53 protein-coding genes (2 of these 53 cut by a window edge) are annotated in these 56,216 nt (G+C 63.3%); 15 read left to right on the top strand and 38 right to left on the bottom strand.

Features of this window, described 5'->3' with window-relative positions:
- A protein-coding gene (locus AC1DPX_RS15365) for a PDR/VanB family oxidoreductase (protein WP_202355414.1) crosses the window boundary here: on the top strand, positions 1–283 show its final stretch. 683 nt of this gene lie to the left of the window's left edge; only the last 283 of its 966 coding nucleotides appear in the window; its start codon lies off the left edge, out of view; its stop codon occupies positions 281–283.
- Between the two features lie 9 nt (positions 284–292).
- Positions 293–1,333, top strand: a complete 1,041-nt coding sequence (locus tag AC1DPX_RS15360) for a heme-dependent oxidative N-demethylase family protein (protein ID WP_477237807.1) — start codon at positions 293–295, stop codon at positions 1,331–1,333.
- A 154-nt stretch (positions 1,334–1,487) separates the two neighbouring features.
- Here the strand turns inward: AC1DPX_RS15360 and AC1DPX_RS15355 are convergent, their stop codons facing one another.
- A complete protein-coding gene (locus AC1DPX_RS15355; RefSeq protein ID WP_064983208.1) occupies positions 1,488–2,201 on the bottom strand; it encodes a helix-turn-helix domain-containing protein in 714 nt (237 codons plus the stop codon).
- 262 nt (positions 2,202–2,463) lie between these two features.
- Between AC1DPX_RS15355 and AC1DPX_RS15350 the strand changes: the two genes are divergently transcribed.
- Positions 2,464–3,822, top strand: a complete 1,359-nt coding sequence (locus tag AC1DPX_RS15350) for an NAD(P)-binding domain-containing protein (RefSeq protein ID WP_477237805.1) — start codon at positions 2,464–2,466, stop codon at positions 3,820–3,822.
- 19 nt (positions 3,823–3,841) lie between these two features.
- Here the strand turns inward: AC1DPX_RS15350 and AC1DPX_RS15345 are convergent, their stop codons facing one another.
- From AC1DPX_RS15345 to AC1DPX_RS15320, 6 genes are all read right to left on the bottom strand, one after another.
- Complete coding sequence (locus tag AC1DPX_RS15345) at positions 3,842–5,821, bottom strand: ABC transporter permease (protein WP_477237803.1); 1,980 nt, start codon at positions 5,819–5,821, stop codon at positions 3,842–3,844.
- The gene (locus AC1DPX_RS15340; protein ID WP_477237801.1) at positions 5,818–6,891 is read right to left on the bottom strand and encodes a quaternary amine ABC transporter ATP-binding protein; all 1,074 of its coding nucleotides are present in this window, start codon (positions 6,889–6,891) and stop codon (positions 5,818–5,820) included. The genes AC1DPX_RS15345 and AC1DPX_RS15340 overlap by 4 nt, the downstream gene beginning before the upstream one ends.
- Before the next feature lie 77 nt (positions 6,892–6,968).
- Positions 6,969–7,943, bottom strand: coding sequence for an ABC transporter substrate-binding protein (locus tag AC1DPX_RS15335; RefSeq protein WP_477237799.1), 975 nt, complete (start codon positions 7,941–7,943; stop codon positions 6,969–6,971).
- 421 nt (positions 7,944–8,364) lie between these two features.
- A complete protein-coding gene (locus AC1DPX_RS15330) occupies positions 8,365–9,129 on the bottom strand; it encodes an SDR family oxidoreductase (protein ID WP_477237797.1) in 765 nt (254 codons plus the stop codon).
- 91 nt (positions 9,130–9,220) lie between these two features.
- Complete coding sequence (locus AC1DPX_RS15325) at positions 9,221–10,090, bottom strand: DUF427 domain-containing protein (RefSeq protein WP_477237795.1); 870 nt, start codon at positions 10,088–10,090, stop codon at positions 9,221–9,223.
- A gap of 175 nt (positions 10,091–10,265) precedes the next feature.
- On the bottom strand, positions 10,266–11,921 hold the full coding sequence (locus AC1DPX_RS15320) for an ABC transporter substrate-binding protein (RefSeq protein WP_477237793.1): 1,656 nt from the start codon (positions 11,919–11,921) through the stop codon (positions 10,266–10,268).
- Between the two features lie 116 nt (positions 11,922–12,037).
- Here AC1DPX_RS15320 and AC1DPX_RS15315 point away from each other — a divergent pair, with 116 nt between their 5' ends.
- The gene (locus AC1DPX_RS15315; RefSeq protein WP_477237791.1) at positions 12,038–12,940 is read left to right on the top strand and encodes a LysR family transcriptional regulator; all 903 of its coding nucleotides are present in this window, start codon (positions 12,038–12,040) and stop codon (positions 12,938–12,940) included.
- 18 nt (positions 12,941–12,958) lie between these two features.
- Here AC1DPX_RS15315 and AC1DPX_RS15310 read toward each other — a convergent pair whose 3' ends face one another.
- The 8 genes from AC1DPX_RS15310 to AC1DPX_RS15275 form a co-directional block, all read right to left on the bottom strand.
- A complete protein-coding gene (locus AC1DPX_RS15310) occupies positions 12,959–15,016 on the bottom strand; it encodes a dipeptide ABC transporter ATP-binding protein (RefSeq protein WP_477237789.1) in 2,058 nt (685 codons plus the stop codon).
- Positions 15,009–15,887 (bottom strand): ABC transporter permease, encoded by an 879-nt coding sequence (locus AC1DPX_RS15305; protein WP_477237787.1) that lies wholly within the window; start codon positions 15,885–15,887, stop codon positions 15,009–15,011. Before AC1DPX_RS15305 ends, AC1DPX_RS15310 begins: the two co-directional genes overlap by 8 nt.
- Entirely contained in the window at positions 15,884–16,837 is a 954-nt protein-coding gene (locus AC1DPX_RS15300; RefSeq protein WP_202359478.1) for an ABC transporter permease, read from the bottom strand. Before AC1DPX_RS15300 ends, AC1DPX_RS15305 begins: the two co-directional genes overlap by 4 nt.
- A 70-nt stretch (positions 16,838–16,907) precedes the next feature.
- Positions 16,908–18,572, bottom strand: a complete 1,665-nt coding sequence (locus AC1DPX_RS15295) for an ABC transporter substrate-binding protein (protein ID WP_202355404.1) — start codon at positions 18,570–18,572, stop codon at positions 16,908–16,910.
- Positions 18,573–18,831: 259 nt separating this feature from the next.
- Complete coding sequence (locus AC1DPX_RS15290; RefSeq protein WP_477237785.1) at positions 18,832–20,016, bottom strand: mandelate racemase/muconate lactonizing enzyme family protein; 1,185 nt, start codon at positions 20,014–20,016, stop codon at positions 18,832–18,834.
- Position 20,017: 1 nt separating this feature from the next.
- A complete protein-coding gene (locus AC1DPX_RS15285; protein ID WP_477237783.1) occupies positions 20,018–21,124 on the bottom strand; it encodes a mandelate racemase/muconate lactonizing enzyme family protein in 1,107 nt (368 codons plus the stop codon).
- Positions 21,125–21,161: 37 nt separating this feature from the next.
- Positions 21,162–21,854, bottom strand: a complete 693-nt coding sequence (locus tag AC1DPX_RS15280) for a GntR family transcriptional regulator (RefSeq protein WP_202359477.1) — start codon at positions 21,852–21,854, stop codon at positions 21,162–21,164.
- Positions 21,855–21,974: 120 nt separating this feature from the next.
- A complete protein-coding gene (locus AC1DPX_RS15275) occupies positions 21,975–22,763 on the bottom strand; it encodes a HalD/BesD family halogenase (protein WP_477237781.1) in 789 nt (262 codons plus the stop codon).
- 101 nt (positions 22,764–22,864) lie between these two features.
- Between AC1DPX_RS15275 and AC1DPX_RS15270 the strand changes: the two genes are divergently transcribed.
- On the top strand, positions 22,865–23,779 hold the full coding sequence (locus AC1DPX_RS15270; protein WP_477237780.1) for a LysR substrate-binding domain-containing protein: 915 nt from the start codon (positions 22,865–22,867) through the stop codon (positions 23,777–23,779).
- A 38-nt stretch (positions 23,780–23,817) separates the two neighbouring features.
- Here AC1DPX_RS15270 and AC1DPX_RS15265 read toward each other — a convergent pair whose 3' ends face one another.
- Genes AC1DPX_RS15265 through AC1DPX_RS15255 form a run of 3 tightly spaced genes read right to left on the bottom strand, consistent with a single transcriptional unit; the run spans position 23,818 to position 28,409 of the window.
- The gene (locus tag AC1DPX_RS15265) at positions 23,818–24,972 is read right to left on the bottom strand and encodes an efflux RND transporter periplasmic adaptor subunit (RefSeq protein ID WP_477237778.1); all 1,155 of its coding nucleotides are present in this window, start codon (positions 24,970–24,972) and stop codon (positions 23,818–23,820) included.
- Positions 24,973–24,987: 15 nt separating this feature from the next.
- On the bottom strand, positions 24,988–28,164 hold the full coding sequence (locus tag AC1DPX_RS15260) for an efflux RND transporter permease subunit (RefSeq protein WP_477238263.1): 3,177 nt from the start codon (positions 28,162–28,164) through the stop codon (positions 24,988–24,990).
- Positions 28,158–28,409 (bottom strand): hypothetical protein, encoded by a 252-nt coding sequence (locus tag AC1DPX_RS15255; protein ID WP_202355397.1) that lies wholly within the window; start codon positions 28,407–28,409, stop codon positions 28,158–28,160. The genes AC1DPX_RS15260 and AC1DPX_RS15255 overlap by 7 nt, the downstream gene beginning before the upstream one ends.
- A 244-nt stretch (positions 28,410–28,653) precedes the next feature.
- Between AC1DPX_RS15255 and AC1DPX_RS15250 the strand changes: the two genes are divergently transcribed.
- Positions 28,654–29,244, top strand: coding sequence for a TetR/AcrR family transcriptional regulator (locus AC1DPX_RS15250; RefSeq protein WP_477237776.1), 591 nt, complete (start codon positions 28,654–28,656; stop codon positions 29,242–29,244).
- Between the two features lie 335 nt (positions 29,245–29,579).
- On the opposite strand, the gene AC1DPX_RS15245 is transcribed toward AC1DPX_RS15250, so the two are convergent.
- The 14 genes from AC1DPX_RS15245 to AC1DPX_RS15180 form a co-directional block, all read right to left on the bottom strand.
- Positions 29,580–30,602, bottom strand: coding sequence for a LacI family DNA-binding transcriptional regulator (locus AC1DPX_RS15245; RefSeq protein WP_477237774.1), 1,023 nt, complete (start codon positions 30,600–30,602; stop codon positions 29,580–29,582).
- A 137-nt stretch (positions 30,603–30,739) separates the two neighbouring features.
- Positions 30,740–31,531 (bottom strand): ATP-binding cassette domain-containing protein, encoded by a 792-nt coding sequence (locus AC1DPX_RS15240; RefSeq protein WP_477237771.1) that lies wholly within the window; start codon positions 31,529–31,531, stop codon positions 30,740–30,742.
- A gap of 3 nt (positions 31,532–31,534) precedes the next feature.
- Complete coding sequence (locus AC1DPX_RS15235; RefSeq protein ID WP_202355393.1) at positions 31,535–32,521, bottom strand: ABC transporter permease; 987 nt, start codon at positions 32,519–32,521, stop codon at positions 31,535–31,537.
- A 119-nt stretch (positions 32,522–32,640) separates the two neighbouring features.
- Complete coding sequence (locus AC1DPX_RS15230; protein ID WP_477237769.1) at positions 32,641–33,576, bottom strand: substrate-binding domain-containing protein; 936 nt, start codon at positions 33,574–33,576, stop codon at positions 32,641–32,643.
- 224 nt (positions 33,577–33,800) lie between these two features.
- On the bottom strand, positions 33,801–34,838 hold the full coding sequence (locus AC1DPX_RS15225; RefSeq protein WP_477237767.1) for an ABC transporter permease: 1,038 nt from the start codon (positions 34,836–34,838) through the stop codon (positions 33,801–33,803).
- Positions 34,835–36,364, bottom strand: a complete 1,530-nt coding sequence (locus AC1DPX_RS15220; RefSeq protein ID WP_477237765.1) for a sugar ABC transporter ATP-binding protein — start codon at positions 36,362–36,364, stop codon at positions 34,835–34,837. The genes AC1DPX_RS15225 and AC1DPX_RS15220 overlap by 4 nt, the downstream gene beginning before the upstream one ends.
- A 103-nt stretch (positions 36,365–36,467) precedes the next feature.
- On the bottom strand, positions 36,468–37,625 hold the full coding sequence (locus tag AC1DPX_RS15215; RefSeq protein ID WP_477237763.1) for a fumarylacetoacetate hydrolase family protein: 1,158 nt from the start codon (positions 37,623–37,625) through the stop codon (positions 36,468–36,470).
- 160 nt (positions 37,626–37,785) lie between these two features.
- Entirely contained in the window at positions 37,786–38,655 is an 870-nt protein-coding gene (locus AC1DPX_RS15210; protein ID WP_477237761.1) for an aldose 1-epimerase, read from the bottom strand.
- Between the two features lie 16 nt (positions 38,656–38,671).
- Positions 38,672–39,427: an SDR family oxidoreductase gene (locus tag AC1DPX_RS15205; protein ID WP_477237759.1), complete on the bottom strand. Its 756-nt coding sequence runs from the start codon at positions 39,425–39,427 to the stop codon at positions 38,672–38,674.
- A 15-nt stretch (positions 39,428–39,442) separates the two neighbouring features.
- Entirely contained in the window at positions 39,443–40,174 is a 732-nt protein-coding gene (locus AC1DPX_RS15200; RefSeq protein ID WP_202355386.1) for an ATP-binding cassette domain-containing protein, read from the bottom strand.
- A gap of 3 nt (positions 40,175–40,177) precedes the next feature.
- The gene (locus AC1DPX_RS15195) at positions 40,178–41,155 is read right to left on the bottom strand and encodes an ABC transporter permease (protein WP_477237757.1); all 978 of its coding nucleotides are present in this window, start codon (positions 41,153–41,155) and stop codon (positions 40,178–40,180) included.
- 78 nt (positions 41,156–41,233) lie between these two features.
- Positions 41,234–42,211, bottom strand: a complete 978-nt coding sequence (locus AC1DPX_RS15190) for a sugar ABC transporter substrate-binding protein (RefSeq protein WP_069091641.1) — start codon at positions 42,209–42,211, stop codon at positions 41,234–41,236.
- 25 nt (positions 42,212–42,236) lie between these two features.
- Positions 42,237–43,439, bottom strand: coding sequence for a mandelate racemase/muconate lactonizing enzyme family protein (locus AC1DPX_RS15185; RefSeq protein ID WP_477237755.1), 1,203 nt, complete (start codon positions 43,437–43,439; stop codon positions 42,237–42,239).
- Positions 43,436–44,158, bottom strand: coding sequence for a FadR/GntR family transcriptional regulator (locus AC1DPX_RS15180; RefSeq protein ID WP_477238261.1), 723 nt, complete (start codon positions 44,156–44,158; stop codon positions 43,436–43,438). Before AC1DPX_RS15180 ends, AC1DPX_RS15185 begins: the two co-directional genes overlap by 4 nt.
- A 104-nt stretch (positions 44,159–44,262) precedes the next feature.
- Here AC1DPX_RS15180 and AC1DPX_RS15175 point away from each other — a divergent pair, with 104 nt between their 5' ends.
- From AC1DPX_RS15175 to AC1DPX_RS15150, 6 genes are all read left to right on the top strand, one after another.
- Entirely contained in the window at positions 44,263–45,168 is a 906-nt protein-coding gene (locus AC1DPX_RS15175; protein WP_477237753.1) for an SMP-30/gluconolactonase/LRE family protein, read from the top strand.
- Between the two features lie 200 nt (positions 45,169–45,368).
- On the top strand, positions 45,369–46,253 hold the full coding sequence (locus tag AC1DPX_RS15170) for an ABC transporter permease (RefSeq protein ID WP_477237751.1): 885 nt from the start codon (positions 45,369–45,371) through the stop codon (positions 46,251–46,253).
- Complete coding sequence (locus tag AC1DPX_RS15165; RefSeq protein WP_477237749.1) at positions 46,250–47,071, top strand: ABC transporter permease; 822 nt, start codon at positions 46,250–46,252, stop codon at positions 47,069–47,071. Before AC1DPX_RS15170 ends, AC1DPX_RS15165 begins: the two co-directional genes overlap by 4 nt.
- Before the next feature lie 26 nt (positions 47,072–47,097).
- On the top strand, positions 47,098–48,168 hold the full coding sequence (locus AC1DPX_RS15160) for an ABC transporter substrate-binding protein (protein ID WP_202355379.1): 1,071 nt from the start codon (positions 47,098–47,100) through the stop codon (positions 48,166–48,168).
- A 300-nt stretch (positions 48,169–48,468) separates the two neighbouring features.
- Positions 48,469–49,077: a cupin domain-containing protein gene (locus AC1DPX_RS15155; protein WP_477237747.1), complete on the top strand. Its 609-nt coding sequence runs from the start codon at positions 48,469–48,471 to the stop codon at positions 49,075–49,077.
- Entirely contained in the window at positions 49,067–50,152 is a 1,086-nt protein-coding gene (locus tag AC1DPX_RS15150) for an ABC transporter ATP-binding protein (RefSeq protein WP_202355377.1), read from the top strand. The genes AC1DPX_RS15155 and AC1DPX_RS15150 overlap by 11 nt, the downstream gene beginning before the upstream one ends.
- Before the next feature lie 457 nt (positions 50,153–50,609).
- Here the strand turns inward: AC1DPX_RS15150 and AC1DPX_RS15145 are convergent, their stop codons facing one another.
- Positions 50,610–51,314 carry an SOS response-associated peptidase gene (locus AC1DPX_RS15145; protein ID WP_477237745.1) on the bottom strand — a complete coding sequence of 235 codons (705 nt, stop codon included), beginning with the start codon at positions 51,312–51,314 and terminating at the stop codon, positions 50,610–50,612.
- Positions 51,315–51,499: 185 nt separating this feature from the next.
- Between AC1DPX_RS15145 and AC1DPX_RS15140 the strand changes: the two genes are divergently transcribed.
- The gene (locus AC1DPX_RS15140; RefSeq protein ID WP_477237743.1) at positions 51,500–51,853 is read left to right on the top strand and encodes a SnoaL-like domain-containing protein; all 354 of its coding nucleotides are present in this window, start codon (positions 51,500–51,502) and stop codon (positions 51,851–51,853) included.
- Between the two features lie 97 nt (positions 51,854–51,950).
- On the opposite strand, the gene AC1DPX_RS15135 is transcribed toward AC1DPX_RS15140, so the two are convergent.
- Both AC1DPX_RS15135 and AC1DPX_RS15130 read right to left on the bottom strand, forming a co-directional pair.
- Positions 51,951–52,430: an SRPBCC family protein gene (locus tag AC1DPX_RS15135; protein WP_477237741.1), complete on the bottom strand. Its 480-nt coding sequence runs from the start codon at positions 52,428–52,430 to the stop codon at positions 51,951–51,953.
- Positions 52,427–52,783, bottom strand: coding sequence for an ArsR/SmtB family transcription factor (locus AC1DPX_RS15130; RefSeq protein WP_477237739.1), 357 nt, complete (start codon positions 52,781–52,783; stop codon positions 52,427–52,429). Before AC1DPX_RS15130 ends, AC1DPX_RS15135 begins: the two co-directional genes overlap by 4 nt.
- A gap of 168 nt (positions 52,784–52,951) precedes the next feature.
- Here AC1DPX_RS15130 and AC1DPX_RS15125 point away from each other — a divergent pair, with 168 nt between their 5' ends.
- Positions 52,952–53,302: an ArsC family reductase gene (locus AC1DPX_RS15125; protein WP_477237737.1), complete on the top strand. Its 351-nt coding sequence runs from the start codon at positions 52,952–52,954 to the stop codon at positions 53,300–53,302.
- Between the two features lie 102 nt (positions 53,303–53,404).
- Here AC1DPX_RS15125 and AC1DPX_RS15120 read toward each other — a convergent pair whose 3' ends face one another.
- The 3 genes from AC1DPX_RS15120 to AC1DPX_RS15110 all read right to left on the bottom strand — a co-directional run bounded on the left by AC1DPX_RS15120 (position 53,405) and on the right by AC1DPX_RS15110 (position 56,038).
- Entirely contained in the window at positions 53,405–53,758 is a 354-nt protein-coding gene (locus AC1DPX_RS15120) for a DUF488 domain-containing protein (RefSeq protein WP_477237735.1), read from the bottom strand.
- Between the two features lie 23 nt (positions 53,759–53,781).
- Entirely contained in the window at positions 53,782–55,038 is a 1,257-nt protein-coding gene (locus AC1DPX_RS15115; RefSeq protein ID WP_477237733.1) for an aminopeptidase, read from the bottom strand.
- An 85-nt stretch (positions 55,039–55,123) separates the two neighbouring features.
- Complete coding sequence (locus tag AC1DPX_RS15110) at positions 55,124–56,038, bottom strand: LysR substrate-binding domain-containing protein (protein ID WP_477237731.1); 915 nt, start codon at positions 56,036–56,038, stop codon at positions 55,124–55,126.
- Between the two features lie 94 nt (positions 56,039–56,132).
- Here AC1DPX_RS15110 and AC1DPX_RS15105 point away from each other — a divergent pair, with 94 nt between their 5' ends.
- Positions 56,133–56,216 carry the start of a hypothetical protein gene (locus AC1DPX_RS15105; RefSeq protein WP_202355368.1) on the top strand. Its footprint extends 141 nt past the window's final position, so the window shows 84 of its 225 coding nt (coding positions 1–84); the start codon lies at positions 56,133–56,135; its stop codon lies off the right edge, out of view.

The following is a 56,216-nucleotide window of genomic DNA, read 5'->3' as shown; positions in this document are numbered from 1 at the left end:
CCAACCCGGCCTGCCTTTCGATGTGACGCTTGCCGTCAGCGGCAAGACGATCCGGGTCGACGAGCAGCAGAGCCTGCTGGAAGCCATCGAGGCGGCCGGCGTCGATCCGCCCTATCTCTGCCGCGGCGGCGTCTGCGGCCAGTGCGAGACCAACGTCATCTCCTACGATGGCAAGTTCATCCACAACGACCACTGGCTGAGCGAGGAAGACCATCGCTCCGGCTGCAAGATCATGCCGTGCGTATCGCGCTTCGAGGGCAAATCGTTGGTCTTGGAAAGATAGGAGGCGAGCTTGGGCATCACCTTTCGCAAGGAAACGTTTCGCGACGATTTCACCTTCAGGAACAGCCCGGAGCACATCAGGCGGTTCCCGTTCCCGTTCCATGAAGACGCCTACATGTATGCGGTCAACATCGAGCCGCATGTCGTCGGGCCCAAGGGCAGCGTGCTGGAAAACCTGATCGACGTCGACGAGCACTATGTCGCCGAGATGCAGGATCGCGCTTTGGTGTTGGCCGAGGATCCGTTGCGCTGCCAGTCGCTGCCGCACATGACGCTGGCCGGCTGGGACCTGCTCGAGCTTTTGATGGAGCAGCAGGCGCTGGGCTATCCCGAGCATTTCACGCTTGAGCGTAACGGCCATCGCTGGCGCTGGATCAACCGGCCGCTCGGCATCGACGACACCTTCACTTTCGGCGACACCTCGACACTGCCTTACGGGCCGATGGAATACATCACCCGCCAGAGCCAGGGCGATTTCTGTATCCTCGACCAGCGCGACGGCAATCTGTGGATGGATGCCGGCATGGTCACCACCCAGGCCGACTGGTCGCTCGATTTCGACATCGGCATGAATTTCTTTGAGTGGCACGCGCCGGTGCCGCTGGCGCATGAGAAGGGCATTTTCACCAGGGCGCTGAAATTCCTCACCAACATCCAGCAAGGCAAGCCGGCGCGGCGCCTGAACTGGACGATGACCATCAATCCGCGCCTCGACACCAGCCCGGAAAATTACCACAAATGGGGACCGGACCGCACCACGGTGACGCCGGAGAATGTCGGCGACAAGGTGCATCTGCGCGTCGAATTGCAAAGCTTCTGGCGGCTGCCGCGCTCGAACGGCATCGTCTTCCCGATCCGCTGCTATCTGATCAAGATGGACGAGCTGGTGACGCAGCCGAAATGGGCACGCCGCCTGCACCGCGTCATCCGCGATTTGCCGGAGGAACTCGCCACCTACAAGGGCCTGACACGGTACCGGCCCACCTTAGTGGAGTGGCTGTCGAAGCTGGACGACGGCAGCCCAACTTCACCCGGTTTCGGGCCGGACTAAGGTGTCCAGACTAAGGTGTATTGATATTCAGGTCAGGCCGAGTCGAAAATGGTGGCTTCCGAGAACCGGAGCGGAGCGTACTTTTCGTACGTGAGCACCGGAAGCGCAGGAAGCCGCCATTTGCAGGCCGGCCTCACCTGAATTGCAATACACCTTACCCAGCGCTGTTCTGCGGATAGCAAATAATCGACAGATACCGCATCGGCAGTTTCGTCAGTTGCTCCGGTCCGTGCGGCGCGTCGGCGTCGAAGAACAGGCTGTCGCCAGGCTTCATTGGGTAGAGATTGCTGCCGTGCCGGTAAACGACTTCGCCCTCCAGCATGTAGAGGAACTCCATGCCCTCATGCTGGAAGGTCGGAAACACATCGGAGTCTTCGGTCAGCGTGATCAGATAGGGTTCGACGACGACGCCGCTGGTGTTCGAGCCGATATGGCCGAGCAGATTGTACTGATGGCCGGCGCGCGTGCCGCGGCGCTCGACATCGAGGCCTTCGCCGGCCTTGACGAAGACAGCGCTGCGTTCCTCCTCGAAGCGGCGGAAGAAGGCGGTGACGGGAACGCCGAGCGCCCGCGACAGCGCCTGCAGCGTGGTCAGCGACGGCGAGGTGATGCCGTTCTCGATCTTCGACAGCATGCCGAGCGAAATGTCGGTGGCGACGGCGAGATCGGCGACGGTGATGCCGAGCTTCTTGCGGAATGCCCGCACCTCGCGGCCGATCGCCACCTCCAGCACTTTCTCGCGTGTGTCGCGAATGGCGTGTGGATTCTGCGTCAGCGGCGCCCGGATGGTTTTTCCATCGGCCGAAACCTTTGGCTGGGGCTTCGGCTTGGCGCCGGCAAGCCCGGCCTTGGAACTGTCTTTCGCCATGTCGCCCCCGGACCTCGCGGATTTATTTCACTCAAGGTGAACATGTCAGCTGGCGATACATCAGCGCGGCGGTGTCGGCAAGCCGTCTTAAGTTCGATCCGCCGATCCGATGAATTCCGCGAGCGAAGGTTTTTCACTGGGAATCCGTTGCGGGCAAACGCCGTTCCCGCAGATGTCTGTTGACAGCACCGAAGGGCCAATTAGTGTCACTGTCAGTGAAATTTGTTTCGCTGGGGAAATCAAAAATGAGGAGGCCCTGCAAATGAAAACTCGTGTTGCCGTCATCGGCGCCGGACCGTCCGGCCTGGCACAGCTCAGGGCCTTCAAGTCGGCTGAAGACAAGGGCGAGGACATTCCCGAGATCGTCTGCTTCGAAAAGCAGTCGGATTGGGGCGGCCTGTGGAACTACACCTGGCGCACCGGCCTCGACGAGCATGGCGATCCGGTGCACGGCTCGATGTATCGCTACCTCTGGTCGAACGGCCCTAAGGAATGCCTGGAATTCGCCGATTACACGTTCGAGGAGCATTTCGGCCGGCCGATCGGCTCCTACCCGCCGCGCGCCGTGCTGTGGGATTACATCAAGGGCCGCGTCGAGAAATCGGGCCTGCGCAAATGGGTGCGCTTCAACAGCCCGGTGCGTATGGTGACCTTCTCGGACGAGACCCAGAAATTCACCGTCACCGCGCATGACCGCACCAACGACGTCACCTATTCCGAAGAGTTCGACAACGTCGTCGTCGCCTCCGGGCATTTCTCGGTCCCCAACGTGCCCTATTTCGAGGGCTTTTCGACCTTCAACGGCCGCATCCTGCACAGCCATGATTTCCGCGACGCGATGGAGTTCAAGGGCAAGGACATCCTGATCATCGGCCGCTCCTATTCGGCCGAGGATATCGGCTCGCAATGCTACAAATACGGCGCCAAATCCATCACCTCCAGCTATCGCTCCAAGCCGATGGGCTTCAAATGGCCGGAGAACTGGAAAGAAGTGCCGCTGCTGCAGAAGGTCGTCGGCAAGACAGCTCACTTCAAGGACGGCACATCAAAGGATGTCGACGCCATCATCCTGTGCACCGGCTATCTGCATTCCTTCCCCTTCCTCACCGACGACCTCAAGCTCAAGACGGCCAACCGCATGTGGCCGCTGGACCTTTATGAAGGCGTGGTGTGGGAGAAGAACCCGAAGCTCTCCTATATCGGCATGCAGGACCAGTTCTACACCTTCAACATGTTTGACGCGCAGGCCTGGTTTGCCCGCGATGTCATCATGGGCCGCATCAAGCTGCCCTCCGCCGAGGCGATGGCCGAGCACGGCGCCAAGTGGCGGGCGCGTGAGGAAACGCTGGAAGACGCCGAGCAGATGATCTGGTTCCAGGGCGACTACACCAAGGAATTGATGGACCAGACCGACTATCCCGGCTTCGACGTCGAGGCGGTCAACCAGACCTTCATGGAGTGGGAACACCACAAGGCGGAAGACATTATGAGCTTCCGCGACCACGCCTACCGTTCACTGATGACCGGCACCATGGCGCCGCTGCACCAAACGCCCTGGCTGCAGGCGCTGGACGATTCCATGGAGAGCTATCTCGAGGTGAAGGGCGTCGCGGCGGAATAGCCGCGGCGCATCGTCCTGCCTATCCCAGCCTTGCCCGAGCCTTCGCCGTCCAGGCGTTGAACAGCCGGTCGGCGACGATGCCGATGAAGGCGATGGCCAGGCCCGCGACGATGCCGCGGCCGGAATCGGCCTTGGACAGCGCGATGAACACCTCCTGGCCGAGGTCGCGCGTGCCGACCATGGCGCAGATGATGATCATCGCCAGCGCCATCAGGATGGTCTGGTTGACGCCGAGCATGATTTCGGGGAGCGCCAGCGGCAATTGCACCCGGAAGAAGGTCTGGCGCGGCGTGCAGCCCGACACCTTGGCCGCCTCGATCAGCGCCGGCGGCACCTGCCTGATGCCGTGATTGGTGTAGCGGATCGCCGGCACCACGGCGAAGGCGATCGTCGCGATCATGGCGGTGACATCGCCGACGCGGAACAGCATCACCACCGGAATGATGAAGCAGAAGGACGGCAGCACCTGCAGCGTGTCGATGATCGGCGTGACGATCTTCTCGAAACGGTCGCTGCGCGCCGCCATCAGTCCGATCGGGATGCCGATCAGGCAGGCGATGAAGGCCGAGATGCCGCAGAGATAGACCGTCGCCATGGTCTTTTCCCAGAGCCCGGTGACGGCGCAGAAAGCGGTCAGCGCGGCGACCAGGGCCGCCAGCCGCAGGCCCGAGAGCTGATAGCCGGCAAGACCGAGCAGGAACACCGCACCCAGCCAAGGGAAGCCTTCGCAGAAGGCGCGTACCGGGTTCAGCACATTGAGGATCAGCGCCACGCGAAAGGCTTCGATCGCATCGAAGAAGTTGATCGTCACCCAGTTCACTGCTGCCTTCCACAGCGGCGCGGTGGTGAAGGTGATGACCTTCGGCACCGCCGCGAAGGCCGGCACGAACAGCCCGAGCAGCGTGGTGACGGCAAGGATGGCGATGGCCAACGTCAGATTGGGGTAGCGCCGCCAGAAGCCGGAGCGCACTGCCTGATGAACGTGGCCCTTTGCCTGTTTGTGCGCGATGGCCTGGCTCAGCCGGTCGAGCGCGATGGCCAGCGCGACGATGGCGAGACCGGCTTCCATGGCTTCGCCGACCTTCAGCGCGCGCAGTGCCAGGAGCACGTCATAGCCGAGGCCGCCGGCGCCGATCATCGAGGCGATGATGACCATGTTCAACGCCAGCATGATCACCTGGTTGACGCCGACCATCAGCGTCGGCCGCGCAGAGGGCAGCAGCACCCGCCACAGTTTCTGCCGCGCCGTGCAGCCGGCCATGTCGCTGAACTCGCCGATCTCCAGCGGCACCCGCGTCAGGCCCAGCATCGTCGCCCGCACCATCGGCGGCGTGGCGAAGATGGCGGTGGCGATCATTGCGGACACCGGGCTGTTGCCGAACAGGAGCAGCATCGGGATCAGATAGGCGAAGGTCGGGATCGTCTGCATCAGGTCGAGGGCAGGGGAGACGATCAGCCTTTCCGCCCACGGCTTGCGCCAGGCCCAGATGCCGGCGAACAGCCCGGTGACGATGCAGAACGGCACGGCGATTGAGATCAGCGCCAGCGTCAGCATGGCGCTGGTCCATTGGCCGAACAGAGCGATGTAGAGGAAACAGCCGCCGACCAGCAGGCTGAGTTTGCGACCGCCCACGGCATGGCCGGCGAGGAAGGCGACAGCGCACACCCCGACCCAGGACAGGCGCGGCAGGACGTAGGCGTCCGCGCCGTGGCCGATCTTGAAATTCTTGGCCAAGAGATTGAGCGCGAAATCGAGCGGCACGCCGAGCACCGCGGTGATCGAGCGCGTCAACCACGACAGGTTCGATTTGATCCAGCCCATCAGCGCACTGACCCAGTCGGCGACCGGCACGACGGCGCTCTCCGGATAGTCGACAGCCCAGGGGACCATGTCCTGCAGCAGGAACATGACGAGCACGGCGGCAAGGGCAAGCGCCCAGACAAGCAGCCAACGCTGAAGCGGTGGCCTTGGCTCGCCGGCGCTTGCCGTCACCGTCATGCGCCGGCCCTCGCGCGTTCGATGCCGGCCAGCAGATCGATCACCGCTTGCGGCGTCACTTCACCGATCGGCTTGCCGGTTCCGTTGACCACCGCGAACGGCTTGCCGACGGAGACGATGCTGGCCGAGAAGCTGGCGATCTTGGCATCCGGCGAAACCGTGCCGCCATGCTCGGTGCCGTCGCAGGCGCGCATCAGGCTGCGTGCGGAAATCACCTTGGCGCGGTCGACGTCGCGGGTGAACTCGGCGACATAGTCGGTCGCCGGATTGACCACCAGTTCCTCCGGCGTACCGATCTGGATGACCTCGCCATCCTTCATGATGGCGATGCGGTCGGCGAGCTGGATGGCCTCGTCGAAATCATGGGTAATGAAGACGATGGTCTTGTGCAGCATCGTCTGCAGCCGCATCAGCTCATCCTGCATCTCGCGGCGGATCAGCGGATCGAGTGCGGAGAACGGCTCGTCGAGGAACCAGATCTCCGGCTTGGTCGCGAGACTGCGGGCGATGCCGACGCGCTGCTGCTGGCCACCGGACAATTCGCGTGGGTAGAAATGCTCGCGGCCGCGCAAGCCGACAAGTTCGATGACCTCGCGGGCGCGCGCCTCGCGTGTCGGGCGGTCCTGACCCTGGATGCTGAGCGGAAAGGCGATGTTGTCCAGCACATTGAGATGCGGCAGCAGTGCGAAATTCTGGAACACCATGCCCATGCGGTGGCGCCGGAGTTCAATCAGCGCAGCATCGGAAATCTTGAGCAGATCCTTGCCTTCGAACTCGACCTTGCCATGGCTCGGCTCGACCAGCCGCGACATGCAGCGCACCAGCGTCGATTTGCCGGAGCCCGACAGGCCCATGATGATGAAGATCTCGCCCTGGCGGATTTCCAGATCGACGGCGCGCACGGCGCCGACCAGTCCGGCAGCGGTGACATCGGCCATGCTGGCCTTGCCGTCGCGCTCGCGGATGAAATTGGCCGCGTTCGCCCCGAACAGCTTCCACACATTGCGGCAGGCAAGTTTGACCGGACGGCTACCCGTGCCCGGCTGGGCCGATCCCTGTTCAGTCGTCATCCAATCGTCCTTCTGGAACATCAAGACTTGAGACCCGGCCGATCAACGGCCGGGCCCCGTTTTTCCAGTCGGAACGATCACTGCGCCCAGGCTTTCCAGTCGGCCTCGTGCGCGGCGATCCAGGCGGCGGCGACCTCTTCCGGCGTCTTGCCGTTGAGGTCGACATCGCCGCTCATCTTGTTGAGTTCGTCGGTGTCGATCGTGTAGGCCTTGGCCACCTTGTAGGCGACCGGCCATTTGTCCTTCATGCCGTTCCAGGCATATTTCCAGATCTCGCCATGCGGCTTGCCGCAATCATATTTGGCGTCGGGGTTGGTGCCCCATTTCGGGTCGTTGTAGCACTCGGGCGTGTATTCGGGAAATTGCACCCATTCGCCCTTGTACTTGGCTGGCGCCCAGTGCGGCGAATAGATCCACAGCATGATCGGCGCCTTGCGCTGGTAGGCTGAGTCCAGCTCGGCGAACATCGCCGCATCGGTGCCGGCATGGATGACGGTGAAGGGCAGTTTCAGCGCCGCGACGCGCTCGTCGTCAAAGCCTTCCCAGGTCACCGGGCCGCCGAGATAGCGTCCCTTCGGTGCGGTCTCCGCCGTCGAAAAAGCCTCCGCGCATTTCGGATCCTTCAGCGCTTCCCAATTGGGCAGGCCAGGGCATTTCTCCTTCATGTATTCGGGAAACCACCATTCCTCCTTGGCCTTCGGGCCGAGCTTGCCCAGCCGTTCGGTCTGGCCGGTGGCGTCGGAGGCTTTCATCGCTTCGCCGGCAGTGGTGTCCCAGAATTCCAGCCCGACATCGAGGTCGCCATTGGTGAGGCCGGTGGTCAGGCTGGAGAGGTAATCGGCGGTCGGATATTCGACGGTATAGCCGAGCTTTTCCAGGATGCCGCCAAGGATCTTGGCGTTGAGATTGACGCTGGTCCAGTCGAACAGCGCGATCTTGATCGGGTCGTTGGATTCCGGCGCGGCGGCTTGGGCGGAAGGTGTCAGCAGGCTTAATGTCGCGAGCGCGACGGCGCCCATCGATAGTTTCGAAACTCGACTGCGAAGTGACATGCTTGTTCTCCTTCAAGCTGTGACGGTTATCGGTCGTTCCCTTCTTGCGGCTTTTCTTGATTGTGTTGGATAGGTTGTTCGCTGCGCAAGGCCGTCGGCGCCGAAATTGTCGCGCTGGCGTTGGCCGGCGCAGGCAAGATGGTGCTCAATTCTCGTGAGGAGGGAATATGCCGCCCGCGTCATGGCTGCCGACAGACCGCTGATGGAGCGATCGTCTGCGGATCAATTGTCAGTCTTGCGGCGCCCTGCAAGGTGCGAGCCATCAAGGTCCCATGATCTCGGCTGTCGGCATGGCAAGCCCCTTCTCGCCAAGCCGTTTCATAGGGTGAAATTATATATACCAACGTTCATCTCGCGCAACGACTAACGCTTCGCGGATGCACAAATTCAGACTGCAGGCAAAGTTCCGCGCGATGCGGTCCTACCAGCAGACGTAGCCGCCATCGACGATCAGGTCGAGGCCGGTGACGAAGCTCGATGCGCGGCTGGCCAGGAACACCGTCGGCCCGACCATTTCCTCCGGCGCGGCCATGCGCCCCATCGGCGTGTCGCGCTTGAAGATCTTGATCTCCTCCGCCACTTCGGGCCGCTTGTTCATCGGCGTCAGCGTGTAGCCGGGACTGACGACATTGACGCGCAGCCCGCGATCAGCCCACTCCATGGCAAGGCTCTTCGACATGTGGATGACGGCGGCTTTCGAGGAGTTGTAGTGCGCTTGCGTCAATCCGCGATTGACGATGGTGCCGGACATCGAGGCGATGTTGATGATCGAGCCTTTGCGACGCGTCAGCATCTTGCGGGCCTCGGCCTGACAGGACAGAAACACGCCGGCGACGTTGACCTCGTGCACCTTCTGCCATGTCTCGAGCGACAAGGTCTCGGCCGGTTCCGAACCGGCGATGCCGGCATTGTTGACGGCGACGGTCAACGCACCGAGTTCGGCCTCGACGCGGTCGATTGCCGCCGCCAGATCGCTCTGCGAGGTGACTGTTCCGGTCAGCACCAAAGCCTTGCGGCCAAGCGCCGCGATTTGGTGCGCGGTTTCTTCCAGCCCGCCTTTCGATGCATGACCGAAACAGGCGACGTCGGCTCCCGCCTCGGCCAATCCGATTGCGATCGCCTGGCCAATGCCGCTGCCGGCACCAGTGACCAGTGCGACATTGCCGTCCAGCTTGAAAAGATCCATCGATAGCCCTCCCTGAAGCAGGGAGGGTATGCGCTACGCTATGGTTCGATCAAGCGCTCAGCGCGCGAGCCGATCAAGGGAGCTGCGATGCTCAGAAGTAACCGCTCGAGGCGGCCGTGAATTCCTTCGGGATTTCAACGCCATCGACCAAGATCTTGTCGACCAGTTCGTGATGGAAGCAGACCAGGCCCTTGATGCGCTCGGCCTCGTGCACCGGCTCGGGATAGTACCAGACGAGGTTCTCGTGCCGCTTCTTGGGCGTGGTCACGTGATAGTAGTTGGAGATGCCCTTGTAGGGGCAGCGCGAAATGTATCGGCTGGGTGCGAACATATCGAGGCGCGTGTCGGAGATCGGCAGATAGTGGCGCACCGGATGGCCGGTCTCGAACAGGAAGACGCCACGGCGTGAATCGGCGACCTGCTCGCCGTCGAGGATGACCTGCACCCGCCGCGAGGAGGGCAGGCAGTCGACCCGGCGGAAAGGGTCGCGGGCGTGGACGAAAATCTCTTCGTCCTCCTCATACCAGTGCGTCATCTTGGGCCAATAGAAGGACATGTAGTCCGACAGGTCAGGCGATCCCTTGATCGGATCGACATAGCGCCATGCGGCATCCTCGACCAGCGTGATGCCGGTGTTCAGCGAATAGTGCGTGGCGACGCCCTTGAACGGGCTTTCGGTCGTCGTCGTGCTCGGCAGCAGGAATTCTTCGCGCACATCGCTGATCGGGAAGTAGTAGACCGGCAGATGGTCGCTCTCGTAGAGCACCAGCGCCCTGGTCGTGTCGGCGACGATCATCGATCCCACCTGCACGCGCAGCCGCTTCTGCATCGGCATGGTGAAGGCGACATAGCCCGGCTCGAACTCGTATTGCACGATGGTGTCGAGCAGGGGGAAATGCGGTCCGCGACCGCGCAAATGAGGCTTGCGAATGGTAGTCTCCCGTTTCTTTTGTTTTGTCATCGAGCGTCGGCGCACAGCGAGATGAACCTGGATTGAACTGTGGTGCCGGAGAGGGTTTTCGGGCGGCGGGTTTCCCTTGCATCGAGCGGCTCGAACGATGGCCCCCCATCGCTCTTCGCAGCCCGGCAAGTGGATCGCCCCACCGCCCGAAAAGTGGAATCGTCCAATCCAGCCCCTATCCCAGCGACACGCGGTCGAGCAGCAGGCCGGCGGCGATCGGCGGCAGGCCGCTGACATTCTTGCGCACCGGCACCAGCAGGTCCGGGAAATAGCTGAAAATGACCGGCGTCTCGTCGAGCAGCAGCTTCTGGATGTCGGAGGCCGCCGCGCGCTGCGCACCGATGTCGAGCGCCTTGAGGTAGGAGGTGACCATGCCGTCATAGGCGGGGTTCTTGAAATGCGCCGCGTTCCACGGGCCGTCGCTGACCAGCGGGCTTTTCAGGAAGACATTCGGCACGCTGCGGTGCGCGTAGTCGGTGATCCCCAACGGGCTGTCCAGCCAGTCCGACTGGCCGAACACCGCGTTGCCGTAATATTTGTCCTGGTCCTCGATGTTGAGCGCGATACGGGCGCCGATCTCCTTGGCGAAATTCTGGAACAGTTGCGCGTAGCCCGGAATGTCGGAATAGCGCAGCGTCGTCAGGGTGATGTCGAAGCCGCTCGCAAGGCCGGCCGCCTCCATGAGTTGCTTGGCCTTGGCGATGTCCTGGACGCGCTGCGGCACCGATTTGTCGCTGGCGGGGAAGGCCGGGGCGAACGGGCTGTCATTGCCGGTCGCCGCCATGCCGCGGCACAGGCCGTCGACCAGCTTGGAGCGGTCGATGCCGAGCGCCAGCGCCTGGCGCACGCGCTTGTCGGTGAACGGGCCGGTGTCGCAGCGCATGTGCAGCTGGCGGTGCGCGGTCGAGGCGACGCGCAGCACCGTGATGTCGGGGCTGTTCAGCACCACCTGGCTGACGTCGAGCGGCACGGCGTCGAGGACGTCGACCTCGCCGGACTGCAGCGCCAGGATACGCGGCTGCACATCGCCGTAGAACTTGAATTCGAGCCGGTCGGGCAGCGCCTTTTCGCCCCAATAATCGGGATTGCGCACGAAGGTCGCGCCGACCTTCGGCGTGTAGCTCTCCAGCCGGAATGGTCCGGTGCCCTCGAAGGTCTTTTCGTAGTCGCCCTTGTAGCTCGCCGGCAGGATGACGGCGTTGTAATTGTCGATCGACACCGAATAGGGAAAGCTGCCGTTCGGCGCATCGAGATGGAAGGCGACGGTGTGGTCGTCGACCTTCTGCGTGCCGCCCTTCGACAGCAGGCCCTTGAACACCGACAGCGCGTTCGAGGCACCGTTGGGATCGGCCAGCCGGTCGAAGGTCGCGACGACGTCGTCGGCTTTAAAATCCTCGCCATTGTGGAATTTCACGCCCTTGCGCAACTTGAAGGTCCAGACACTGCCGTCCGCGTTCGGCGACCAGCTTTCCGCCAGCACCGGCTTCAAGGTGAGATCCGGCTGCGTGATGCAGAGGAATTCGGCGGTCTGGAAAACCAGCTGGTAGCTGCCGCTGTCATAGTAGGTGACGGGATCGATGGCGCCGCCGGGCGTGGCCACACCCGCGCGCACCGTACCGCCGGGCTTGCCTTCGGCGCGGGTCTTTTGGGTGCCGAGGCCGGCAGCGGCGACAAGGCCGCCCAGGAACGGCAGGGAAAGGCCGAGCACGCTGCCATGCCGCAGGAAATCGCGGCGGTCGAGCCTGCCGGCCAGCAATTCGTCGACAGCGGAATTTTCGATTGCCGTCAGGTTTTTGCGAGCGGCGTCGATCGTCATGAAATGCCTTGGCATGGCTGCATTCCTCGCTTGCCCTTGGGGGATGGGCCATTTAGGTCATTGTTGACCGCGACCGGAAAGCGATATTTTTTGATTGGGGTCATCGAAATTTTCGATGCAAGGTGCAAGCCATGGATACCGAGAACCTGCGCAGCTTCCTGGAGGTCGCCGAACATGGCAGCTTCACCGTCGCAGCCGGCCGGCTCAACCTTGCGCAGTCGACCGTCAGCGCGCGGATCAGGGGGCTGGAGGAGCAGTTGGGGCGCCGGCTTTTCGTGCGCGACCGCGACGGCGTCACGCTGACGCCGGCCGGCCGGCAGTTCCTGCCGCACGCCTCCTCCATCACCCGCACCTGGGAGCAATCGAGGCAGGACATCGCCGTTCCCGATGGCTATGAGAGCCTGCTGCGGCTGACCGCTCCCGCCTACCTGTGGGACCGCATCACCTCGCCATGGGTCGAGTGGATGCGCGCCAGGCGGCCGAACGTGGCGCTGCGGCTCGAGGGCAGTTTCCCGGATCTGGCGATCGACCAACTGGCGGAAGGCCTGCTCGACATCTGCATCCTCTATCTGCCGCGCCCGCATCCCGGCATCGTCTATGAGACGCTGGCCGTCGATCAGGTGGTGCTCGTCCAGCATGCGGCGCAGGCCAGGTCGTGGACCGAAAACTACATACTGATGGACTGGGGGCTCGAATTCCGCATCGAGCACGACCGCGCCTTTGCCGGCATGGTCAAGCCGGCCATTTCAGCAGGCCTGGTTTTCATCGGCCTGCAGCATGTGCTGTCACAGCAAGCGGCTGCCTATCTGCCGCTCAGCGCCGTCAGCGGCCATATCGAGCGCGGCGAGATGCGGCGCATCGACAACGCGCCGGTGTTCCAGCGGCCGATCTATCTTGCCTATCCCTCGAATCCCGTCTCGTCTGACGTGCTCGACGTCGCGCTGACGGGCTTGCGCTCGCTGGCCAGGGACTGGACCAGCGAACAGGGTTTCTCGGAGGGCGACCGTTCCCTGGGCATGGCCGGCCTGAGGTAGCCGGACGGCGATGCCTTGCTATGCCGGCTCAATCACGGCCGCCTTCTGCAGCCTGGCCAGTTCCGGGTAGGGGATGTGGCAGCGGATCGAATGGCCGGGCTGCGCCTCGGCCAGCGGCGGCTCCTGCTGCTCGCAGATCGGGCCGATCTTGCGCGGGCAGCGTGTGTTGAAGACGCAGCCGGGGGGCGGGTTGGTGGCGCTGGGGATCTCGCCGTCGAGCCGGATGCGCACCGTCTCGGTCTGGTCGAGCTTGGGCACGGCCGACAGCAGCGCTTCGGTATAGGGATGATGCGGCCCGGAGAAGACTTCCTCCGATGGCCCGATCTCCATGATGCGGCCGAGATAAAGCACGGCGATCTTGTCGGAGAGGTACCGCACCACGCCAAGATCGTGCGAGATGAAGATGTAGCTGACGTCTTCCTTGGATTGCAGGTCGGCGAGCAGGTTGAGGATCGCCGCCTGGACCGAGACGTCGAGCGCCGAGGTCGGCTCGTCGCAGACGACGATGCGCGGATCGCCGGCGAAGGCGCGTGCAATGGCGACGCGCTGCTTCAGGCCGCCCGAGAGCTGGCGCGGCTTGACGGCCAGATGCCGGTCGGTCAGGCGCACCGAGCGGACGAGATCGTCGAGGCGCGCTTCCTGCGCCTTGCCGGAAAGGCCGGCCAGCCGCTTCAAGGCGCGCCCGAGGATGTGGCGGATCGAATGCGAGCGGTTGAGCGCGGAGTCCGGGTTCTGGAAGACGATCTGCATCGCCTTGACCTGGTCGTCGCCACGGTTCTCCAGCTTCGGCGCCAGCGCCTTGCCCTCGAGCTCGATGGTGCCGCCGTCATCGGGCGGCACAAGGCCGAGCAGCAGCCTGGCGAAGGTCGTCTTACCGCTGCCGGATTCGCCGACCAGCCCGAGCGTCTCGCCAGGCCGCAGATCAAGCGAGACATCCTTGACGGCGCGCAGGGGATGGCCATGGCTGGCATAGGTCTTGTTCAGCCCGGCGACGCGCAGCACCGGCGCGGCTGCCGGCTTGGGCGCTGTCGCAACATCGCTCGGCGTGGCGCGCGGAAGGGCTTGCGCCTTGTCGTGATGGAAGCAGCGCGAAAGGCGCTTGCCGCGCTCGTCGCTCAAATCGTAGAGCGGCGGCAATTCGGTGCGGCAGCGGTCGTCGGCGAGCGCACAGCGGTCAGCAAAGGCGCAACCCTTGATGTCGGCGCCTATGCCGGGCAGGAAGCCCGGAATCGTGTCGAGCCGACCCTGGTCCTTGCGCTGGCCGCCGCGTGGCAGGCAGCGCAGGAGTGCGACCGTATAGGGATGGCGCGGATCGTTGAACACGACATCCGTCGGCCCTTCCTCGACCAGCATGCCGGCATAGAGCACGCCGACCCGGTCGCACATGTTGGAGACGACGGCGAGGTTGTGGCTGATGAACAGGATCGAGGCCGACAACTCTTGCCTGAGCTGCGCGATGAGGTCGAGCACCTCGGCTTCCACCGTCGCATCAAGCCCGGTGGTCGGCTCGTCGAGGATGAGCATCGAGGGATCGTTGGCCAGGGCCATGGCGATCGCCACGCGCTGCTGCATGCCGCCGGAGAGCTGGTGCGGATAGCGCTGCATGACGCTTGGCGGATCGGAGATACGCACTCGGTTCAGCATGGCAATCGCCCGATCGGTCGCCGCCTGGCCCGTTATGCCGCCAAGCTCGAAGATCTCTGTCAGTTGCCGGCCGATACGGATCGACGGGTTCAGCGCCTTGCCGGGATCCTGATAGACCATCGAGACGCTCTCGGCCCGCGCGCGCCTGAGCGATTCGGCATCGAGCTTCATGACATCCTGGCCGTCGAGCGAGATGGCGCCGCCCGATATCGAGCCGTTCCTCGGTAAATAGCGCACGACGGTGAGCGCCACGGTGGATTTGCCGCAGCCGGATTCGCCGACCAGCCCATAGGCCTCGCCTTGCCTGATGTTGAGGCTGAGATTGCGCAGCACGGCGCGGTTGCGCCCGGCCACCCGGTAGGCGACCGACAGATCGCTGAGTTCGAGGGCGTTTCCAGCCTTTGCGGACTTAGTCGGGGCGAAATTAGTCATTGAGCGCTCCATGAACGCCGTCGGCCACAAGGTTGACACCGATCACCAGCGAGGCGATGGCGAGTGCATCGAACAGCACCGTCCACCAGAAGCCGCCGCCGATCATGCCGTAATTCGAGGAGATCGAAAGCCCCCAGTCGGGCGAGGGCGGCTGGATGCCGAAACCCATGAAGGAGAGGGTAGCGACCGCGAAGATGGCGTAGCCAAGCCGCACGGTGGTCTCGACCAGTATCGGCGGAATGACGTTGGGCAGGATTTCTACGAACATCGTATGGAAGGCGCTCTCGTGCCTGAGCTGCGCGGCGGCGACATAGTCGAGTTCGCGCTCGGCCAGCACCGCCGAGCGCACGGTGCGGGCGATGATCGGCGCGAAACTCAGCCCAATGACGACGATGACGGTCGCCTTGGAGGTGCCGAGCGCAACGATGGCGAGCAGCGCGACAATGACCACGGGGATGGCCATGAAGGCTTCCAGGATGCGGCTGACGACATCGTCGACAATGCCACGGAAATAGCCGGTGAGCAGGCCGAGTGCTGTGCCGGCGACCGTCGCCAGCAGCGTCGCCAGCGGCGCGACGGTGAGGATGTCGCGCGAGCCGACGATCACGCGCGAGAAGACGTCGCGGCCGATCTGGTCGGTGCCGAACCAGTGCTCGGACGAAGGCGGCGCCAGCGCGTTGATGATGTCGTCGGCAAGCGGGTCGTAAGGTGCGAAATGCTCGCCGAACAGCGCGCAGGCGACCCAGAACAGCACGATGAGGAGGCCGACAAGGAAGGTCCGCGAGCGCATGAGCGAGAAGAAGACTTCCGCCAGCGGGCTGTGCCGGCGCGTGTCGTCTTGCGGAGGAGAGGTGGTCTGGACGGCGCTCATTGGTCTGACCCCAGGCGGATGCGCGGATTGAGCACGGAATAGAGGAAGTCGGCGATCAATGTCGCCACCGCATAGACGATGCCGATGGTGAGGATGCCGGATTCCAGCATCGGAAAGTCCTTGCCGCGCGCGGCGGTGAAGATCAGCGAGCCGATGCCCTGGTAGCGGAACAGCGTCTCGATCACCACCAGGCCGCCGATGAGATAGCCGGTCTGGGTGGCGATGACGGTGATGGTCGGCAGCAGCGCATTGCGCAGCACATGGCGCCAGATCACGGTGCGCCAGGGCAGGCCCTTGAGCACCGCCGTTCGCGTATAGTCGGAGTCGAGCGCCTCGATCATGCCGGAGCGCGCCATGCGCGCGATATAGCCGAACAGCACCAGGAACAGCGGCAAGGCGGGCAGGATCAAATAGTATAGCTGGGTGAAGAAGCCGGCATCCTTCGGCCATGCCGCCGAGATCGGCAGCCAGCGCAGCCACACGCCGAAGATCAGGATCAGGATGATGCCGGTGACGAATTCCGGCAGCACCGTCACCGACAGGCCGCCCAGGCTGATGATGCGGTCGAGCGGGCGGTTGAGGTTGAGCGCGGCCACCACGCCGCCCAGAATGCCGATCGGCACCACCAGCACGAAGGCGACGGCGGCCAGCTTCATCGAATTGCCCAAGGCATCGATGACGAACGGCGCCACCGGCGAGCGGAAGATGTAGGACGTGCCCATGTCGCCCCGGATAAAATTCCAGATCCAGGTCGCATACTGGGTGAGCAGCGGGCGATCGACGCCCAACGTGTGATTGAGCGCGTCGACCGCGCGCTGGTCGGCAAACGGCCCCAGGATCGCGCGCCCGACATTGCCGGGCAGTACCTGGCCGCCCAGGAACACCATGATGCTCAGCAGGAACAGCGTCACGAGCGACAGGGAAACACGCCGGGCGAAGAAGGAGAGAATGGCTAAGACTCCTTGTGGAGCCAGCTCCCAAGTGGGAGCTGGCTATTAGAGGATTGGCTTTCCCTTTTGCTTACGCCTTCGAGGCCTTTTCGAGGAACAGCTGCGACATGGCGGTCGGCTGCACGCCGGCCACGCCTTTCGCCGTCGCCGTCAGGTAGTCGTAGAAATAGCCGAAGATGACAGGCGTTTCCTCGAGCAGCAGCTTCTGGATCTTGCCGGCGTCGGCCTTCTGCGCCTCGAGATCGAGCGCGCCGATGTAGCTCGCCGCCAGCGCGTCATAGTCCTTGTTCTTGAAGTGTGCGGCGTTCCAGGTGCCGTCGCTCTTCAGCGGCGCGGCGAGATAGACATTCGGCACGCCCCGGTGACCGTAATCGGTGATACCCATCACCGAATCCAGCCAGTTCGATTTGCCGAACACGGCGTCGCCGTAATAAGCGCCCTGGTCGAGGATGTTGAGTTCGAGCTCGACACCGATCTCCTTGACCCAGTTCTGGATGAGCTGGGCATATTCAGGGATTTCGAGATAGCGCTCGGTGGTCAGCGTCACCTTGAAGCCCTGAGCGACGCCGGCGGCTTCCATCAGCTGCTTGGCCTGGGCGATGTCCTGCTTGCGCTGTGGGATGCTCGTATCGGTCGACGGGTAGACTGCGGCGAACGGGCTGTCATTGCCGAGCGCCGAGCGTCCCTTCATCAGACCGGCGGCCAGCTTTTCGCGATCGAGGCACAGCGCAATGGCGCGGCGCACGCGCGCATCCTTCAACGGGCCGTCGTCGCAGCGCATGTGCAGTTGCTGATGCGCCGACGACTTCAGGCTGATGATGTCGACGCTCGGATCGTTGAGCAGCGCGACGCCCGACAGCACGGGCATCTGGTTGATGATGTCGACCTGCCCACCCTGCAATGCCAGGATCATCGGCTGCACATCGGTGAAGAAGGTGAACTCGGTACGATCCGGCAGCGCCTTTTCGCCCCAATAGTCGTCGTTGCGGACGAAGGACGCACCGACCTTGGCCGTGTATTTCTCGATCTTGAACGGTCCGGTGCCGTCGAAGCTCTTCTCGTAGTCGCCCTTGTAGCTCGCCGGGATGATGACCGCGTTGTAGTTGTCCGACGACACCATGTAGGGGAAGTTGCCGTTCGGCGCGTCGAGATGGAATTCCACCGTGTAGTCGTCGATCTTCTTGGTGGCGCCTTTCTGCAGGATGCCGGTGAACACCGACAGCGCGTTGGACGAGTTTGCCGGGTCGGCAAGGCGATCGATGCTGGCCACCACGTCATCGGCTTTCATTTCGCCGCCCGAGTGGAATTTCACGCCCTTGCGCAGCTTGAAGGTCCACACCGTGCCGGTGTCGTTCGGCTTCCAGCTTTCGGCCAGTGCCGGCTTGAGCACCAGGTCGGGGCCGTCGACGCAGAGGAACTCGGCAACCTGCTGCATGACCAAAAGGCCGCCGGCATCCGCAATGGTGACCGGGTCGATGGCCGCTGCCGGCACGCTGCTGGCGACGCGGATGGTGGCGCCGGCTGCGCCGGCGGCGCGCGCCAGCGACGGCATGCCGCCGAAGCCGGCGGCCGTGGTGATACCGCCCAGAAGCGGCAGCGACAGGCCGAGCAGGCTGCCGTGGCGAATGAAGTCGCGGCGGCTGACGCGGCCGTCGACGAGACCATCGATGAGATGGTTTTCGAGCGGCGAGCGGTTGCGCCGGATCAGGTCGAGAATGCGGTAGTTCTTGCTCATGGGTTTAACCCTTTCCCCTGTTTCTTATGGCTGAAGAATGCACGTCCGGTTGACGTAATTCCGAGGAGTTCTCCCGTCCCGGTCGTCAACGAAGTCGGTCGACCGGGACTGTAGCATGCTGTCTTTTCTGGTCCATCCGATCCTTGTGGCGCATGGGTCAGATTTTCTTGAGGCCATGCTTTCACCTGTCAGGTCCTGCCGTGGCGATCCACATCGGCGGACCCTTGTTGTCGGCTAGTCTCCTTTCCTTCTCGTTCTCCTAGTTCAGCGGCAGGCGGCGATATGTGCCGGGCTTTGCCGGGTCGTGATATTTGTTGCACGGGCCGTTCTCGACGAAATCGCGATGGCAGGCCGCGAGGCTTTTCCGCGACAAGGTGACGCCGAGACCGGGGCCTTCCGGCACGCGCACGACATTGTTCCTGGGCGAAAATGGGCCTTCTTCGGTGATGTCCATGGGCTGCATGCGAAACAGCGACTGGTTCGGCTCCCGGATCCAGCCGAGCGCCGCGCACAGATGCAGATAGGCCGCGCTGCCGATGCCGCTGTCGCCGCTGTAGCACCAGAAATCGACGCCGGCGTGCTCGCAGGCGCCGACGAAACGCGTGAGGCGGCCGATGCCGCCATGCGCCGTCGGATTGCCGACGAAGGCGTCCGGCACCTTGAGGTCCATGGCGCGCGCTATGTCGATGTTATGGGTCGAGAACGGGATCGAGCAATGCTGCCGCAACTGCCGCATCTCCTCGATCGTCGCCACCGGATCCTCCCAGTTGCGCACGCCGAGTTCTTCCAGCGGCCGCGCCAGCCGCCGCGCCGTCGCCAGCGAATAGGCCTGGTTGGAATCGATGCGGATCATCGCCTCGTCGCCAAGCTTTTCGCGGATCAGCTCGACCATTCTCAGCGAGACTGTCGGGTTCTCGGTCGAGAACTTGCCTTCGAAGAAGGTCGTGCCATGCGTCTCGTGCAGCTCGACGCAATAATCGGCGACTTCTTCAGGCGTCGTCTCGCCTTTCACCTTGGGCCCGTCGCCCCGCAGCGAGAAGTAATCGGTGAACGGGATGTCCTTGCGCACGGCGCCGCCGAGCAGCTGGTAGAGCGGCTGCTTCCACGCCTTGCCGCGCAGGTCCCACAGCGCCATCTCGATCGCGCCAAAGGCCATGATGCGGGTGCGGTCGTTGATCGACTGCACGCCGGTCCAGTAGGGCAGGCAGACATGTTCGGCGCCGGCGATGTCGAGGGCATCGCGCCGGACCAGACGCGGGGCCAATACATCGCTGATGATTGTGGCTGCCGCCGGCGTCGGCGCTTCGCCGAGGCCGATCAGTCCATCCTCGGTCTCGACCTCGACAATGGTCTGCGAAAACCCGTCGAGTTCGCCGAACACCCAGCCATAGGGCGCTTCGAGACGAAGATTGATCGGCGTTGCCTTGATGCTGCGGATTTTCATCTCAGCCGCCGATTTCAAAGAACGGCTTGCCGAGCAGGCTCGGATCCACGTCGATGCCGAGACCAGGCCCGTCTGGAACGCCCATATGGCTGCCAGTGACCGGCGGGGCGTTGAAGGCCGTGCGCACCGTCACCCATTCATGAAAGGCAATGGCATGCAGCCGGCGTTCTTGCGGCGTGGACAGCGATAGATGTGCCATCGCCGCCGTGTCGATCTCGGCGCCGCCCGTGTCCTCGACAGTGATCATGAAGCCAAGATCGACGGCAACGTCGCGGATCTGGCGCGTCCTGGTCACGCCGCCCAGCCGCGAGATCTTCAGCGTCAAGCCGTCGGCCGCGCCCAGGCGATGGATTTCCAGCATTGCCTCGAGCGAGATGACGGATTCGTCGAGCACCATCGGCTTGTCGAGCATGCGACGCACCGACATGTTCTCCTCGATCGTCGTGCAGGGCTGCTCGAACGTGTAGTCGATGCCACGTGTGGCATCAGCGAACTGCCGCGCCTGATAGGGTGTCCAGCCGGCGTTGGCGTCGCAGAAAATCACCGTGCCTTTCGGCACGGCCGAGGCGACGGTCGTTACCCGCTCGATGTCGTCGTGCACATTGCCGCCGACCTTGACCTGCAGACGGCGACAACCCTCTGCGATGATCCTTTTTGCCAGTGCCGCCATCTGATCGAGCGTGCCGTGGGTGACCACCCGGTAGGTCTCCGCCATATCGCTCTCGCGGCCGCCCAGCATGGTCACCAGCGGCACATCGGCGGCGCGCGCGGCGAGATCCCAGCAGGCCATGTCGAGCGCCGATTTGATGTAGGGATGGCCCTTGAACACCGTGTCCATCAGCCGGCCGATGCTGGCCAGGCCGCGCGGATCGTGGCCGATGAGATGCGGCGCGATTTCCGGCACGCCCGCGCGTGCTCCCGCCGGAAACGCGGCCGAATAGAAATTGCCGAGCGGCGCCATTTCTCCCCAGCCGGTCAGGCCGCTGTCGGCGCTGATGGCGACGATCACCGCGTCGAAGGCGTCGGCCTGGCGCCCCTTGGACATGCGGTAGGGGCCATCCACGAAGGGCTGCACCACATGGTAGGCTTTGATGGATTTGATCTGCACGCTGTCTGTCCGCTGGCTACACTGTCTGGGGAATGGGTCAGGCGCCCTTTGACGGACGCTGTTCGAGGCTGCGTGCGTAGGAAAGCAGCTGTTCGAAATCGAGGTGGATATGTTCGCGTGCATGGCGCTGGGCAGCGCGCATATCGGCGCCCTTCATCAGGTGCACGTAAGTCTCATGGACGTCTTCGGCCGGCACTGGCTCGTTGCGCGCATGCTGGTGCAGCGCGAAATACATCTGCAGCCGGCTGGTCAGCCGCTGCCAGGTTTCCAGCAGCACTGAATTGTCGGCCCATTCATAGATCAGGCCATGCAGCTGCAGCGCCGTTTCGATCTGCCTTGTGGTGTCGAGGTTGCGTGTCGCCTGCTTCACCGCTTCGTGACGCCGGTCAAGTTCATCGAAGAAGCGCTGGTCACGCTGCGGCCATGTCCGTTCGATGGCGAACTCATCCAGCACCTGGTTGAGCGAATAGGCATCGTCGATGTCCTTGGCGGTGACATTGATGACGAAGGTGCCGGCATAGGGAATGCTCGTCAGGATGCCTTCCTGCACCAGCTCGCGCATGGCCTCGCGCAATGGCGCGCGGCTGACCCGCATCTGTTCGGAGATTCTGAGCTCGTTGAGCTTCTGGCCTGGTTGCAGCTGGCCGGTCAGGATCGCGCGCCGCAGCAGCGCAACGATTTCAGCGCGACGCGTCGTATCGGCAATCGGGCTGAAATCCGTCTTCACCATCCGGCCCACTCCAGCGAGGAACAGAAGGCAAGACAATCAGATTGTCGACAATCTAACAAGATGGCTTTTTCGGATTTTTCGCAGTCACCCGCATTTCCGATCGGGATGCGATTCAGGGGCTCAGGCCGCCCGGCCGTAGAAGCCGACCCGCTCCTCGGCGCTGAACATCACACCTGGTTTCTCATAGTAGGAGAACACCGCGATCATGCGCTCGCGCTCGCCTTCGACCGTGGTGACGCGGTGCGCGGTGTTCTTGCCGCGGAAGACATTGAGCGTACCCGGCTTCATGCGCAGGATCTTTGCGTCGGGATCACGCCCTTCGAGCAACCTGGCGACGCCCTCATAATTGGGGTCGTCATCCGACCTGAGATCGGTGCGGTATTCGAGGTCACCGCCGCGCTGCGCCTGCTGCAACAGCAGCGTCGTGGTGAATTCCGAGCGGTCGAAATGCCAGTTCAGCGCCTCGCCGGCGCGATAGGCCATGACATTGGTGCGCGCCAGCGGATCCTGCATGACATGCAGTTTTGCCCTGCCCATCGTCGCCGCCAGGAAGCGTACCAGCGGTTCGTATTCGTAGATGGCAAGCACGGTGCTGCTCGGGATCTGGTCGGCACAGACGGTGTGGCTGATGGTTTCGACCTTGCGCAGGGCCGGATGGTCGGGCGCGAGTTCGGGAATGCTGGGCTTGAAGTAGATGTTGTGCATGCGCTTGTGGACATGGGACTGCGTGTCCATGACCGGCTTGATTTCCCGCACCGCCTGTTCGGCGACGCCGGGCCTCAGAAAACCTTCGAGATTGAACATGCCGTCGGCCCTGAGGGCTTCGATCGACTGTTCGACGAGGCGCTTCCATTCGGCGCTGCCTTCGCGGTCGAGCGGATAGCGGTCGAGATCGAGAATGTCTTTCATGTCGCGTGCTCCATAGGTTGGGCACAGATGACCGCAAAAAATTCTTTCTCTCAACGGGGAAAATTATTAGGATTGCTCAAGAAAAACTTATGGAGCCAGGCATGGAAAAACTGCCGCCGCTGAACGCGATCAAGGCCTTCGAGGTCGCCGCCCGCGCCGGCAGCTTCACTTTGGCCGCGAGCGAGCTTGGCGTGTCCTCGGCAGCGGTCAGCCAGCAGATCCGCAATCTCGAAACCTGGTTCGGCAAGCAGCTCTTCGTGCGCACCGGCAACCGCATCACGCTGACCGATGCCGGCCACGCCATCTATCCGCAGACCGCACGCGCCTTGGGCGACATCGCCGCCATCGGCCAGCGCATGCTGGAAGGTGGGCTGAGGACACGGCTTGTCGTCAGCGTGCCGTTCTCGCTGGCGGAGCTGTGGCTGGCGCCGCGGCTGGCCGAGCTGCTTGATGCCTACCCACAAATGGCGATCGACGTACGCGCGGAGGACGATCCGGTTGACCTGATGCGCCAAAATGTCGATCTGCGCATCTCCTATGGCGACTATCACTATCCTGGACTGCGCATGGTCCGGCTCGTCCATGACGATGTGCTGCCCGTCTGCGCGCCGGACTTCTGGCACCGGCACGGCAATGGCGATCCGGGGCTCACGGAGCTGCATGAGAGCCTGTTCATCCACACCAACTGGGGGCCGAATTATGCCTCGCACCCGAGCTGGGCCGACTGGTTCGCGGCCTGCGGCGCCAGCCGTTCCCCAGACCCGTCGCATGGGCGGCGTGTCGCCCTGTCCAGCCTGGCGATCGCCTCGGCGAGGCTGGGTCTGGGCATTGCGCTCGGCCAGCGTGTAATGGCGCAGGCCGATCTGGAGGCCGGTCGCCTGATCGCGCTGTCATCGGTCTCGGTGCGTCTCGGTCATCCCTATTGCGCCTTCATGCCGCCGGCCAAGGCCGACCGCGCCGATGTGGCCGCTCTTGTCGGCCTGCTTGTGAATACGGCGCCCTCGACCCGTGGGTAGGTCGAGGGCGCCGCGCGGAAACCGGGCCTGCGGGGGTGTCAGGTGGCCGGTTTCTGTGGCAGTGGCGAGATCGGCATTCCGGGTCCGATCTTCTGCAGATTGCCTGTGATCACCTGGTCGCCTTCCGAGACGCCGCTCAAGATAGCGACGAGGTCGCCGCTGGTCGGGCCGAGCGAGACCAGCCGCTGGTCGACCGTATTGCCCTTGCCGACCACATAGAGATATTTGCCGAGCTGGCTCGAACCCAGCGCCGTCTGCGGCACCATCAGCGCGTCGGGCTGCTGCCTGATATGCAGCCGCACGCGGACATACTGGCCAGGCATCAGCGTGAACTTCGCGTTGCCGATGGTGGCGCGTGCGGTGATTGTGCCGGTCGAATGGTCGACCGTGTTGTCGATGAAGGTGAGTTCGCCCTTCTGGCTGCTCTCAGTCTCACCCGGCAACAGCACCTCGACATCGATCGGGCCGGCCGCGCGGGCCTGCTCGATCTCGGCCAGATCCGTCTCGCTCGGATTGAAGGTGACGTAGATGGGGTCGAGCTGCACAAGCGTGTTGAGCACCGTGCCGGCAACGCTGACCAGCGTTCCGACCGAAGCCTGGTTGCGGCCCAGGCGCCCGGTGAACGGCGCATGGATCTTGGCGTAGCTCAAATTGAGCTCCGCCGTGCGCACGGCCGCCTGGTTGAGTGCCAGCGATGCCTGCGCTTCGCGCAAGGTGCTGGTGCGCTGGTCGAAGCTGTCCTTGTCCAGGTAACCGCTCTTGGCGAGCTCGGTGCCGCGGCCGAGATTGGACCGGGCATAGTCGAGCGTCGCCGTATCGCGCTGGACCTGGGCTTTCGCCTGGTCGAGCGCGGCCTGGAAGTCGTCAGGCGAGATCTTATAGAGAAGGTCGCCTTGCCGCACATCCGCGCCATCCTGCGCCGTCTGTTCCTGCAGATAGCCGGGCACGCGGGCCTGCAGTGTGATGCTGCGGATCGGCTCGATGCGGGCGGCATAGTCGAGATAGATCGGGATCGTCTTCTTGACGACATTTGCCACCGGCACCGGCATGACGAATGCCGCCGGAGCCGGTGTCGCCGCCCCGGCCGTGCCGGCGCTCAGCCTCAGGTTGCCCATGTCGAGCAGGTGGACGCTTGCCACCGAGATCGCGCCCAGCGCGACCGCCGTTCCCAACGCAATTTTCCATTTACGCATAATATTTCTCCAATCTTATTCGGCCGCTTCCGCCAGGGGAGGGAAGGCGGGTTCGGCAGTTGGTTCAGTATGCTTGGAGGCGGGTTCGCCGCTTTCGCGGCGCTCCCTCAACTGTTCGATGACCGCGTAGAAGACCGGCACGAACACCAGCGACAGGATGGTCGCGGCGACCATGCCGCCAAACACGGTGGTACCGATCGACTGGCGGCTTGCCGCGCCGGCGCCGGTTGCGAACATCAGCGGCAGCACGCCGAGGATGAAGGCGAAGGCCGTCATCAGGATCGGCCGCAGCCTCAGCCGCGCGGCTTCCATTGCCGCCTCGACGATGCTCAAGCCTTCCTCGCGCCGCCGTCTGGCGAACTCGACGATCAGGATGGCGTTCTTCGCCGCCAGGCCGATCAGCATGACGAAACCGATCTGCGAGTAGACGTCGATCTGCATGCCGCGCATCCACAGGGCCGCGAACGCGCCGAACAGGGCCAATGGCACCGCCAGCAGCACCATGAACGGCATCGCCCAGCTTTCATACTGCGCCGCCAGGATCAGGAAGACGAAGACGATGGCGAGGCCGAAGACGACGGACGCGATCGATCCTGCCTTGAGCTCCTGGAAGGTGATGCCGGTCCATTCGAAGCCGAAATCCCTGGGCAAGGCGGTGGCAGCCGCCCGTTCCATGGCAGCGACGGCCTGGCCTGAGGAGAAGCCCGGCGCGGCGCCGCCATTGATCGAGGCCGACGCGTTGTTGTTGTAGTGCGGCACGGTCTCCGGCCCGAYGAAGGGCACGAGCTTGCCCAGCGTCGAGAGCGGCACCATGCCGCCAGAGGCGTTGCGTACATAGAGCCGCGAAATGTCGGCGGCGCCGGCACGTGCATCCTTGTCGGCCTGGATGGTCACCCGGAAGGTGCGGCCGAACAGGTTGAAGTCGTTCACGTAGAGTGAGCCGAGATAGATCTGCAGAGTGTTGAAGACGTCGGGCAAATTGAGCCCGAGGAGCTTCGCCTTGCTGCGGTCGAGGTCGTAGTTGAACTGCGGCGTCGACGTCGAGAACGGCGAGAACAGCTGCTGCGGATTGATTTCCGGCTGCTTGCGCGCCTCGGCGATCACGGCTTGCGTCGCATCGTTGAGAGCCGTGCTGCCACGGCCGGTGAGGTCCTCGACGACGAATTCGAAGCCGCCCGTGGTGCCGATACCCGGGATCGAGGGCGGATCGAAGGAAAGCGCGAAAGCTTCCGGTATCTGCAACAGCTTGCCGCGCACGTCGGCCACGAGCTTCGATGCGCTCTGGTCGGGGCCGCGTTCTTCCCAGGGCTTCAGGATGGCGAACTCGACCGCCGAGTTCGATTGCGCGGCACTGGTCAGGAAGTTCAGGCCGCTGATCGAGCCGACAATGTCGACGCCGGGCGTTGCCTGCAGGATGTCGCGCGCCTTCTGGGCCACCGCGTCGGTGCGCTCGAGCGAGGCGCCGTCGGGCAACTGGATGACGACGAAGAAATAGCCCTGGTCCTCGACCGGAAGGAACGTCGAGGGCAGTTTCTGCCAGACGAAATAGGTGGCGACCAGGCCGGCCGCGAACAGGCCGAGCATGATCCAGCGCAAGCGGATGAGAATGCGCACGCCATGGGCGTAGGCATGCGACAACCTGTCGAAACCGGTATTGAACCAGCGGAACAGGATGAACTGCGTCTCGCCGCGATGGCGCAGGAAGGCGGCGCTGAGTGCGGGGCTGAGCGTCAGCGAATTGAAGGCGGAAATGCCGACTGAAATCGCCACCGTCAGTGCGAACTGGTTGTAGAGCTTGCCGGAAACGCCGGGAATGAAGGCGACTGGCACGAACACCGCCATCAGCACGGCGGTGGTGGCGATGATCGGGCCGGTGACTTCGGCCATGGCGGCCTTGGTCGCGGCCAGTGGTTTCAACCCGGCCTCGAGCTGTCGTTCGACATTCTCGACCACCACGATGGCGTCGTCGACGACAAGGCCGATCGCCAGCACCATGCCGAGCAGAGAGAGCATGTTGAGCGAGAAGCCCATCATCTCCATGACGACCAATGTCGCCACCAGCGACACCGGAATGGCGATGGTCGGAATGATCGTCGTGCGCCAGCTCTGCAGGAAGATGAACACCACGGCGACGACCAGCACCAGGGCTTCGCCGAGCGTGATCAGCACGTCATGCATCGACGCCGAGACGAAGCGCGTCGTGTCGTAGTGCATGGCATAGGAGACGCCCTTCGGGAAACGGGACGACAGCTCCTGCATCTTGTCCTTGACACGCTGCTGAAGGTCGAGCGCGTTGGAACCGGGCATCTGGTAGACGGCGAGCACGACCGTCGGGTCCTTGCCGAAGAAGGCCGAGGACGAATATTGCAGCGCGCCGAGCTCGATACGCGCAACGTCACGCAGCCGCACCAGCGAGCCGGTGTCGGTGTTGGCGCGCACGACGATGTCACCGAATTCCTTCGGGTCGCTCAGGCGGCCGACGGCGCTGACCTGCATCTCAAAAGCGGTACCGGCAGGCGCCGGCGACTGACCGATCTTGCCGGCCGCCACCTGGACGTTCTGCTCTGATATGGCGTTCTGTACGTCGACCGCGGTGATGCCCAGGTTGGCGAGCTTGTCCGGGTCGAGCCAGATGCGCATCGAATAGCGCCGCTCGCCGAAAATCTGAACGTCGCCGACGCCCTGCAGCCGCTTCAGCGGATCGACGACCTGCAGATAGGCAAGGTTCGACAGTGCCACCGGATCGACGGACTTGTCGGGCGAGGTGAGGTTGACGATCAGCACGAAGTTCGGGTTCTGCTTCTTGATCGTCACGCCGCCCTGGTTGACGATCGCCGGCAGCGACGATGCCGCTTGGCTGACGCGGTTCTGGACGTCGACGGCGGCGGTGCTCAGCGAGTAGCCGACATCGAAGGTGATGGTGATGGTCGACGAGCCGTCATTGGAGCTCGTCGACGACATGTAGGTCATGCCTTGCACGCCGTTGATCTGCTGCTCCAGCGGCGTCGTCACCGTGTCGGCCACGACCTGCGCGCTGGCGCCCGGATAGTGGGCGCTGACCACGACCTGGGGCGGCGTGATGTCGGGAAACTGCGAGACCGGCAGCAGGAAATAACAAATCGTCCCGGCGAGCACCATGATGATGGCAATCGCCGAGGCGAAGATCGGACGGTGAATGAAGAAGTTTACCACGACACACATGCCTCGCCGGCTGCTGTTGCCCGCCCGAAGGCGCTGGCAAGTCTGGACAACTGGCCGTGCCCGTCACGGGAGGCTTCCCGTGAACGCAGCAACGGCACCTCATGACGCTGCCCATCGGCAAGCGAGCGAAGCATCTTCTCGAAAGCGCGGGGGTCGACCCCATCTGCCTTCATGACCAGCCGGATCATCGGATCCCGGACGGCCTCATCTATGGTAAGATCGCGGCGCTGTGGCATTGGCCGGCTCCTTGTCTGTCGGTGCGCAGCCCATGCTCGCGAACCGTTTTTCATTTCCTCACCGGCCGGAGCCGCATGATTGGCAGTTTCTCGTCCGTCTCATCTGGCAGGACCAGTTCACGGCCTTGTTATTGACGACGGGCGACATAGGTGTTACCAGTAAGTAACATTCTGGAAGTTACAGACCGGTAACACCCTAGTCAAGAGGTGGCCGAGGGTTTTTTGGAAACGAAAGGAGATCATGATGACAGACGGCGTCGTGGAGCGCTCTCGTCCCCGGGATCGGATCCTGGAGACGGCACGCGACATGTTCCACAAGCACGGCATCAAGGGCGTCGGCGTCGACGCCATCACCGAAGCTGCCGGCACGAACAAGATGACGCTCTATCGTCACTTCGAATCCAAGGACGAACTGATCGTCGAGTGCCTGCGTGCCAATGCGGCCAAGGCCGGCGCGATGTGGGACGCTTTCGAGGCCGAGTTTCCCGGCGACAAGCTCGCGCAACTGCATGCCTGGGTTCGCAAGGCGGCTGCCATGCTCAATGCCGACGGCCGCGGCTGCGATATGGCCAATGCCGCCGCTGAGCTGACCGAGCCGGACCATCCGGCGAGGCTGGTGATCAAGGAGCTCAAGGAAGCCCAGCGCGAACGCCTCGTGGCGCTATGCCGGGGTGCGGGCATCGGTCAGGCCGAACTGCTTGCCGATACGCTGTCGCTGCTGTTCGAGGGCGCTCGTGTCAGTGTGCAGACCGTGGGCGCTGAAGGCCCAAGCACACAGTTCGTGCGCATGGCCGAAGGGCTGATCGTTTCCTTCCGGGGCGCCGCCGCCGGTTGATATCCGCCACGCTTGTTGGCGCTTTGCCGGTTGTATGACCGAGCCCATGCCCGGCGCCATTTGGCGCGGGCGGCACAGGAATTTCCGGCGGCTGAATGAAAAAAGCCCGCTGCCGGGAGGAGGTGGCAGCGGGCTCGATTTCGAATGTGGCGCGGGAGGAGGTGCACCCCATTCAGCGTCGGCATCGCATCTGGGAGGAGTAGATGGCCGACAACTAGAACCTACGAGCTGCCCAATGATTCGGCAACAATGAATTGTGCATAGCAGCTGTGCAGATTTGCCGTGTCAATTATCAGACAAATCCGGGAAACGGGCTTTTCCGAGGCGTCCCCGCCCTACTGCACCGGCACGTTTTCCCTGAAAATCAGGCGCGGCTCGATGAATTTGCGGGTCAGATAGGGCGCCGATGAGGCGATGGAGCCGAGCAGGCGGATGACCGACTGTTCGGCGATCAGCCTGGCGTTCTGGTCGATGACGACGTCGGCGAGGTCGTCGACGAGGTAGCCGCGCGTCTCCTTCGTCAGGTCGTGGCAGATGAACACCGGCTTGCGGTTGGGCCTGGCTTCCAGGATGGCTCTCGCGACGCCGGAGCGCCCGGCCCCGACGCAATAAATGCCGAGCAGTTCGGGTTCGTTGTGCAACGCCTTCATGGTCTCGGCGTAGCTGGCACCCGGCTCGTCATTGATCTCGACGGCGCTGGTCACGGTGAGGTTGGGAAACTCTTCGCCGAGCACTGACCGAAAACCCATCTCACGCTCCTCATGGCCGCGATAGGAGCGCGAGCCGACGACCATCGCCAGATGGCCTTCGCGGCCGCCGAGGAAACGACCCATCAAAAGCGCCGCCGTTCGCCCCGCCACCCGGTTGTCGATGCCGACATAGGCCGAGCGGGGAGCGGCCGGAATGTCGGACACCAGCGTCACCAGGCGGATGCCGGCCTCGACGATGTCGCGCAGGATGTTGCGGGTTCGCGGATGGTCGATGGCGATGACGCCGACGCCATTGGCCCTCAGCGACAGGTTTTCCACCGCGCTCTGCAGCGCGTTCGGTGAGATGCCGGCGAGGCTATGGATCCGGCAGGAGGCGACCAGCGGCAGTCGCGATGCATAGTCCTCGATGTGCCTTGCCAGATCCTGCATGAAGGCGTTGCTGCCGATCGGCAGGAAGAATTCGAGGTTTGCGGGTCTGGATGGAAGCGTCACCTGATCGGCGACCGGCAAATAGCCGAGCTGCTTGGCGGCCTCCATCACGCGCTGCCGGTTGGCGGCGCTGGCGCCGGGCCTGTTGTTGAGCACCCTGTCGACCGTCGCGGTCGAGAGCCCACAATTCCTGGCGATATCGGAGACGGTGGCCTTCATGCCGCAACCCTATGCGCCGATGCGACGGCGCGCCAGACAAGTGATTTGGCTCGCGATGCGATCCGAGGGACAGGCGATCGACACCCATCATCGCGACGCGCATCAAGCAGCTTCGACAAGACGGCGTCCGCCCGCCCTCAGTGCGACGGCCTGCCGTCGGCGATAGCCTCGCGGATTTCCTTGTCCGACATGCCGGTGATGATCCGTTCGACTTCCGTCACGGTTGTCTTCTTCGGGTCGATGTCGTCGGCGACCACCTTGCCCCGGCGCATGACGACGATGCGGTCGACCACCTGGAAGACGTGATGGATGTTGTGCGCGATGAAGATGCAGGAATGGCCGGAATCGCGGGCGCTGCGCACGAAGCTCAGCACGCCTTGCGTCTCGGCGACGCCGAGATTGTTGGTGGGCTCGTCGAGGATGATCAGGTCGCTGTCGAAATGCATGGCGCGCGCGATCGCCACCGCCTGGCGCTCGCCGCCTGACAGCGAGCCGATTGGCGTCGTCGGCGGAATGTTCTTCGAGATGCCGACCTGTTTGAGCAGGTCGCGGGCGACATTGTTCATCGCCTCCTGGTCCATGCGGTTGAGGAAACGCGGCGGCTTGATCGGCTCGCGTCCGAGGAACAGATTGCGGGCGATCGACAGTTGCGTGACCAGCGCGGAATCCTGGTAGATCGTTTCGATGCCCTGCGCGATGGCGTCGCTGGTGCTGCGCAAGGTGACCTTCTTGCCGCGGATGAAGATGTCGCCGCTGGTCAGCGGCACCGCGCCCGACAGGACCTTGATCAGCGTCGACTTGCCGGCGCCATTGTCGCCGAGCAGACCGACGATCTCGCGCTCGTTGACATGGAAATTGGCATCCTCCAACGCCTGCACGCGGCCGTAGGATTTGCGGATGTTCTGCATGCGAATCAATGGCTCGGCCATGGTTCAAGTCCCCGCCTGATGCCGGCGTTCCAGCCATGAATGGAGCGCCATCATGCCAAGGATGATCGCGCCGATGAAGATGTTGTAGGCAAGTCCCGGCACGCCGATCAGCACGATGCCGTTGCGCATCACGCGCAGGATCAGGATGCCGAGCACGGTGCCGATGATGGTGCCGCGCCCGCCGGTCAGCGCCGTGCCGCCGATCACCACCATGGCGATGACTTCGAGCTCGTAGCCGGTGCCGCTGTTGGGGTTGGCGGCCGAGGTGCGCAGCGAGGAGATGACGCCGGCCAGCGAAGCCATGAGCGACGACAGCACGAACAGCCCGATCTTGACGCGGTTGACATTGACGCCGCGGGCGCGCGCCGCGTTGGGATTGCCGCCCGCCGCCTGGATCCAGTTGCCGGTTCGGCTTTGCGTCAGCACGTAGCCGAGCGCGATCGCCGCGGCGATGAACCAGAACAGCGACATGTAGATGCGGAACGGCCCGATGAAGAAGTCACCGACCAGCGCTTCGGCCAGCCAGCTGCCTTCCGCGCTCCAGGTGCGCTGCGGGAAACCGTCGGTGATGAAAAGGGCGCTGCCGCGTACCACGAGCAGCATGCCGAGCGTCACCAGGAAGGATGGGATCTTGAGCTGCGTGACGAACCAGCCATTGACCAGGCCGATCAAGGCGGCAACCACCAGCGCGGCGACGAAGCCCATTTCCAGCGAGGTGACGCCGCTGTTGAACAGCGTCCACATCAGCACCGGCGAGAAGCCGAACAGGGAGCCGACGGACAGGTCGAATTCGCCTGACGTCATCAGCAAGGTCATCGCCAGCGCGATCAGGCCGAGCTCGACCGTGAAGGCCAGCGTGTTGGAAATGTTCTGCGGCGATAGGAAGTCGTGATTGAAGCCCCAGAAAACGCCGATCTCGACGACGAGCAGCACGAAGGGACCGAATTCAGGCCGCGCGATCAGGCGTTGGACAAGCGAATGATTTTCCACTGGGAACCCGCGACATGGTTGGAACGGGCCGCGATCTCCACCGCCTCCGATGGACAGGTCGCGGCGCAGAAAGATATCTGGCGCCGCGCGCCAGATGCGCGCGGCGTCAGGATCGCGGTTTATTTGCCGGACAGGATCTTGTCGTAGACGGCGGCGGTGTCCTTCTCATAGAGCGCGCCGGTGATGACGTTGAAGCCCGGAGGAATGCCTGACGCCGCCATGTTGGCGAGCGACAGCGCGACATAGCTGGTCGCCTGCGGATCCTGCCACTGGCCGGCATTGACGTAGCCGTTCAGCACTTCCTGGGTGGTGTCGAGCGAATTGCCCCAGCCGACGACGGGGATTTCGCCCGGCTTGACGCCGACCTGGTCGAACACCCGCTTGATCGAGCCGGTGACCAGGTCGCCCAGCCCGATGATGGCCTTGACCTTGCCCTTGTGGGCGGTGAGGTAGTCGACCATGCGGTTGATCACCTCGGCCTGGTCGAGCGTCGCCTCGGTCACTTCATAGGTGATGCCGAGCGGTCCGAAGACGCTCTTGATGCCTTCCTCTTCCTGGACGCCATAGGTGGCGCCGGGGATCTCGACCGGCATCCAGACGAAGTCGCCCTTCTTCACCAGGCCCTTGTCGACCAGATACTGCGCCCAGTGCTTGCCGAAGGTGACGTTGTCGCCGCCGACATAGGCGTTGAAATTGGCTTTTGGATCGGGCGTGTTGAAGTTGATGATCGGGATGTTGGCGGCGCGGGCTTCCTTGACGATCTCGACGAGGCTGCCCGGATCGGGGCTGGTGGTGACGATACCGTCGGCCTTGGCCGAGAGGGCGGCGCGAACCGCTTCCTGCTGGGAGGCGACGTCGCCATTGTGGAACGAGGTGTTGACGGTGTTGCCGGTGTCCTTGGCCCATTGCTTGGCGCCGGCCAGGAAGTAGGTCCAGACCGGATCGGCGGGGCCGCCATGCGAAATCCAGTAGAAGGTCTTGGCCTGCGCGGCTGCCGGAATGACCGTCAGCGCGATCAACAGGCCGTAGAGCACAAGTCTCAGTCTTTTCAGCATTTGATTTCCTCCCGGTTGAAGATGATCCGTCCCTGTTCCGGCTTCGGCCGGATTTGCGTCTTTGCCAGCGCCGCTCGGATATCTCAGAGCATTCCCTTTTTCGACGTATGGCAAGCCTCCATCTGCAGATGTAGTTGGCGCCCGACACGGCGCCATCAACGGTCCCATCAGATTGCATCAGTCGAGGTGATTTTTTCGGGACGCCGGATGATTGGCGGCGAGGCTCAGCCGGGCGGATTGTGATGATCGTGTCGGGCGCGCTGGCTGCGCCACAGCTTGACCAGTCGGTCGACCGCCAGGGCAAGCACGACCAGGGCGCCGGCGGCAAATTTGCTCCACACGGCATCGACGCCAAGCATGCTCATGGCGCTGAGGATAAGCTGGAGGACCAGCATGCCGATCGCGGCGCCGATGACGCTGCCATGGCCGCCCGAAAGCGATGTGCCGCCGATGATGGCCGCTGCGATCGCCAGCAACGTGAAATTGCTGCCCTCGCCGGGGGCAATGGCGCCATGCGCGCCGACATGGATCACCCCGGCCAGCCCCGCCATCGCGCCCATCAGCACCAGTGTCAGCAGCCGTACCTTGGAGGTTGGAATGCCGGCATAGGCGGCAGCCTGCGGATTGCTGCCCACGGCCTGGACCCGGTAGCCGAAGCGCGTGCGGTGAAGCACGGCATGCATTACGGGCACCAGCAAGACAAAGACGATGGCCGTCGCCGGCACCATCGAGAACGCCTTGCCCGACAGTATCGTGAAGAAGCCGCTGTCCGTGCCCGGCGGCACGATTGTCTGTCCCTTGCCGGCGACCAGCGGCGACAGCCCCTGGATCATCCACCATGTGCCGAGCGTTACCAGCAGAGCCGGCAGGCGCAGTACGATCGCCAGCAGGCCGTTGATCAGCCCAAGGCAAGCGCCCGCCGCGACACCCGCCAGGCCGGCAAGCCAGGGGTCCATTCCGGCAAGCATCAGCAAGGCCGCGAAGGCCGCCGTGAGATGGAACACAGCACCCGCCGAAAGGTCGATCTCGCGGGCCGAGAGCACGAACACCATGCCGATCGCCAGAATGCCGGGCAGGGCGGCCTGGCCCAGCACCGAGAGCAGATTGGCCGGTTCGAGGAAGGAGGGGTTCAGCCAGCCAAGCAGTGCGACCAGCACGGCGAGCGCAACGACAGCACCGGTCTCGGCCGGCAGCCGGATGCTGCGTCTGGTCTTATGGTTCACCGAGCCGGCAAGCGGCGGCACGGTCTCAGTCCTGGTCATGCAGCGCTCTCCCGATTGCTCCGGCGGTTTTCGTCCGCGGGCTTGCCCGAAATGATCAGCTTCAGAAGCCTGCCCGCATCCATGTCGTCGCCGGCGATTTCGCCGGCCAGCCTGCCCTTGTGGAAGGCCAGGATGCGATCGCAGAGCCCTGTCAGCTCGGACAGTTCGTTGGAATGCAGCAGCACGATGCAGCCGCCGGCCGCCATCTGGCGGATCAGCGCGTAGATCTCCTGCTTGCTGCCGATGTCGATGCCGCGGGCGGGCTCGTCGAGCAGCACTACTTGCGGGCCGATCTCCAGCCATTTGGCGATGATCACCTTCTGCTGGCAACCGGCCGAAAGCGAGCCCGCCGGCATCTCCGGCGCGCTCCTGATGCGCAGTGCCTCGATCTGCCGCGTGGCGCGGCCGAGCGCCGCCTTGGGCGAATACCAGCGCGACCCCCAGTCGCGTGCGCCGACGACGACATTCGCCATGTTGAAGGCGATGGATTTTTCCGGCATCAACCCGTTGCCGCGCTCACCTGAAATCATGCATATATTGCGCCGCGCCGCTTCCGTCCGGGTCCTAGGCAAGCCGTCGCCGTCGGGAAAACGCGCCTTGCCCTGGCGCGGCTTGCGCAGCCCGAACAACAAGGCAAGCAGGTCCCGCGCTCCGGAACCGGCAAGCCCGAGGATCTCGCCGGTGCGGGCCGTGAGGCTGACCTCGGACAGACTGCCGCCGCCCAGCCCGTCGATCGTGATCTGCGGCCGCAGCGTGCCGGCAAGCGTCGGCAGGACCCTGAGCGGCAGCGGGAACAGCGACTGGCGCAACTGGCCGATCATCGCTTCCTCGGACGCCGTCAGTTCCTGCCGCGCCTTCGACAGCACGTCGCGGCCGTTGCGGATCACCGTCAGCTGGTCGGCGATGGCAAGGGCGTCCCCCAGCCGGTTCGACGCGTAGAGCATGCTCATGCCCCTGGTTTTCAGCCCTCGCAGCACGGCGAACAGGCGCTCGCCCTGACGCTGGTCGAGCGCCGAATTCGGGTCGTCAAGGAGGAGCAGCCTCGGATTTTCCAGCAGCGCGCGGGCGATCGCGACCAACTGCCGTTCACCGGGTCCGAGATCGCCGAGTGGCGCATGGACATCGACATCGAGACCAAGCTGGCGAAGCAATTCACGGCTGCGTGCCTCCATTTCGCGCCGCGAGATCAGCCCGTTGTGAAGCGGCTCGCGGTTGACGAACAGATTGGCCAGCACCGGGCGCTCGGGAAATAGCCCCGGCTGTTGCAGGACCACGCCAATGCCTAGCTTGCGCGCCGCGTTGGGGCTGTCGATCGTCGCGATCTTGCTGTCGAATTCGATGGTGCCACGGTCGGGCCGGACAATGCCCGCCAGCATCTTTGTCAGTGTCGACTTGCCGGCGCCGCTTTCGCCGACCAGCGCGTGGATCGAACCGCGCTCGACCATAAGGCTCATGTCGTCGAGCACGACCGTGCCGCCAAAGCGCCTGGCGACGTTGCGCACGAACAGGATCGGCGAATCGGACATCGGAACGGCCCCCCGACCGCACCGCGATCTTGAAGCGGATTGTGTCCGCCGTCATCCGGGTTTTGCATAAAATTGTGTTGATTGCGGCCGTTCTGGACAGATTCTAGATGAGATCGGCCTTCGCCAGGTCGCGCATGAGATGGCTGGCGCCGTAGGTCCAGTGCGGGCAATCGGGCGACAGCCGCACCCGGTTGACCAGCGCGCCGAATTTTTCCGACGAGATGGTGACGATGTCGCCGACCTTGTGGGTAAACCCCCTGCCCTTTTCGCCACGGTCCTTCGATGGCACGAACATGGTGCCGAGATAGAGCGCCAGCCCGTCCGGATACTGGTGGTGCGGGCCCATGGCGGCGGCAACCAGCTCTTCCGGCGAACGGCTGATCTCGGCCATCGAGCTTGCGCCCTCCAGCGAGAAGCCATCCTCACCCTCGACCTTGAGGCGCACCACGGCCCGCTTCACGTCGTCGATCGAGAAGGTGTCGTCGAACAGGCGGATGAAGGGTCCAAGCGATGCGGAGGCATTGTTGTCCTTGGCCTTGCCGAGCAGCAGCGCGGAGCGCCCTTCGACGTCGCGCAGATTGACGTCATTGCCGATGGTGGCGCCGACGATCCTGCCGCTCGAGGCGGCGATCATGGCGATCTCCGGCTCCGGATTGTTCCAGGTCGACACCGGGTGCAGGCCGACATCGGCACCGAAGCCGACCGAGGCCATGGGCTGGCATTTGGTGAAGATCTCGGCGTCGGGGCCGATGCCCACTTCCAGATATTGCGACCAGGCACCGCGCGCGATCAGCTTGGCCTTGATCTCCATCGCCTCAGGCGAACCGGGCTTGAGCTTCGACAAATCGTGGCCGATCAGCCCGGCAATGTCGGCACGAATGGCGTCGGCCTTTTCCGCCGAGCCGCGCGCCTGTTCCTCGATCACCCGTTCGAGCAGGCTGACGACGAAGGTCACGCCCGACGCCTTGACCGCCTGCAGGTCGACCGGGGAGAGCAGATAGGGTCTTGCCGGATCGCGCCTGGCCTCGAAACCGTTGGCCGCGATGTCGTCGAGCGCGCCGATCGGCTTGCCCTTGGCCGAGCGCACATGCCCTGCCGGATCGGCCATCTCGCAGACGTCCCGCACGGTCGGCGCCACGCTTGACGTGATGTCGAGGACGGTGCCGTCGCGCACCGTGACGATCAGGGGATGGGGCGAAGCCGGTGATCGAGCGCGGCCGAGAAAGACGCCATCGTCAGGCAGAAACGTCATGTTTGTCATTGCACTCTCGTCATTACGCGGGATGGGTCGATGTTATGAGGTGCGCATGGCCTCTTCAAGCCGACACGCCCTGAAGCAGCATGTGCCAGGCGACAGGCGATCAACGGAAAAGGTCCTTGCCACCATGTCACCGCATCGCTTCGCGACTCCCGATTTGGCGCTACAGTTCGCCCCAACGTAACCGCAAATCCGCGCTTGTCGATGCGCCTTTTTCCAGCGTGGTCAGGCCGCTGCCGTGATGGGCGTCCACCACATGCGAAACGGGTTCGAAGCAGAAGAAATCAGCATCTCGTGCCGGCGAATAGAGGACGAAGACATTCAGCGAGGGCGATGCCTCGACCGTGACGGCGATAGCGTCATCCGGCTGGATGATCGTGGCGTGTCCGTTCCAACCTTCGAAGGCATTGTTGACCCAGGCGTCGGGAAGCGGCGCGGCTTGCGAAAAGTCCCAGTCCGGCCGGGAGGACAGCGGCACCACCCCCGTCGGTAGGTGTCGTTCGTCCTCCAGCCAGACACTATGCGCCGATGCTTGCAGCAACGTGCGCGGGCGGCGCGGAAACCAGGGGTGGAGACCGAGCCCGTAGGGCAGGCGTATGTCGGCTCGGTTCTCGACAGTCAGCGCTGCGGACAGCGCGCCATCCTCCAATGCATAGCGGACGCTCGCACGGTAGCGGTAAGGCCCGATCGCTCCATCCTCCAGAGCCAGCTCCATTTCTGTGCCGGTTCGCCTCGTCAACCGCCACGGCCTTTGAAATGCGTCGCCGTGGAGTGGGAACGGCTCGCCTTCGACATTGGGCTCTATCGCATGGAAGCGCCCGTCAAATTCGAAGCCGCCACCGGAAATGCGGTTTGACCAGGGGATCAGCAGTTGAGACCCGAACTTCAGCAGCCCCCTCGACGGCTCAAGGAGAGGCGTGGGTGCTCGGCCGGGTCGGATTGCGTCGTAGCGCATGATGGCGGCGCCCTCGCGGGGGCGCACCACGAGGCTTGCACGCCCATCGGCAAGTTCGATCTCATCTTCGTTGGTCATCGAAAGGCCGCCACGGCTACCATCCGCCATCGATGTTGATGTTCTGACCGCTGATCATGTCCGCGGCCGGGGAGACGAGGAATAGCACCAAATCGGCGATATGCTGCGGCTCGATTCGCCGCTTCAGGCTTTGGTTGGCGAGGATCCAGTCACTGTATTCCTCGAGCCGTTCTCCGAAGACGCGCTCCTCTGCCTCGGAAACGACAGCGCCGGGCGACACCGCGTTCACGGTGATGCCGTGTGGCCCCAATTCCCGCGCCAGCGACTTGGTCAGTCCCAGCATGGCGCCCTTCGAGGCCACATAGGGCACGTAGCCCTCCCAGCGGCCGTTCAGCGTCACCGAGCAGAAGTTGACGATCCTGCCCCAGCCCTTCTTCCTCATGCCGGGGGCGCAGGCGCGTGCCAGCGCGAAGGCAGCCGATGAATTCACACGGATCTGGTCCTCGTACTCGCCAAGCGAGAATTCCTCGAACGGACGGTTGATGATGAGCGCGGCGTTGTTGATCAGAATGTCGATCGTGCCTTCTGCGTCGGCGAGCGCCCTGACCGCTGCTTCGGTTTCAGCCAGCTGGTTCAAGTCGCAACCGACATAGACGATCGTACCCTTGTTTGCCGCCGCCAGCTCCGCAGCGATTCCAGGCCCTTCGGCATTCTCCGGCCGGTCAAGCAACAGCACGCGCGCGCCGGCGCGGGCAAGCGCGGCAGCCTGGGCGCGGCCCAGCGAACCGAGACCACCCGTCAGGAGCACAACTTTACCGGAAAGGTTCGTCATCACCGTTCCCGCTCCTCAAAGCACGTTGTGGACTTCATCGATGGAGGTCTCCTCGATGCGCTTGTCGAGCACGACCTCGCCGCGCGCCATCGCGACCACGCGATCACAGCAATCAAAGACGTGATGCATGTTGTGGCTGATGAAAACGCCGGTCACCCCTTGCGCCTTCAGTCCACGCACAAAGCCGATGACCTTGCTGGTCTCCTTGACCGAAAGGTGATTGGTCGGTTCGTCGAGGATCATCACCTTCGATTTGAAATGCATGGCGCGCGCGATGGCGACACCCTGCCGCTGGCCGCCTGACAATTCACCGACCAGCGCGTCGGGCGAGCGCAGATGCAGGTCGACATTGGCGATCGCCTTGATGCTCTCGCTGCCCATCTTCTTTTGATCCAGGATGCCGACGCCGAATAAGGAAAACAGCGTCGGTTCGCGGCCGATAAACAGGTTCCTGGCGATCGACATGGTGGGAACCATAGAATTGTACTGGTAGATGGTCTCGATGCCGAGGTTCATCGCATCGCGCGGCCTCGCGATCCGCACCGGTCTGCCTTCGACCAGGATCTCGCCTTCGTCAGCGGTATGGACGCCGGACAGGATGTTGATGAGCGTCGATTTGCCGGCACCGTTGTCGCCGACCAGCCCGAGCGCCTCGCCGCGCTTCAGGTCGAGGCTCACCCCCTTCAACGCATGGACGCCGGAATACCATTTGTGAAGATTGCGCACGGAGATGATTGCGTCTTCCATGGCTCAGCCCTCCATCTTGATCGCCTTGGCGCGTTTGCGCATCCAGGCATTGGCGACGACGGCGAAAATGGTCAGGAAGCCGATCGCGAATTTGAACCAGTTCGCGTCGACATTGGAGAGCACCAGCCCGTTGTCGATGATGCGGATGAGGATTGTGCCGATGATGCCGCCGGCGACCGTGCCGATGCCGCCTGCGAGCGAAGCGCCGCCGATCACCGCCGAGGCGACCGCCTGGAGTTCCAGACCTTCGCCGATGGAAGGCAAGGGGGAGCCCAGCCTCAGCACTTGCAGCATGCCGGCGAAACCCGACAGCATCGAGCAAAGCACGAAGCATGCGAGTTTTACCCTCGCGGTCGGGATGCCCATCGAGGCGGCAGCCGGGTGGAAGCCGCCGGTGGCCTTTATCCAGTTGCCGAAATTGGTTCTGGAAAGCATCAGGGATGTCAGCAGCGCAATTCCCGCAAACCACAGGAACGACATGCGGAACATGTTGCCGGGGCCGACGAACGAGGTGAACAGCCAGTTCGGCAGATCGGCGGGAAGCAAGGGTGGAAACCCGCCCGAGACGACGATCGTCAGGGACCGGGCGATGAAAAGCATGCCGAGCGTGGTGATAAAGCTCGGGATCTCGAACCAGATCGTCACATAGCCGTTGATAAATCCGATCACCGCGCAGACGACAAGCCCGGCCAGCAAGGCAAGGGGGAAGGGCAGCCCTTCGACCATGAGGACCGCCATGCACATCGGCATCAGCGCGAACACCGATCCAACCGACAGGTCGAACTCGCCGCTGATCATCAAGATCGTGACGCCGATGGCGACGAGGCCCGTTTCCGGCAGAATGCCGAGGATGCCGCGAAGGTTATCCTGATTGAGGAACACGCCATCCGAGCGGATCTCGAAAATCACCACCAGAAGCACCAGCAGGATCAGTCCCGCCAGTTCCGGCTTTTCCAGACAGGTCTTGAAGAGGCGTTTCAAGGCAGGCTCCAGGAATTCGAGGCAAGGGACCACCCGGCAGTGCGCGGACCGCCGGGTGAACACATGGCGGGTGTGGGCTTAACGCAGACCTTGCGAGGAAAGCGTCATGATCGCATCGGCCTGATCCGGGCGTACGATACCTTGACCCGTATCGATGTCGGAGGGGGCCAGACCGACCTTCTTGTTCAGGTAGGCTTCCATGACGGGCATGAAGCCCTGCATGTAGGGCTGTTGATCCACCAGAGCCTGGACGTAGCCCTTCTGCATCTGCTGCAGGACTTCCGGCACCAGATCGAAGCCGCCAAGCAGGACCTTGCCCGGCGCGACGCCGCGGTCCTGCAGCGAGCGCGCAACGCCCGCGCACCAGAAGCCGGTGTCGAAATAGGCCGTGGTGTCGGGATGCGCGTTGAGATAGGCGCCGACACGATCGGACGTGATCGCAAGATCCGTTCCGCTGTCGATCCGCTCCCATGAGACCTGGCGGTCGGGGTGGGCCGCCTTGTACTCTTCCAGGAACTGCATGACGCCCGCGCCGCGGCTTTCTGACCAGTTCTGGCCGGGTGCGGAAATGCCGACCAGAACCTTGATCGGCCCCTCTTTCGGGAAGCTCTCGGAAATCGCTTTGCCGAGCGAATAGCCCGCCGGCTTGAAACCTTGCCCGATGAAGGCCTGCCGTGCATTGCCCTTGGCGCCTTCGGTGTCATCGACATTGACGGCAATCACCAACACACCGGCGTCCCGCGCCTCCTTGATGACGTCGTCGAACGCCTTGTTGTCCACAATCGAGGTCAGCAGGGCATCCGGCTTGGCCGCAAGCGCGGCGCGCATGTTGGCGAGTTGCTGTTCGACCGAGCCTTCGGTCTGGGTGAAGATCATGTTGCACTTGGCCTCGACCTTGCCGCAGGCATCGTCAAAGCCCTTCTTCACCGCCTGCCAGAAGGTGTTCGAGGCCGACGAATGGTGCGTAAAGACGATGTTGAGCCCGTCGGCACTGGCGACGGAAGGCCCGGCAAGCAGGGTCGTGGCGAGCAAAAGCGTTGCAGTCAGTCGTTTCATTTCTATTCCTCCCGTTGAGTGTGCTTCAGATGTCCGTCTTGTCGGAGACCCGGCGATGGACGGTGTAGGCCCGACCGAGGTCGGGATTGAGCTCCAGCCCGAGGCCGGGACCAGGCGGCACGGTGATCATGCCGTCCTTGACTTCCGGCAGCGCGGTCACGAGGTCGCGATACCAGGTCCTGTAAAATGCCCGCACACTCTCCTGGACGAGGGCGTTGGGCGCGTTGAGCGACAAATGCGTGGACGCCGCCAGCACCACCGGCCCGGTGCAGTCGTGCGGGGCGACCGGCAGATGCCAGGCCTCCGCCATCGCTGCGATCTTGCGTGCCTCGGAAAGTCCGCCGCACCAGGAAATGTCCAGCATGACGATGCCCGCTGCGCCCGTCTCCAGAAGGTCGCGGAATGCCCAGCGACTGCCCAAGGTTTCCGACGCCGAGATCGGCGCCGGGCTCGCGGCCTCATAGCGCTTGAGATCGGCGAGGCTGTCCATGCGGATGGGATCCTCATGCCAGTAGGTGCCATAAGGTCCGAGCGCCTTGGCGATCTTGATCGCGGGCAGGAGCTGCCACATGGAGTGGAACTCGACCATGATGTCGATCTTGTCGCCAACGGCTTTGCGGATCTTCTCGAAGGGTTGCAGCGCGGCTTTGAGGTCGCCGGCGGTGATGTCTTGCCCCCGGCTTTTCTCGGCGGCATGGTCGAAAGGCCAGATCTTCATGGCCGTGATACCGTCCTCGAGCAGCTCCGCCGCCAATTCGTCGGCGCGGTGGAGAAACCCGTTCAGGTCGTCGTAGCCTTGCCCTGTGCCGAGGCCGTAATTCGCGGTGGTCTGTCCCTTGCCGTCCTTGATGTATTCGGTGCCGGCGCAGGTGTTGTAGGTGCGGATGGACTGCCGCGAAAAGCCTCCCAGGAGCTGCGCGATCGGCTGGTTCATCGCCTTGCCGAAAATGTCCCAGAGCGCGATGTCGAAGGCGGAATTGCCACGCACTTCGACCCCGCTTGAGCGGAAACCGAGATAGCCAACCAGATCCGCGGAAAGCAGATCGATCTGCAGTGGATCGCGGCCGATGACGCGTGGCGCGACATATTCGTGGATGTATTCCTCGACCGTGCGGGCCAGGAAAAAGGTTTCGCCGAGGCCGGTGATGCCCTCGTCCGTATGCACCTCGACCCAGAGCAGATTGGGCCGTTCTTCGATGCGGATGGTCTCGATCGAGCGGATTTTCATGCGATCCCCGCGTCGATCAATGCCTTGACGCTCTTGTCGAAATGCGCGGCCATATGTTCGGCGGCGAGTTGCGGGTTCCCCGCGACGATCGCCCGGGCAATATCCGCGTGCCCCTCGATCATCTTGATCTGCTCTTCCTCGGTGGCGCGCGTACGCCAGCCGATCACCCAGGTGCGTCGCGTGACACCGCTGAAGGCGTTGATGATCAACGAAAACACCGGGTTGTGAGAGGCCCGCGCGATCGCCTCATGGAATGCGATGTCGTACTCCATGACGATCTCGGGCGTACGGTAATTCTCGCGCATCAGCTGCGCGCATTTCTGTATTTCAGCCGCCTCCGCATCGGTCCGCCGGAGTGCGGCGAGCGCCACCGTGCGCATTTCGATGGTGCGGCGCACATCATAAACCTGCTGGACGCTGATCTGTTCGGTGGTGACGCCGTGCTCGATCACCATCGACATAGCGCCAATGTCGAGCTTGGCGACGCTGGCACGCCGGCCGGCGCTCATGTCGATGAGACGCATCGCCGACAACGATCGAAACGCCTCCCGCACCACTGTGCGCGAGACACTGAGCTTGCGGGTCATGTCGGCTTCACTGGGCAAGAGGTCGCCGGGGCCAAGGCCTTCGACGCGGATGTGTTGGGTGATGGCCTGAATGGCGGCACTCACCAGCCCGGGATTCGTCTCGTCAGGCTCTATGCTGCGATCGCGTACCATTTGCCCTAAACCTGTATGACATGTTTTCTTGAAATGCCTATAGCTTTGTGAAATCTTGTCTGTCAATAGCGATTGACCGCGCGACAGCTGGGAGGGGAAGGGCAGTGGATAGCGAAAAAAAACCGCCGGGCTTGGTGTTTGACGCCAGGGATATCGTCGGTGAGAGCCTGCTCTGGGACGAGAACAGGAAGGCACTGATCTGGGTGGACATCATCGGGCGGCGCATTCACCGGTTCGATCCGGCTAATCGCGATCATCAGAGCTGGCGGACACCGGACCTCGCAACCTCGATTGGCCTGCGCCGGGACGGCGGCGCGATCGTCGGGCTGCGAAAGGACGTGGCACTGTGGGATTTTGGAGAGAGCTTCAGGACGCTCGCGACGATCGAACCGGACAGCCCTGACACACGCTTGAATGAGGGCGTGGTCGCCCCGGACGGCTCGTTCTGGGTCGGCACGATGGAAAACAACATCGGCGCAGACGATCTTGCGCGCGATATTTCGCGAGATGCGGGGCGGATCTATCGTGTCGACACAGCCGGCACTGTCGAGGCGCTCAGTACCGATCGCTTCGGCATCACCAACACGATGGTCTGGGCGGCGGATGATACGTTCATCACGGCGGACACGACGAAGAACCAGATCTTTCGCTACCACTGGGACAGGGTGCGGTCGCGAATAACCGACAGGCGTCCTTTCTTTTCGGGTTTTCCTCGCGGCCTGCCGGACGGGTCGTGCATGGATGCGGAGGGCTATGTCTGGAACTGTCGCGTTGCGGGCGGCGGCTGCCTGGTTCGCATTTCACCTGACGGGGTTCTGGACAGAATGGTGGAGCTGCCCTGTAGCTGGCCGACGAGCTGTGCCTTCGGCGGCGAGAATTTCGACACCCTCTTCGTCACCTCGGCGCGGTTTACCATGAGCGAGAGTCATTTGCGGGCGAACCCGCAGGAGGGCGGGCTGTTCGCGGTGCGCGCAGACGTTCGAGGCGCCCCGACCAAACGGTTCGGATGAGACGACCCGACCAACGCGGCGGAGAACGGCAGGCTTGCCAGGCCAGCTACCGCCTTTTCGACCATTCCGGGCAAAGCCCAAACGTTCCCGCAGTCGCTGGAACGTTGATTGCGTCCAATTCAGGAAAGCCGGATTCCGCTTGACAGTTTCATGAATATGAAAAAGTCTTAGCCAATTTCAAAATCTCGGTGGGCAGGTCGATGTCGGCCTTCGTTGCAGCACAAGCGCCAGAGGCCCGGTCTTCATCGGGCTTCCGGCTCGCCATGCTGCTGCCCGGCGCGCTGGTCACCTTCCTGCTGATCCTGTTCGCGCTTGGGCTGGTGCTGTTCCTCGCCTTCCGCGGCAATGACGGCTCACTGCTCGGCATTGGGCTGACCGTCGAAAATTTCGTCACCGTGGCCACCGATCCGCTCTACTGGACGGTGACGCTGCGCTCGCTGGTCATTGCCGGCCTGGTGACGCTGGCGACCGTCGTCACCGCCTATCCCGTCGCCTACTATCTCGCCTTCCACGCCGGGCGTCGGCGCGGCCTGCTGCTCTTCCTGGTGACGCTGCCGTTCTGGACCAGCTATCTCCTGCGCGTCTTCGCCTGGAAGATCGTGCTCGCCTATAACGGCGTCCTGAACTCGGCGCTGATCGAAAGCGGCATCTGGTCTGAGCCGACGCTGGCCTTTCTCAACACGCCGGCCGCGGTGGTCGTCACGCTTGCGCATGCCTACGCGCCCTTCGCCATCCTGCCGATCTATGTCGCGCTGGACACCATCCCCAAATCGCTGCTCGAGGCCGCCTCCGACCTCGGCGCGCGCCCGTTCACCGCATTCCGTCGCGTCGTGCTGCCGAACTCCATGCCGGGGGTATTGGCCGCCGCGCTCGTCGTCTTCGTGCCGACCGTTGGCGACTATGTCACGCCGGCCATGGTCGGCGGCCCGGCCAGTACCATGATCGGCACGCTGATCCAGTCGCAGTTCGGCAAGGCCAATGACTGGCCGTTCGGCGCCGCCCTTTCGGTCTGCGTCATGCTGGTCATCCTCGCCGTGGTGCTTGTCGCGCGCGGCGCCGACCGCAGATTTGGCAGCCGCACATGAAAGCGAACCGCGCCGGCACGAACCGGGATGGCAGCTGGCTCGGCCTCTACGTGCTTGCCTATCTGGTCTTTCTCTATCTGCCGGTCCTGCTGATCCCGCTGTTTTCCTTCAACGATTCCATCCAGGCAGCGTTTCCGCTGCAGGGTTTTACGTTGCAATGGTATCAGACGCTCTACGGCAATCCGGCGTTGTCGAGCGCGCTCCTGAACAGCCTCGTCATCGGCGCCATCGCCGCTTCCGGCGCCACGCTGTGCGGCATCACCGTGTCCTACATGGACCTCTATGGCCGCTCGCCGCTGGCCGCCACGATCAGCGCCATAGCAAGGCTGCCGATCCTCATTCCCGGCGTCATCGTCGGCATTTCGCTGCTGATCCTGGTCAACCTCATCGGCCTCGGACCATCGCGCATCGCCATCGTGCTCGGCCACATACTGGTGGCGCTGCCAACGACGGTGGTCGTCATGCGCAGCCGTTTCGCCGCCATCCCGAAGACGGTTCGAGAGGCGGCGCTCGACCTCGGCGCCACCGACTGGACGACGTTCCGGCGCATCATGCTGCCGCTCAGCCTGCCCGCCGTGTTGTCGGCCTTCATGCTCGCCTTCCTGATCTCCTTCGATGAGTTCATCGTCGTCTTCTTCCTTGCGGGAACCGAGCCGACCCTGCCGCTCTATATCTGGAGCCAGCTGCGCTTTCCCCGCTCGCTGCCGACCGTCATGGCGCTGGGGACAGTGATCCTGGCGGCATCCTTCATCATCGCCGGCACCGCCGAGATCCTGCGCCATCGCGGGCTCGGCGCCGCGCGCCGCAATCCAGCCTGACCATAACAAAGAAGAGGAGAACAGAAATGACCTTCCACCTGAAATCGATAGTCGGACAAAAGGCCCGCGCCGGCCTCGCCGCATTGGCGCTCGCCTTGTCGTCGAGCGTGGCGCTGGCCGCCGAAAAGCTGCAATATTTCACCTGGTCGGGCTACGAATTGCCCGACTTCAACAAGAGCTTCCTTGCCGCGCACCCCGATGGCGTCGAGGCTTCGATCTTCGGCGACGACGACGATGCCTTCACCAAGGTCAAGGCCGGCTTCCGTCCTGACATCGCGCATCCCTGCTACGACAAGGTGGCGCGCTGGAACAAGGAAGGCCTGCTGCAGCCGATCGACACCAAGCGCATCAAGAACTGGGATTCGATCTTCCCGGTGTTCAAGAACCTGCCCGATCTGCAGGCCGGCGACGGCAAGGTGTGGATGGTGCCGTGGGACTGGGGCAACACGTCCATCCTCTACCGCACCGATCTGGTGAAGAATCCGGAAGCGAGCTGGAACCTGCTCTGGGACAAGCAATATGCCGGCCGCATGGCGACCATCGACGCCGTGCATGATACGCCGATCGTCGCCGCGCTTCTGGCTGGCGTCAATCCGTTCGACATGACGTCTGAGCAGATGGAGAAGGTCGCGGCAAAACTGCGCGAGCAGCGCCCGCTGCTGTCGAGCTACACCACCGACATGACCTCGGTCGAACAGGCACTGGCCAGCGGCCAGCTGGTCGCCGCCATGACCTGGAATGCATCGGCCACCTCGCTGAAGAAGCAGGGCGTGCCGGTCGAGTTCATGAAGCCGAAAGAAGGCATGCTGACCTGGGCCTGCGGCTTCGTCATGCTCAAGGACGCCAAGAATGTCGATCTCGCCTATGATTTCATCAACAGCCGGCTGGATGCCGATTCGGGCAAATTCCTGATCCAGTCCTATGGCTATGGCAGTTCGCTCAGCACCGCCTTCGCCGGCGTGGCGAAGGATGAACTGGAGAAGTTGCAACTGCCGTCTGATCCCGAAGTGATGCTGAAGAGCACCATCTTCACCGGACCGATGAAGCAGAACGACGATGTGGCCAAGATGTTCGAGAAGGTGAAGGCCGGCGGGTGAGCTTCAGCTGTATTGGATGACTGATTGTCGAGGTTTGCGCTGCCCCTCCCCTGCCTGCCAGCATCCTCTCCCTATATGGTGACGGGGAGAGGGGCGCTCTCATCGCCGATTTCGCCAATCATCAACGTCGTAAGAAAGGCGCCGAGGGTGCGGCCAGCCTCCTCCTCCCCGTCACTATACGGGGAGAAGGTGCCGGCAGGCGGATGAGGGGCGGCGCCGACGCCCGATAAAATGCGAATTCAATCCCGAGGCTGGCCATTGTCAGGTGCTGGCCCCAGAGACCGCAACAAGGACCGATGCATGGACATGCTTGACGAGGCCGCCGAGAAACCCAGGGACGATGCCGACATCCGTGTCGGCCGGCGCGTGCGGGCGCTGCGGCTCGAGCGCCGCCTGTCGCTGGCCGAACTGGCGGCCAGGGCAGGTGTGTCGATCGGTGCGCTGAGTCAGATCGAGCGCGGCATGTCCTCGCTGCGCGTCAAGGTGATCTGGCCGCTCGCCGCCGCCCTCGACATCGAGCCTTCGGCGCTGATCGCCGATGGCGACGAGGCCGTCAACGATCTCTACTGCGTGCGCTCCGACAAGCGGCGCTCCATCCCGGTGAAGTCCGAAGGCATCGCCAAGGCACTGCTGTCGCCGCCGGGCGCGACGCTCACCGGCATGCTGGTGACGGTGGAGGCCGACGGCGGCACGGCGGAGGCCTATGCCCATGCCGGCCATGAATTCGGCTTTGTGCTTTCGGGCGAGGTCGAACTGGTGGTAGATTCGACAAAATACGGCCTGAAGACCGGCGACAGCTTTGCCTTCAAGAGCACGCTTCTGCATGCCTTCCGCAATCCCGGCGCCGAGCAATGCCAGATCCTGTGGGTCAACACCACGAAACCCTCCGAGGTTCGCGATGGCGCCTGATCCACTCGTCCGGCTGCAGTCGGTCTCGAAGATTTTTCCAGGCGGCATCGTCGGGCTCGATGCCGTCGATCTCGACATCGTCAGCGGCGAATTCATCACGCTGCTCGGACCGTCCGGCTGTGGCAAGACCACCAGCCTGCGCGTCATCGCCGGCTTCGAAAGCCCGTCGAGCGGCAAGGTCTTGCTCGACGGCCGCGACATCACCGCGCTTCGGCCCTTCGACCGGCCGGTCAATACGGTGTTCCAGGATTACGCGCTGTTTCCGCATATGGACGTCGCCGAAAATGTCGGCTTCGGCCTGTCGCTGCGCAAACTCACCGGTGCCGAGCAGGCGAAGCGTGTCGGTGAAGCCCTCGACATGGTCGGTCTCGCCGACAAGCTTCGCGCCCGTGTCTTGGAACTCTCGGGCGGCCAGCGTCAGCGCGTGGCACTTGCCCGCGCCATCGTCTGCGAGCCGCGCGTGCTCTTGCTCGACGAACCGCTGTCGGCGCTCGACGCGCATCTGCGCGAACAGATGCAGGTCGAGCTGAAGCGGCTGCAATCGCGGCTTGGCACCACTTTCGTCATGGTCACCCACGACCAGACCGAGGCCCTGTCGATTTCCGACCGCATCGTCGTCATGAACAAGGGCCGCATCGAGCAGATCGCCCCGCCGGCGACGCTCTATGACCGGCCCGCCACGACGTTCGTGGCGAGCTTCATCGGCACCATGAATCTCCTGCAATCGCGCTTTGTGGGTCGCGATGGCGATCGTTTGCGCTTCGCTGCCGGCGCCTTGCCGCTAGAGGCCGTTTCTGAAACCGGCCAATCACCCGGCGAAGGCGAGATGCGCACCATCGGCGTGCGTCCGGAGGATCTGCTGGCGGCCACCGAGGCCGCGCCCGGCACGGCGCCAGCGCGCGTCAACAGCATCGTCTTCCACGGCCGTACCTTGCGGCTGCATGCCGAACTGGGGCAGGGGTTGCCGGTTGTCATCGATGCGCCGCGCCAGGCCGAGGGTTTTCAATTCAGCGTGGGCGACGTGGCGCATATCAGCCTGCGCCGTGGCGCCAACTGCCCCATGCTGGCGAGCTAGCCTTCACCTTCGCAAGGTGGCAGCACGGTGGCGCGCAGGCAGGTCTGATCGACTGTTAACAAACGACCATGGAGTTAAGTAGGAATTGACTAATCTAGGAAGACATTCCTAAATTAGTTGATGCCGGAAATGAGCACCCGACCGCGCCGAAATGTGCAAACCCTATGCCTCGCGCACGAGGTGGGGCAACTTATTCGCGTCCGATGCCGGCACTGCAATATCACCCGGCACTATCTGCCCGGCGATCTAGCCAAGCTTGTCGGCGACATTCCCTTTTGGGATGTCGAGCGGCATATGCGGTGCGAGCGCTGCAAGCTTCGCGAGCTTGATGCCGACATAATTTTGCCGAGTGCCGCTGAGCGTTTGAAAATTCGTGTCAGACGCCTTGTCGAAATCCGCATGGTTCGCCGTGTGATATGGCGAGACGAAGAGTGAGGAACGCGGCTATCCCCTCAGCCTAGAAAAGAGACCCTTGGGCCGGTGCCTGCTGCGGAAACTTGATTTGCGTGGCTGGCTTCTCAACGATCACCAACGCGTCGTCTGGCGCTGTTCGCTGCAAATGCCGTGCTTCTGCCCAGGGTGCTGTCAGCCAGGCCTCCGTCTCCTCCGACGTGGTCAGGATTACCGGCATGGCCTTCTCATGGATCGGAGCGATGAGGGCGTTAGGCTTGGTTGTCATGAAGGCGAACAACTCGAAGTCCCCAAGTCCATCCTTGACCTTTCGAACACCCTGCCAAAGGGTCCAGAAGCCGGCGAAGAAGAACAGCGGCCGGCTTTCGTCACGGGCAAACCAGTAATTGCGCTGGATGCCTGTTTCCGGGTCCTTGTCGCCCGGTGTCGGGCTGGGTTCGGCAAAACTGGTGACCGGCACGACGCATCTGTTCTCGACACCGACAAATTGTTGCCAGTGCGAGTATTGCGGATTGCGAACGTTGGTTGTGCCGTAGTCGGCCTTGCCTTTCATACGCTCTTGAGGCGTCGGCAATCCCCAAAGCAGTTTCGCCAGCTCACGCTTCCCGTCTGCCGTGTTGCGAACGACCGGGCCAGGCTGATTGGGATAGATGTCAACGGAAGGTTCAAGGTTGCCGCTGATATCGCGCAAGGCGCGCGTCCATTGGCGGATCGCCTCTTGCGTCGTGGTGATGTTGTAGAGGTTGCACATGCACCTAGCATTGCGGAATTGGCCTGTGTCCGCAACCGAGGCCGCTGCCCGTGCCCCCGCATTTCGACGTCACAGAGCCACGCTATATCGATCGTCCTGACACGCCTTGTCAGCTGTCATGTGGGCACCGGTGGCAGACAGGCAGGCTATTCCCTAATTGCAGTGCGTCAGAACAGGAGGAACACATGACCATCACGGACATTGCCAAGGACTTCACCGAGCTCCTCAAGCAGGGCGATCACAACGGTGCCGCCGAGAAATACAATGCCGACGATATTGCCAGTTACGAAGCCATGGAGGGGCCGATGGCCGTCAGCCATGGCAAGGAGGCCCTCAGGCAGAAAAGCCAATGGTGGCAAGAGAACCACGAAGTCCATGGTGGCTCGGTCGAGGGCCCCTATGTCAATGGCGATCAGTTCGCCGTGCGCTTCACGTTCGACATCACGCCCAAGGCCACCGGCCAGCGTGTCACCATGGACGAGGTCGGCCTGTACACCGTCAAGAACGGCAGGATTACCGAAGAGCGCTTTTACTATTGAGGCTGGAGATACCTCCGGCTTCGCAGGCGGCTCTTCGCCACGGCATCGAGAAACAAGCATGACGGCCGGGACGGTGTCCTGGCCGCCATGCGAGAGATTAAATCGTCTTCACATACGCGGCTAGCTGATCGGCCACCGTACCCCAGCCGTCGAAGAAACCCATCTCTTCGTGATTGTTGCGGGTCGCTTCGTCGCGGTGGATGGCGGTGGCGGTGTAGCGCGTGCCGCGCCCATCCGGGTGGAGGGAAATGACGGCGGTAATGAAGGGCTCGCCTGACGGCCGGTAGCCCGGCAGCAGCGCATCCGTCCACACCAGCCGCTCGTTCGGCACGATGTCGAGATAGCAGCAATGGCGGTCGTTCACCTCCTTGCCGTCGGGCGACTGCATGCGTGTGCGGAACAGCCCGCCCGGCTTGAGATCGATCTCGCAATCGGTGATCAGCCACGGCTTGGGGGTGAACCATTGCTTGACATGCTCCGGCTTCGTCCAGGCTCGCCACAGCAATTCGCGCGGCGCATCGACGACGCGCTCCAGCACAAGGTCCAGCCTGGGATCCGGCTTGAAGGGATAGCTCATTTTTCCTGCTCCTTGAGGGTCATCACATAGGCGTCGAACTGGTCGAGGCGGCGCTCCCACAGTGTCCGCTGTTCGGCCAGCCAGTTCTCGGCGAGCTGCAGCGGCTCGGGCGCCAGTTGGTAGGTCCGGGTTCGGCCGATCTTTTCCGATCGCACCAGCCCGCAGCCTTCCAGCACCTTGAGATGCTCGATGAAGGAGGGCAGCGCCATCCCGAAAGGCTGCGCCAGTTCGCTGACCGAGGCAGGGCTCCTGTTCAGCCGCTCGACGACGCGCCGCCGCGTCGGGTCGGCAAGCGCGCGGAAAATGCCGTCGATCGGTGGAGGACTCGAATTGGCGTTCTGGAGGCTTGTCATTGGTCGGTCCTGAGGCGTTGCCAAAAGTGGCTTGGAAAATACTTAGGAAAATTCCTTAGTATTGGCAAGCCCGAAAATTCCGCGGTTGCGGGCTTGGGCGCTGGCAAAGCAGGAAGGGCGGTTTTAGGCTGTGGGAGGATTCGACGGTCAGCCCAAGGAAAGCGCGCTTTGACGATTACGATCTACGGCATCACCACTTGCGACACGGTCAAGAAGGCGCGCGTCTGGCTGGAGAGCCATGATGTGCCCTATCGGTTTCACGATTTCCGCGCGGAGGGGCTGGACGCAAAGCGGCTGGATGGCTGGGTCGGCAAGGTCGGCTGGGAAAGGTTGCTCAACAAGGCGAGCACGACGTTTCGCGAACTGGCGGACAAGGACAAGCAGGGCCTCGACGAAAAGAAGGCCAAGGCGTTGATGCTGGTCAAGCCGACGATGGTCAAGCGGCCGGTGCTCGAAGTCGGCGATCGGGTTCTGGTTGGTTTCAAGCCGGAGGCTTATGAGCAGGCGGTAGGGAAGTAGGCGGAAAGCGTCGTGACGTCCGATCTGCCCCCTCGTGGGAGAGATGTCCGGCACGACAGAGGGGGGGTGCTGTCCCGCCTGCTTGCCAAAGTTCCGAGCGCCTCAACCCGCGCGCAAATACCCCGCCAGCGCCACCGCATTGTTGTGCGCCTCATCATGGGCTCCGTAGAGTAGCGTCACCTTGCCGTGGTGGAGAAAGCCGCGCAGTTGCGCCACCGCCTCGCCATTCCCGTCCAACTCCGCGCGGTACCGCTTCTGAAACTCCGTCCAGCGCGCAGCCTCGTGCCCGAACCATTTTCGCAACTCGTCGCTCGGAGCGATCTCTTTTAGCCACAGTGCCAGTGCGGCCTCTTCCTTGCTGACGCCGCGCGGCCAGATGCGATCGACCAGTACCCGCTGCCCGTCATCGGGTGCGGGCGGCTCGTAAATCCGCTTGACCATCAGGTCGAAAGCCATTCGACCTCCCTTTGCCGAAACCCTCAGGCCCACTCGCCCTTGCGCATCACCGGCACGCGGCTGCCGTCCTTGTTTACGCCGTCAATGTCGATCTTGTCCGAGCCGATCATCCAGTCGATGTGGATGAAACTTTTGTTGCCGCCGCGCGCGGCGATCTCGTCCTGGCTGAGCGAGGCGCCGTCGACGAAGCATTTCGAATAGCACTGGCCGAGCGCGATATGGCAGGCGGCATTTTCGTCGAACAGCGTGTTGAAGAACAATAGGCCGCTGGCCGAGATCGGCGAGGAATGCGGCACCAGCGCCACTTCGCCAAGACGGCGCGCGCCCTCGTCGGTGTCGAGCACTTTCTTTAGCACATCCTCGCCCTTCGACGCCTTGGCCTCGACGATCCTGCCTTCCTCGAACCGCACCGAAATCTCGTCGATCAGCGTGCCCTGGTAGGACAGCGGCTTGGTCGAGGAGACATGACCCTCGACGCGCCTGGAGTGCGGCGTGGTGAAGACCTCCTCGGTCGGGATGTTGGGATTGCAGGTGATGCCGTTCTTGGCGGTCGAGGCGCCGCCCATCCATTCATGGCCGTCGGCCAGCCCGACCGTCAGGTCGGTGCCCGGTCCGGTGAAGTGCAGTGCGTGGAAATTGTGGCCGTTCAGCCATTCGGTGCGGCCGCGCAGCGCGGCATTGTGCGCGGTCCAGTTGCCGATCGGGTCTTCCACGTCGACCCGCGAGGCGGCGAAAATGGCATCGGCGAGCTTGGCCACCGCGACATCGTCGGCGTCGTCCGGGAAGACCTGCTTGGCCCAGGCCAGATCGGGATAGGCGACAATGTTCCAATTGATGTCGAAGCCGGTGATCTTTTCCAGCGCCGGCTGGTAGGCCATCGAGTTCGCCTTGTTGGCGCGCGCCACTTTCGCGGGATCCTGCGCCGACAACAGTGACGGGTCCTCGCCGCGCACGGCAAGCCGCGCCGCATTGTTGGAAAAGGCCTTCGCCATGCCTTCATAGAGCCAGCCGGCGGCGCGGTCGAAGCTGGCGTCGACGCCGAAGCGGTAGCGCGCCAGCGTCATCTCGTCATCGTTGAAGATCGGCGTCACCAGCCCGGCGCCGGCCTTGTAGGCGTGCTCGACGATGCGCCTGGTCAGCGGCAGGGCGGCGATCGACGAGGTCAGCACCAGATCCTGTCCGGGCTGCAATTGCAGTCCAACCTTGATGGCGACCTCCGCCAGCCTGTCGAGCTTCACCGGGTCGATCGTTGCGGAGACGCCGCGTGAATGTGTGGTCATGATCCTGCCTGCCATGATGTGGGGGTCTGACCCATACATAGACCGCTGCCGCGATCCTTTCCACCAGCTTTGCGGTGGGCCAGGCCTAGGCCGCGCTTTCGAGCGATCCGAACTGCGCCATCGTCGCCGCGATCTCTTCCTTGATCCAGGCCTTGAAGTCCCGGACCTTGCGACTTTCGGCCTTGGCAGACGCGGTCACCAGCCAGTAGCCGAGCCCGCTTTGCGCGCGGATTCCGAACGGTGCCACCAGCCGCCCGTCGGCCAGCGCATCCGCCGTCAGCAATTGCCAGCCCAGCATCACGCCATGGCCGGCAATCGCCGACTCCAGGCACAGCATCGGATCGGTGAAGCGCGCGCCTTTCTGGAAGGTGACGGGCGCAATACCGGCGGCCGCGAACCAGCTCTCCCAGTTGATCATCGCCCGCTCGTCGGTGATGGCGCAGGTCTGGGCAAGGTCCTCGACCGTTTTCAGTTTTCCGGCGATGTCAGGCGCGCAGACCGGGAAGATTTCCTGTGCCAGGAGCAGTTCCGCTTGCCCGCCTGGCCATTTGCCGTCGCCAAGGCGGATGGCGATATCGATGTCGGAACGATCGAGATTGGCCAGCCGCACCGACGCGTCGATGCGCAGCAGCACATTGGGGTGCCGGTCGAAGTGACGCGATAGCCTGGGCAACAGCCATTTCGAAGCGAAGGCCGGTGCCGCCGAGACAACCAATGTGCATTGGGTCGCTTCGTCGGCCAGCGCCACGGCCTGGGCAAGCTCGCGAAATCCGGCCCCAAGACGGGTCGCGAAGACAGAGCCGAATTCGGTCAGCACCAGACCGCTCGCCGTGCGCTCGAACAGTGCCTGGCCGAGCTGCTTTTCAGTGCGGCTTATCTGCTGGCTGACGGCACTGACGGAAACGTTGAGCTCGGCCGCCGCCGCCGCAAGCGAGCCGAGACGGGCAACGGTTTCGACGGCGCGAAGGCCGTTGAGATGGACGCGGTTGAGCATGGCCATTTGAGATTTTCTAAACCGATCCGGCTGAAATCTCAATTGAAAGACGCAAGGGAACGGCACTTTATCGACGTGAGCCAAGCTCAAGGAGCCGTAAATGTTAAGGCTGTTGTCATCGCTGAAGGTTCTGTTTGCCATCGACGCGCCGTTCGGGCCGCGCGCGCAGGGCGATACGCAGACA

The organism is Mesorhizobium sp. 01N446 (assembly GCF_056399285.1).
This window is presented reverse-complemented; position numbering and strand designations above follow the sequence as displayed.

Bases quoted from the DNA above. Each gene is read 5' to 3' on its own strand.
- AC1DPX_RS15355 (WP_064983208.1), bottom strand. From the start codon at position 2,201: ATGGCGAAAGACAGTTCCAAGGCCGGGCTTGCCGGCGCCAAGCCGAAG.
- AC1DPX_RS15350 (WP_477237805.1), top strand. From the start codon at position 2,464: ATGAAAACTCGTGTTGCCGTCATCGGCGCCGGACCGTCCGGCCTGGCA.
- AC1DPX_RS15345 (WP_477237803.1), bottom strand. From the start codon at position 5,821: ATGACGGTGACGGCAAGCGCCGGCGAGCCAAGGCCACCGCTTCAGCGT.
- AC1DPX_RS15340 (WP_477237801.1), bottom strand. From the start codon at position 6,891: ATGACGACTGAACAGGGATCGGCCCAGCCGGGCACGGGTAGCCGTCCG.
- AC1DPX_RS15335 (WP_477237799.1), bottom strand. From the start codon at position 7,943: ATGTCACTTCGCAGTCGAGTTTCGAAACTATCGATGGGCGCCGTCGCG.
- AC1DPX_RS15330 (WP_477237797.1), bottom strand. From the start codon at position 9,129: ATGGATCTTTTCAAGCTGGACGGCAATGTCGCACTGGTCACTGGTGCC.
- AC1DPX_RS15325 (WP_477237795.1), bottom strand. From the start codon at position 10,090: ATGACAAAACAAAAGAAACGGGAGACTACCATTCGCAAGCCTCATTTG.
- AC1DPX_RS15320 (WP_477237793.1), bottom strand. From the start codon at position 11,921: ATGCCAAGGCATTTCATGACGATCGACGCCGCTCGCAAAAACCTGACG.
- AC1DPX_RS15315 (WP_477237791.1), top strand. From the start codon at position 12,038: ATGGATACCGAGAACCTGCGCAGCTTCCTGGAGGTCGCCGAACATGGC.
- AC1DPX_RS15310 (WP_477237789.1), bottom strand. From the start codon at position 15,016: ATGACTAATTTCGCCCCGACTAAGTCCGCAAAGGCTGGAAACGCCCTC.
- AC1DPX_RS15305 (WP_477237787.1), bottom strand. From the start codon at position 15,887: ATGAGCGCCGTCCAGACCACCTCTCCTCCGCAAGACGACACGCGCCGG.
- AC1DPX_RS15295 (WP_202355404.1), bottom strand. From the start codon at position 18,572: ATGAGCAAGAACTACCGCATTCTCGACCTGATCCGGCGCAACCGCTCG.
- AC1DPX_RS15290 (WP_477237785.1), bottom strand. From the start codon at position 20,016: ATGAAAATCCGCAGCATCAAGGCAACGCCGATCAATCTTCGTCTCGAA.
- AC1DPX_RS15280 (WP_202359477.1), bottom strand. From the start codon at position 21,854: ATGGTGAAGACGGATTTCAGCCCGATTGCCGATACGACGCGTCGCGCT.
- AC1DPX_RS15275 (WP_477237781.1), bottom strand. From the start codon at position 22,763: ATGAAAGACATTCTCGATCTCGACCGCTATCCGCTCGACCGCGAAGGC.
- AC1DPX_RS15270 (WP_477237780.1), top strand. From the start codon at position 22,865: ATGGAAAAACTGCCGCCGCTGAACGCGATCAAGGCCTTCGAGGTCGCC.
- AC1DPX_RS15265 (WP_477237778.1), bottom strand. From the start codon at position 24,972: ATGCGTAAATGGAAAATTGCGTTGGGAACGGCGGTCGCGCTGGGCGCG.
- AC1DPX_RS15255 (WP_202355397.1), bottom strand. From the start codon at position 28,409: ATGCCACAGCGCCGCGATCTTACCATAGATGAGGCCGTCCGGGATCCG.
- AC1DPX_RS15250 (WP_477237776.1), top strand. From the start codon at position 28,654: ATGACAGACGGCGTCGTGGAGCGCTCTCGTCCCCGGGATCGGATCCTG.
- AC1DPX_RS15245 (WP_477237774.1), bottom strand. From the start codon at position 30,602: ATGAAGGCCACCGTCTCCGATATCGCCAGGAATTGTGGGCTCTCGACC.
- AC1DPX_RS15240 (WP_477237771.1), bottom strand. From the start codon at position 31,531: ATGGCCGAGCCATTGATTCGCATGCAGAACATCCGCAAATCCTACGGC.
- AC1DPX_RS15230 (WP_477237769.1), bottom strand. From the start codon at position 33,576: ATGCTGAAAAGACTGAGACTTGTGCTCTACGGCCTGTTGATCGCGCTG.
- AC1DPX_RS15225 (WP_477237767.1), bottom strand. From the start codon at position 34,838: ATGACCAGGACTGAGACCGTGCCGCCGCTTGCCGGCTCGGTGAACCAT.
- AC1DPX_RS15220 (WP_477237765.1), bottom strand. From the start codon at position 36,364: ATGTCCGATTCGCCGATCCTGTTCGTGCGCAACGTCGCCAGGCGCTTT.
- AC1DPX_RS15215 (WP_477237763.1), bottom strand. From the start codon at position 37,625: ATGACAAACATGACGTTTCTGCCTGACGATGGCGTCTTTCTCGGCCGC.
- AC1DPX_RS15210 (WP_477237761.1), bottom strand. From the start codon at position 38,655: ATGACCAACGAAGATGAGATCGAACTTGCCGATGGGCGTGCAAGCCTC.
- AC1DPX_RS15205 (WP_477237759.1), bottom strand. From the start codon at position 39,427: ATGACGAACCTTTCCGGTAAAGTTGTGCTCCTGACGGGTGGTCTCGGT.
- AC1DPX_RS15200 (WP_202355386.1), bottom strand. From the start codon at position 40,174: ATGGAAGACGCAATCATCTCCGTGCGCAATCTTCACAAATGGTATTCC.
- AC1DPX_RS15190 (WP_069091641.1), bottom strand. From the start codon at position 42,211: ATGAAACGACTGACTGCAACGCTTTTGCTCGCCACGACCCTGCTTGCC.
- AC1DPX_RS15185 (WP_477237755.1), bottom strand. From the start codon at position 43,439: ATGAAAATCCGCTCGATCGAGACCATCCGCATCGAAGAACGGCCCAAT.
- AC1DPX_RS15180 (WP_477238261.1), bottom strand. From the start codon at position 44,158: ATGGTACGCGATCGCAGCATAGAGCCTGACGAGACGAATCCCGGGCTG.
- AC1DPX_RS15170 (WP_477237751.1), top strand. From the start codon at position 45,369: ATGTCGGCCTTCGTTGCAGCACAAGCGCCAGAGGCCCGGTCTTCATCG.
- AC1DPX_RS15165 (WP_477237749.1), top strand. From the start codon at position 46,250: ATGAAAGCGAACCGCGCCGGCACGAACCGGGATGGCAGCTGGCTCGGC.
- AC1DPX_RS15160 (WP_202355379.1), top strand. From the start codon at position 47,098: ATGACCTTCCACCTGAAATCGATAGTCGGACAAAAGGCCCGCGCCGGC.
- AC1DPX_RS15155 (WP_477237747.1), top strand. From the start codon at position 48,469: ATGGACATGCTTGACGAGGCCGCCGAGAAACCCAGGGACGATGCCGAC.
- AC1DPX_RS15150 (WP_202355377.1), top strand. From the start codon at position 49,067: ATGGCGCCTGATCCACTCGTCCGGCTGCAGTCGGTCTCGAAGATTTTT.
- AC1DPX_RS15145 (WP_477237745.1), bottom strand. From the start codon at position 51,314: ATGTGCAACCTCTACAACATCACCACGACGCAAGAGGCGATCCGCCAA.
- AC1DPX_RS15140 (WP_477237743.1), top strand. From the start codon at position 51,500: ATGACCATCACGGACATTGCCAAGGACTTCACCGAGCTCCTCAAGCAG.
- AC1DPX_RS15135 (WP_477237741.1), bottom strand. From the start codon at position 52,430: ATGAGCTATCCCTTCAAGCCGGATCCCAGGCTGGACCTTGTGCTGGAG.
- AC1DPX_RS15130 (WP_477237739.1), bottom strand. From the start codon at position 52,783: ATGACAAGCCTCCAGAACGCCAATTCGAGTCCTCCACCGATCGACGGC.
- AC1DPX_RS15120 (WP_477237735.1), bottom strand. From the start codon at position 53,758: ATGGCTTTCGACCTGATGGTCAAGCGGATTTACGAGCCGCCCGCACCC.
- AC1DPX_RS15115 (WP_477237733.1), bottom strand. From the start codon at position 55,038: ATGACCACACATTCACGCGGCGTCTCCGCAACGATCGACCCGGTGAAG.
- AC1DPX_RS15110 (WP_477237731.1), bottom strand. From the start codon at position 56,038: ATGGCCATGCTCAACCGCGTCCATCTCAACGGCCTTCGCGCCGTCGAA.